A 56,237-nucleotide genomic window follows, 5' to 3' on the forward strand; every position below is an offset into this window, starting at 1 on the left:
CCTCGAGATCGTGCGTATAGCCGGGATCGGGCATCTCGACCGTCTTCGCGCCGAAGAGCTGCGCCATGAGCGAGTAGACGGCAAAGGCATGCTTCGCGGTGACGACTTCGTCGCCGGGCTTCAAGAAAGCGTGGCCGAGAAACTCGATAATCTCGTTCGAGCCGTTGCCGAGCACCACGTTTGCGCGCTCGAGGCCGAGCTTTTCGGCGATAGCGTTGCGGAGCGCCCAGCCGCCTCCGTCGGGATAGAAATGCGCGCGCTCGAGGGCGGCGCCCATGGCGGCAATGGCCTTGGGCGAGGGCCCAAGCGGGTTTTCGTTCGACGCGAGCTTGATGATGTCGGCGGGAGCCAGGCCCATTTCGCGGGCGAGTTCCTCCACGGGCTTGCCCGGTTCGTAGGCGACAAGATCGAGAACGTGCTGATGAGCGATCGGTGGCATTCCCCAATTATCCGCAGAAATCGGGGGATTTTCACAGATTGTTTCCGCGCGGCGTTTCCGGCGTAGTTTGCGGGCATGAAGATCGCCGTCATTGCCGACACCCATGGCCGATTTCCCGAATCGGTTGCCGAGGCCATCGGTTCCGCCGATGAGATCTGGCATCTCGGCGATTTCTGCAACCTGGCGACGCTGGCCGCGGTGCAGCGCATCGGGCGACCGTTTTACGCGGTGCTCGGCAACAATGATTTCGGCCTCGATCTGCCGGAGTCGCTGCGGCTCGAGCGCGGCGGCTTCTCGTTCCTGCTGATTCACATTCCACCGTCGCCGTCGCGGATCGGAGGCGTCGATTTTCTCATTCACGGCCACACGCATGTCCCGAGGGACGAAAGAATCGGGACGACCCGCGTGCTGAATCCCGGGACGATCGGCAAGCCAAACAAGGGCGCGCCGCCGGCCTACGCGTGGCTCGAGATCGATGAGGCGTCCGGGCGCGTGGACTGGCGCATCGTGCGGATATGAAGCGGCGTTACCGGGCCGGCGGCCCGGCCCAGCGATCGACGGTTTGCTGCCAGTCCGGCCGCTCGACCTGCCCGATCAGCGCGATATTGATCGCGCGCAGTTGCGCGGCGGGGAAGTTCGGCCGGGTCGCGAAAGCGTAGGCGAGGTGCGTGGTCGGCAGCGGCTGGACGAGCATTTTGCCGGCGTAGTCGTGATTGACGAGGTAACGCAGCGTGAGTTCGCTGTCGGCGAAGGCCGTGATTTGTTTCGCGTCGAGCGCCTGCAGGCCGGCTTCGACGGTGGGGTATCGGTAATTCGGCACGCCGATGCTCGTGAGAACGTTGCGAGCGAGGGAGCCATCGAGCACGCCGGTGCGATAGTGGACGAGATCGGATGCCTGGGTAATGCGGCCATCGAGGCGGGCCACCGCGAGGCTCGAGGCCACCGCGCCGGTGAAGACGCTCACCATCACGACGCCGATGAACATCCAGAAAAACACGACGGCGCGTCCCAGCGCGGACCGCGGGGTCTTGTCGCCATAGCCGACGGTCGTGATCGTCACCGCGGCGAACCACAGCGCGGCTCCGAATCCCCGCGCGGCGTCGCCGCCGAAATGCGAGTCGTCGACGCGGCGCTCCACGAGCCAGAGCGTCACGCTGAAGATGAGCAGCGACGCGAGCAGCACGAGCAGCAGCGTGCCCACACCGTGCGCCATCACGTCCTCGGCAAATTCGATCCAGCGCGGCTCGCGGTCCTTCTTCAGGAACGCGACCGCGGCCGGGCTCGAGAGGTAGGGCTGGCTGAACTCCAGGCGTCGGGCTCGATCCGCCGAGACGCTCATCTCGCCCACGATCACGTCCAGTCGGCCCGCCGCGGCGTCGTCCACGATCCGATCGAGCGGCGTCTCGACATATTCAAAAGGCAGGCCCAGCTCGGCGCTGATCCGCTCCCACACTTCCACGGCCAGTCCCTCCCATTGGCCGTCGGCGGTCTTCGCGGCGAACGGCGGCCGGTCGAAAATGCCGACCCGCAATTTCGCGGGGGTCTGCGCCGACAAAATCGGCGCGGCCAAAAGCAACCATCCGACCACCGCATAAAGGAACCGCATGGCGTGAGGATTTGCACTTTTCCCCGGGGCTTGTCACTTCTCAGTGCTGCCGCAAGCTCGTCGCGCGGCGATTCGATACCCGTGGAACTTACCGAAAAATTGCTCATCTCGATGGCCGGATGGCCTGTGTTCAAGCAGGCGCAGGCGATTCATGCCGCCGGCCGGGTCGTCGAGGCGACCTACGAGCCGCCGTTGCTGAAGGGCCGATTGGTCGAGGGCGACAGGCAATTCCTCTGCGGGCTGCAGCTCCGCAATTCCATCGATGTGGAGAACCTCTGCCCGTGTCGCGACTCGCGACAGCGCGGCATCATCTGCGCGCATTCCGTCGCCGTCGGCCTGCAGGTGCTCAAGCCCCGGACAGCCCGCGAGGAAATCCAGAGTTCAAAATCCAAAGCTCCCAATTCCCCGGCGGCCACCGCCGAGACGCCCGTGGTCTCGCTCTCGCTGGAGGGCTCCCTGCGCCACCTCGAGGCAGATATTAAGTTTTCCTACGCCACGCCTGGCGTGGCGAATCCCGCGGCCGAGGCGGCGATCCTCACCGAGCTGGTCGAGGCGGGATTCCGCGATTTCAAGGGCCGCGCCGCGCTGCAGGGCGAAGAAAACGTCGTCAAGTTCTTCGCGGCGACGCTGCCCCGGTGGCGCGCGAAGTGGAAGGTGGACGAGGGCGAGCGGTTCACGCACGTCACCCGTGACCTCGTGCGAATCGAGCCGCAGTTCGCGATTCGCGAGGCCGGCGACGGCTGGCTCGACGTGCAGATTCATCACACTGCGGGCAAGGATGCCCTGCTCTCGCACGCGGATCTCGCGCGGTTGCTGCAGAGCGGCCAGCCGCACCTGAAGCTCAGGAGCGGGAAGATCGCCGTGGCCGATCCCGCCCTAGCGGCCGATCTCGAGGAGGTGCTCCGCGATTGCAATCCCCGGCAGGAACGCGGCGCCTACCGGATCAATCCGCAGTTTCGCGCCTATCTCGAGTCGAGCATCACGCAATGGCGAGGCGCCGAAGCCGATGGCCGGCCTGCCCTTGCCGCGAAGGATCTCGGCCCGCTCCGCGAAAAGCTGCGTCCGTATCAGATCGAGGGTGCGCTCTGGTTGCTCGAGCGGGCGCGAGCGGGGCGTGGCGGATTGATCGCCGACGAGATGGGCCTCGGCAAGACCGTGCAGGCGCTGGCGATGCTCGAGGCGCTCGGCGCGGGGCCTGCTCTGGTCGTATGTCCGTCCTCGCTCGTGTGGAACTGGAAGCGGGAAGCCGCGCACTTTCTCCCCGGCATCCCCGTGCTGACGATCGACGGGCCCGACCGCGAGAAGCGCTTTGCCGCGATTCCCGATCATCGCCTCGTCATCACGAGCTATGCGCTGCTGCGGCGCGATATCGAACGTTACCGCGGCCTCGTGTTCTCCGCCGCGCTGCTCGACGAGGCCCAGCACATCAAGAATCCCGACAGCCAGAATGCGAAGGCCGCGGGCGCCATCCGCGCCGGGTGCCGATTCATCCTCACTGGGACGCCGGTCGAGAATTCCGTGCGCGATCTGTGGTCGCTCTTCGAGTTCCTGCTGCCGGGCTATCTCGGCGAGCGCGGCGATTTCCGCGACCGTTACGAGACGCCGCTGTTGAATGGCGCCGGCGGCGAGATCTGGTCGAGACTCTCGCGCCGCATCGCGCCGTATCTCCTGCGGCGGCGCAAGCAGGACGTCCTCACCGACCTGCCCGACAAGATCGAGCAGGTGCTCGAGGTCGAGCTGACCGATGCCCAGCGCGCGACCTACGCGAAGCTCCAGGAGGCCGCGCGTTCGCAGGTGGATCAGCTTCGCGACCGTGGTCAGGCCGGGGCGGCTCGCATGCGGGTGCTCACGGCGTTGCTGCGGCTGCGGCAGGCATGCTGCGACCTGCGATTGCTGGGGGCGAGCGGCGAGGATGTGGTCGTCTCGGCGAAGATCGGCGCGTTGCGCGAGTTGCTGGGCGAGGCGATCGACGGCGGGCATCGCGTGCTCGTCTTCAGCCAGTTCACGAGCATGCTCGATCTCATCGAGCGGGCGCTCGAGGCCGATGGCATCAGCTTTTGCCGGCTGGATGGCTCCACGAAGGACCGCCAGGCCGTCGTGGAAAAATTCCAAGGCGATGCGACGATTCCGGTCTTCCTCATCAGTCTCAAGGCCGGCGGCGTGGGCCTCAATCTCACCGCCGCCGACACGGTGATTCATTTCGATCCGTGGTGGAATCCCGCTGTCGAGGCGCAGGCGACCGATCGCGCCCACCGCATCGGCCAGAAGAGCGTTGTCACGGCGATCAAGCTGATCGCCCGTGGCACGATCGAGGAGCGCGTGCTGGCGCTCCAGAATCGCAAGCGGGAACTGCTCAGCGGCACCGTGGACGCCGAGGCGGCGCTCGCCCAGCTCGATGCGGACGATCTTGCGGAATTGGTGGGCTAGTGTTTGTTAGCGCTCCCAATCGAATGAAAATTCTCCCTGTCCTCCTCGCGGCAATTGCCGTAACCACAAGCGCCATGGCTCAAACCGCACTCGAAAAAGGCGAAGCGTTCCTCGCCGAAAACGCCGGAAAGGAGGGCGTCAAAACCACGTCCTCCGGTCTCCAATACCAGGTCCTCACCGAAGGCTCGGGCAAGACCCCGAAGCCGACTGACACGGTGGTCGTGCATTATCGCGGCACGACGATCGACGGAAAGGAATTCGACAGCTCCTACAGCCGCGGCACGCCGGCGGAGTTCCCGCTCAATCGCGTGATCCCGGGCTGGACCGAAGGTGTCGGCCTGATGAAAGAGGGCGCGAAATACCGGTTCTTCATCCCGTCGAAGCTCGCCTACGGCTCTCGCGGCGCCGGCTCGGCGATCGGGCCCGACGAGACGCTGATCTTCGACGTCGAGTTGATCAAAGTGCGCTGATTCTGCGCCCTTCCGGCCGGCGGCTTTTTATTCGCAAAGCGCCGACCGGAATGCCACATTGCTGCCGTGACGACCCCCGCTGCCAGCGGCACGGCTTCCCCCCGGAAGGACCGCTCCGTCCGATTGCTCATCATCGAGTCCGAAGGCGCAAAACACCGCCTTCGCGACCTCGTCGACCGACTCGTCGATGGGGGGTTGCGCGTCGTCCACGAGTTTCCGACCATCGTGGCCGCTTCCGCCGCGCTCGACCGCGAAGCCGCCGATCTCGTGATTGCGGATGTCGGCGACGAAGGCCTGCGGGGCATCGATCAACTCGCCGGCCAGCCCGCGCTCGGCGGTTACGTGCCGTTCATCGTTGTCGATCACGATTCACGCCCCGAGGTCGCCAAACGTGCGCTGCAGATCGGCGCCCAGGATTACCTCGTCAAGGCCAAGCTCACCCCCGAGCGGCTGGGCCGGTCGATTCGCTGGTCGCTCGAGCGAGCCCGCCTCGACCGCGAGGCGAAGAAGGAAAGCGACCTGCTGCGCGCTCTGCTCGACTACGTGCCGGATCGCATTTCCTTCAAGGATCGCCACGGCCGCTACCTCTGCGTGAGCAAGTCGGTCGCCGATGTCTTCAAGGTTGCGAGTCCGGCGGAGATGGTCGGCAAGACGGACTTCGGATTCTATTCGCCCGAGGAGGCGGAGGCCGCCTTCGCCGATGAGCAGCGCGTGATCGAGACCGGGCAGCCGATCGTGGGCAAGGTGACCGAGCGGACATTGCCGGACGGGCACACGGAATGGTCGAGCACGACGAAGCTGCCGCTGCGCGATCGCAATGGACGGGTGATCGGCACGTGCGGAATCACGCGCGACGTGACCGACCTGAAGAAGCTCGAGCAGGAGCTCGATGCCGAGCGCACGATGCTTCGCGGGGTGATCGACAACCTTCCGGACCCGATTTACGTGAAGGACACGGAGGGCCGCTACGTCCTCGATAACGAGGCGCACGCGCGGTTCCTCGGCGTCGAGAGCGAGCGCGACGTGATCGGCAAGACCGTGTTCGATTTCTTCGAGCGAGCCTTCGCCGAGCAGGCGCATTCCGTCGACATGATGGTGCTGCGCGACGCAGAACCGTGGGTGAATCACGAAGAACAGACGTCCTCCACCGGCGAGGCGACGTGGCTCGTCACGTCGAAGGTGCCGTTGCGCGATGAAGACGGAAAGATCGTCGGACTGGTCTGCATCAATCGCGACATCACCGACCGCAAGCGGGCGGAGATCGAGCTCGTGTCCGCCAACGAGAGCCTGCACGTCGCCGTGGCCGATCTCAAAAAGGCGCACCAGGAGCTGCATTCCGTGCAGCTCCAGCTCATCGAGGCGGAGAAGCTGAAATCGATTGGCCGTCTTGCCGCCGGCGTCGCGCACGAGGTGAAAAACCCGCTCGCCATTATCTCGATGGGCATCGAATTCCTCGCGGGAAAGTATCTCGAGGACGAGACCACCGGCGCCGTGCTCAAGGAGCTTTCCGACGCCGTCCAGCGCGCGGATAACGTCATCAAGGGACTGCTCGATTTTTCCGCGCCCCGCCAGCTGGCGCTCGAAACGAACGACATCAATGCGATCATTCGCTCTGCCCTCAACCTCGTGCGCGGTGAGATTCATAGCGACACGCACCACGTTGATCTCACGCTAGGCGAGCTGCCCCGGGTCCAGGTGGATCGCGGAAAAGTGAGCCAGGTGTTCGTGAATCTCTTCACAAACGCCCTTCAGGCCATGCCCGACGGCGGGACGTTGAGCGTGCGCACGCGCACCGAGCAGGTTACCGGCGTCGGCGCCAACGTCGGCAGTGACAGCAGCGAGGTTTTCCATGCCGGCGATCGCGTCGTCATCGTCGAGGTGGCCGATACCGGCCCTGGCATCCCGCCGGAGGTTCTTCCGCGCATCTTCGAGCCGTTCTTCACGACCAAGCCGACGGGAAAAGGAACCGGCCTCGGCATGAGCGTCGTGCGATCCATCATGAATCTCCAGCGAGGCACCGTCACCGTGGCCAACCGGCCCACCGGCGGCGCCCTGGTGACGCTCACCTTCAAAGTGCAAGATCCCTCATGAAACCCAAACGCATCCTCATCGTGGACGACGAGTCCGGATTCACGCATCTCCTGCGGCTCACCCTCGAAGGCTCCGGCAAATTCCTCGTCGAAGAAGTCAATGACGGCCGCAAGGCGCTCGAAACGGCGCGCTACTTCAAGCCCGACATCGTCTTCCTCGACGTGGTCATGCCCGAGATCGATGGGGGCGACGTCGCGAAACTGCTTCGCGCCGACCCTGAGTTCGCCACGGTGCCGATCGTGTTTCTCACCGCGATCGTTTCGCCGAAGGAAGCCCAGCATCAGACGGACATCGGCGGCTTCCCCTTCCTTGCGAAACCGGTGAGCGTCGACTCGATCGTGAAGGCCGTCGACGCGCATTGCCCATAGTTCCGTCCGGCGAAACCACGCCGGCGGGGTCGCAATCGCCGGGGGAGCGGATTCTTTGCTGACGGCGCGCGGAGCTTGCGCTAGTGCTGGTCTCGCCATGTCTGCCAATCAACCTCTCACGGGCCATGATCGGCCTGGCGACCCCTGCACCATTGTCATTTTCGGCGCCTCGGGCGACCTCACGAAGCGGAAGCTGCTTCCCGCGCTTTACAATCTCAAGGCGCTCAAGCTGCTTCCCGAAAACTTCGCCGTCATCGGCGTCGCGGTGAGCGAAAGTAACGATGAACTCTACCGCGCCAAGATCACCGAGGACATCAAGAAATACGCCACCAGCCCGGTCGACGACGCGTGCTGGGAGGACTTCACGAAGCGCTCGTATTACATCTCCGGCGACTTCAACAATTTCGACACGTTCAAGCACCTCGCGGCCAAGATCGCCGATGTCCAGAAGACGCATAACCTCCCCGGCAACGTCCTTTTCTATCTCGCGATCTCGCCCACGTTCTTCGCGAAGGTCGTCGACCAGCTCGGCAACGCGGGCCTCACGACGGAGACGGAGGACGCATGGCGCCGGGTGATCATCGAGAAGCCATTCGGTCGCGACCTCGCCAGCGCGCGCGAGCTGAACAACGAGATTTCGAAATCCCTGCGCGAGCGCCAGATCTACCGCATCGACCATTACCTCGGTAAGGAGACCGTGCAGAACATCATGGTCTTCCGCTTCGGGAACTCCGTGTTCGAGCCGATCTGGAATCGCCGCTACATCGAGTATGTGCAGATCACCGTCGCCGAGGAACTCGGTGTCGAGCTGCGCGGCGGATACTACGACCAGTCCGGCGTGCTGCGCGACATGGTGCAGAATCACATTCTCTCCGTTCTCTCGCTCATCGCGATGGAACCGCCCACGTCGATCATGGGCGACAGCGTTCGCAACGAGAAGGTGAAGGTGCTCGAGGCCATCCGGCCGATGGAGCCCGAGGAAGTCATCGAGAACACCGTGCGCGGTCAGTATGGTCCCGGCCTCATCGACGGCAAGAACGTGGCCGGTTACCGCACCGAGCCGGACGTGAATCCCAAGTCGAACACCGAGACGTTCGTGGCCATGATGCTCAAGGTCGAGAACTGGCGCTGGGCCGAGGTGCCGTTTTACATCCGCTCCGGCAAACGGCTCGCCACCCGCACGACCGAGGTCGTCATCGGCTTCCGCCGCGCGCCGCTGCTGCTTTTCGGCAAGGAAGTGGAAAGCGAGATTCCCCCGAACCGCCTCGTTCTGCACGTGCAGCCGGAGGAAGGCATCACGCTCGACATTCACGCGAAACGCCCCGGGCCAAAGATTCAGATTTCCAACATCCCGCTGAATTTCAACTACAACGAATTCGGCGAGACCAGCGCGGCCACCGGCTACGAGACGCTGCTCTACGATTGCATGGTCGGGGAAACCGCGCTCTTCCATCGCTACGATTCCGTCGATGCCTCCTGGCGCATCGTGAATCCCATTCTCGACGTCTGGCAGGCGCTGCCCGCGCGCGATTTTCCGAACTACGCGTCCGGAACGTGGGGCCCGAAGGCTTCCGACGACCTCATCGCCCGCGACGGGCACCGCTGGCACCACTATCCGCTCACGACGAAATAATCGATGGCTGCGAAACCGAAAATGCTTCTCGCCGGCGATGTCGGCGGCACGAAGACCAACCTTGCCATCTTCGCCTTCGACGAAAAGACCGGTCATCTCGGGCTTCTGCGCAGCAAGCGCTATGTGAGCGCGGACTACGACAGTCTCAACGCGATCGCGCAGCGGTTCCTCGGCAAGGGCGAGGAAAAGGTCTCCGCCGCCTGCTTTGGCGTGCCTGGCCCGGTGCGTAACAACCGCGCGCAGCCGACGAACCTCAAATGGGAGGTCGATGCCGGCACCCTGCGCGCCGATCTCGGCATCACCACGGTTCATCTGCTCAACGATCTCGCGGCGAACGCCTACGGCATCTCCGAGCTCGCGGAGAGCGACTTTCACACCGTCCAGACCGGGCTGAAGAATCCCGTCGGGAACCGTTGCGTCATTTCGCCCGGCACCGGCCTCGGGGAGGCGGGACTGTTCTGGGACGGGAAGAAATATCGGGTCTGGGCCTGCGAGGGCGGCCATGCGGATTTCGCGCCGCGCTCCGAGACGGAGGTCGAGCTGCTCGCCTATTTGCAGACGCGCTTCGGCCACGTGAGCAACGAGCGCATCATCTCCGGCCACGGCCTCACGAACGTTTACGCGTTCCTGCGCGACACCGGAAAATATCCGCAGCTCGCGTCCGTGGCGGAGGAGATGAAGACCACCGACGTCGCCAAGGTCATCACGAAGAACGCCGAGGCGGGCACCTGCCCGATGTGCATGCAGACGGTGGAAATTTTCGTCCACTGCCTTGCGATGGAGGCTGCCAATTTCGCGCTCCGCGCCATGGCGACCGGCGGCGTTTACATTGGTGGCGGCGTGCCGGTGAAGCTCCTTTGGAAGATTGCCCTGCCCGCGTTCAACGAGGCGTTCAATGCCAAGGGGCGCCTCGAGCCGCTCATGGAGAGCATGCCGGTGAAGGTCATCCTCAACGACGAGGCCGCCCTCCTTGGCGCCGCTCGTTACGCGCTCGATTCCCTCGACGAGGCGTAGGCCTCAGCCGATCTGCTGCCACCAGGCATTGACCTGCTGCATCGCTGCGCCGCCGCCGAAGCCGAGGAGCGCAAAGTAGCCGATCGCGACGACGAAAAAGACCCCGCCCGCGATCGAGAAGCGGCCGTCCGCCTCGAGCATGGCGCACGCGAGCAGTGCAATGGCCACAGCGGGGAAGAAATTCGTGAAGGGAATGGGCAGCGGGAGGAGCAGCAGCAGCCCGCACACGCAGATGACGACGCCATGCAGCCGGCGAAGCGCAGGCGTTTGCACGAGCATGCTGAATTTCGGCCGGAGGAACTTTTCGATCCACAGGACGGGCCGCTCCACCGCGCGAAACATGTTCGGCAACCACTTCGCCGGCAGCTGCACGCGGAGCATGCGATCCGGCAGCCAGGGGGACAGCCCGCAGGCGATGCGCAGGCCGATGAAGGCGATCACGATGCCGAAGGGCGTCGAGAGTCCCGGCAGCGGCACGGGCGTGCAGAAGGGCAGGGCGACGAGCAGGAGGAGGAACGAATAGGCGCGCTGCTGCATGAGCGCGATGATCTCGCCGAGCGTGACTTCGCGATGGGCGAAGGCCTCCAGCACACGGTCGATATCGGTGGAAAGCCGCCCGCGCAGAGGCGGAGCGGAGGGGTCGGGATTCGGCACGGGGCAAAAATAATCGCACGACTTCGCTTGCCAACAATCGCTATCTCTCTCCATCTTCCGCGCCATGGAAATGCTCTACGAACTTCTCACCCCGGGCATGATGGCCACGCTTGCTCTGCTGGTGGGGTTGGAGCTCGTCCTGGGCATCGACAACATCCTGGTGATCTCGCTGGTCGTCGCCCGCTTGCCCGAGAAGGAGCGTCGGCGCGCCCGGATCATCGGTCTCGCGATTGCGCTCCTCATGCGCCTGATCTTCGTGGCCTTCGCCTTCGCGCTCGTCCATCTCACGGACCCCGTGGTGAGGCTGGGTAAAGTCGTGGACGGCCACGCGGCCTTCGAACTCTCCATTCGCGACATCGTGCTGCTGCTCGGCGGTCTCTTCCTGCTCTACAAGGCCGTGAAGGAGATCCATCACGTCGTCGAATTGAAGGATGAAGGCCCGCACATCTCGGCGAAGAATGCCGTGAGCAGCGCCATCTTCCAGATCGTCCTGCTCGACATTGTCTTCTCGGTGGACTCCGTGATCACGGCCGTCGGCCTCACGAACAACCAGCTCGTCATTTCGGTGGCGGTGATCGTTTCCTTCGTCGGCCTGCTGTTCTATGCCGGCCCGATCGGGGAATTCATCCTGCGCAATCCCGCGCTCAAGATTCTCGCGCTGTCCTTCCTCGTGACGATCGGCGCGACGCTGTGCGTCGAGGGTCTCGGCCACCATGTGGACAAGGGCTACATCTACCTGCCGATGGGCTTTGCGCTTGCGGTGCAGCTCCTCCAGATGCGGTTCCACCGCAACGAGAGCCGCCTGAAGAAGGTGGACATTCCGGCGAAGGACTAGCTGCGCAGCAGGGTTGCCGCGGTGGCCGCCACCGCGGCCGGGTCGAAGCCATATTCGGGATTCGTCTCGTCGGCATCGTCGACGGCTGCCGCGAGCAGCGCGACGGATTTCCCGGTGGGGAAGTGCCAGTTGTGCGGGTTCGTCCGGAAGAACAGCGTGAGGTTCTTCCCGCCGAATGCCGCGGAGAGATGCGAGGCTGCGCCGTCCACGCCAATGACCATCCGCGCCCGCGAGGTCAGCCAGAGAAACTCCTCGAGCCTGGTCTGCCCGCCGAGGTAGAGCGCGCGGTCGCCCAGAGGCTTCGCGATTTTCTCCGAATGCTCGCGCTGCCAGTCCTGTCCGCCGCTGGTCACGACGATCCGCGGCACGCCCGCGGCGAGCAACGCCTCCGCGACCTCCACCCAGGCGCTCGATTTCCAGCGCTTGCTTTTCCAGCCGGCGGTCGAGTTGAGCAGCACGTAGTCCGTCTCGCGAAAATCGGCCGGGCGCCAGGCGTCGGCCGGGCTTTTGAGCACCGGCGGACGCCAGGATTCGCCGGAGTCGGCGACGGTGTAGTCCCAGTTGTAGCGGGCGAGGTAGGCATCCGCGATGCCGGGCGCGCGGATCTCGAAGAACGCGCGGCGGTTCCATTTCGTGACCTCGAGCGGCGACCGGAGCAGGAGGTCCTTGCGGGGCGACCATGCCAGCATCGCGTGCACGGCGGACTTATCGAGATCGTCGTAGCAGAAGATGGCGTCGAAGGTTCGCAGCCAGGCGCGACCGGTCATCTTCACGCCTTCCATCAGCGAAATCAGCGGTGCGTGGCCGCTGCGGGTGAGCAGCTCGACCGGGCGGCCGGCGGCGAGCGAGAGCTTGCGCAGGGCGGGCTCGAGCAGCGTCATGTCGCCGAGTTGCTTGTGGCAAATGACGAGGACGCGGGCGTTCGGGCGAAGGATGTGAGACGACGCGGACAAGACGGAGAACAATTCCAACTGGGCGCGCGCGACGGAAGCTAAACTTCTCCCGGCGTCAGCCGTTGGCCACGTCGGTGATGAGCGGGCGATATTGCTGCTCGGCGGGGTCGTAGGCGAAGAGCTCGGCCGTGGCGATCTTGAAGAACCATGCGTGGAGCTGGAGGCTGCGCTCCGCGAGGCGACGCTGCACGCACGGGTAGGTCTGGAGGTTTTCCAGGCCGTGGAGCGCGTTTTCCTCGGCGGCGGCGTTCACCTGCGCGTCGGGGTTCGTGAGGTGCTGGTAGCGGTTCAGGACGATCTCGCGCACCGGCGCGGCGACGGAGAGCCAGCTCTCGAGGTGCGGCATGGTGGAGAGGTCCGGCGAGGTCACGAGCGCCTTCATGGCGCCGCATTGCGAGTGGCCGCAGACGACGACGTCCTGCACGCCGAGCACGTCGACGGCAAATTCGATGGCGGCGGCGGTGGAATTCGTCGAGCCCGTGGTGGAAGCGGGCGGCACGATGTTGCCGACGTTCTTCACGACGAAGAGGTCGCCCGGCTTGCTGTGCGTGATGAGCTCGGCGAGCACGCGCGAATCGGAACACGTGATGAAAAGCGTATGCGGATTCTGCCCGTCCCGCGCGAGGCGTTGGAAGAGTGCTTCGTAATGGCCGAATTCCTCGGACCGGAACTTGTGGATGCCTGCGATGAGTTCCTGCACGTCGCTCAGGAAAGAAAATTCCGGCGATTTGAACAAGCCCGGGATTCGCCGGTTCCGTCGTTGGTGCCCGATCGGGAAGGGATGGCGGGCGGCGGGGCGATGTGGCATGACTGGGCGGATGAATCCTCCGGCGTCCGCTTCGGCCTCCCCCGTCCGCGGGAAAATGCCGATCTCGTTCGGTCTGGCCCTGGTCGGGCTGCTGGTCGCGGTCCTCGCGGGCGTGGGGCTGGTTTGTCCGCTGCCCGGGATTTCCGGCTGGGACCTCCTCACCTACGCGGTGTTCGCCATGCTGATTGCCGCCGGCGGCCTCGTGGCGACCGTGCTGGCTGCGGGATTCTGCGCGATCCGGCATCCGGCGTGGCGGCGGCGCGCCCTCGGGATTCTCGGCTCGGCGATCGCCGGAGGCGGCCTGCTCGCGTTCGTCTGGGTGAATGCCTGAGGCCGGGCGCAGTCCGCAATTGACGCCCCGCCTCGCGAGTCGTTTATTCAACTCCAACGACAGGGGAGCTAATCGAGGCTGAGAGGTCCGCGCAACGCGGACGACCCTTTGAACCTGGAACGGATAATGCCGGCGCAGGGAGAGAAGGTGCGGCGTGCCTCGAGCGGTTTTCCGAAAACCCTGAATCACGCCATGATCGCACCCAAGGAAGCCCTCGAACCCCACAGCAGCGACCAGCTGCCGAACTCCACCCGCGTCTACGTCGGCGGCACGCTTCATCCGAGCGTGAAAGTTCCCTTCCGCGAGATCGCGCTGTCGCCGACCCGCTCGATGAATGATGAGCTCACGCAGAACGAGCCGGTGCGCGTCTACGATTGCAGCGGCCCGTGGGGCGACCCCGCCTTCGAGGGCGACGTCGAGCAGGGCCTGCCTTCCGTGCGCGGCGAATGGATTCGCGTCCGCGGCGACGTGGCGGAATACGAGGGCCGCGCCGTCCAGCCCGGCGACAACGGCTACCTCAGCGTCAGCCATGCCCAGCAGGCCAGCGAGCGCCGCGGCGGGCTCTCGCCGCTCCAGGCTCCCGAGAATGCGAAGCGCCGCCCGCTCCGCGCGAGCTCCGGCCGCCCGGTCACGCAACTCTGGTATGCGCGCCAGGGCATCGTCACGCCCGAGATGGAATTCATCGCCATCCGCGAAAACATGGGCCGCGCCCGCATCGCCGAGATGTCGCAGGACATCCTCCGCAGCGACCTCGACAAGCAGCACTCCGGCTCCTCGCAGCAGCCCGACAGCGCCTACACGCCGGGCATTTTCCGCCGCTTCCCGCAGCGCATTCCCGACCAGATCACCCCCGAGTTCGTCCGCGACGAGGTCGCCGCCGGCCGCGCGATCATTCCCGCGAACATCAATCACCCCGAGCTCGAGCCGATGATCATCGGCCGCAACTTCCTCGTGAAGATCAACGCGAACATCGGCAACTCCGCCGTTGCGTCCAGCATCGACGAGGAGGTCGAGAAAATGCGCTGGGCCACGAAGTGGGGCGCCGACACCGTGATGGACCTCTCCACCGGCCGCAACATCCACGCCACGCGCGAGTGGATCCTCCGCAACTCGCCCGTCCCCATCGGCACCGTGCCCATCTACCAGGCCCTCGAGAAGGTGAACGGCAAGGCCGAGGACCTCACCTGGGAGCTCTTCCGCGACACGCTCATCGAGCAGGCCGAGCAGGGCGTCGATTACTTCACCATCCACGCCGGCGTCCTCCTGCGCTTCGTCCCGCTCACCGCGCGCCGCATGACCGGTATCGTCTCCCGCGGCGGCAGCATCATGGCAAAGTGGTGCCTCGCCCATCACCAGGAAAACTTCCTCTACACGCACTGGGACGACATTTGCGACATCATGGCCGCCTACGACGTGAGCTTCTCCATCGGCGACGGCCTGCGCCCCGGCTCCATCGCCGACGCGAACGACCGCGCCCAATTCGGCGAACTCGAGGTCCAGGGCGAGCTCACCCGCCGCGCCTGGGCCAAGGGTGTGCAGGTGATGAACGAAGGCCCCGGCCACGTGCCCATGCACATGATCGAGGAGAACATGGCCAAGCAGCTCGAGTGGTGCGGCGAGGCCCCGTTCTACACGCTCGGGCCGCTCACGACCGACATCGCCCCCGGCTACGACCACATCACCAGCGGCATCGGCGCCGCGATGATCGGCTGGTATGGCTGCGCGATGCTCTGCTACGTCACCCCGAAGGAGCACCTCGGCCTGCCGAACAAGCAGGACGTCAAGGAAGGCGTCATCACCTACAAGCTCGCCGCCCACGCCGCCGACCTCGCGAAAGGCCACCCCGGCGCGCAGTATCGCGACAACGCGCTGAGCAAGGCGCGCTTCGAATTCCGCTGGGAAGACCAGTTCAACCTCGGCCTCGACCCCGAGCGCGCCCGCGAATTCCACGACGAGACGCTCCCCGCCGAAGGCGCAAAAACGGCGCATTTCTGCAGCATGTGCGGCCCGCACTTTTGCTCGATGAAGATCACGGAAGACGTGCGCAAGTATGCCGCGGAGCAGGGCCTCTCCGAAGAAGAGGCGCTTGACGCCGGCATGGCCGAGAAGAGCAAGGAGTTCGTCGAGGCCGGAGCAGAAGTTTACGCGAAGGCCTAAAGCGAAAACCAGCCCATGCCCGCCAGACCGCCCACGATCTACCTCATCGCGGGCTGCAACGGCGCGGGCAAGACGACATTTGCGCGGGAGTTCCTGCCCAAGGAAGTGAACGTTCTGCGCTTCTTGAACGCGGACGAGATCGCACGTGGCCTGTCACCGTTCGATCCTTCCGCCGAGGCCGTGAAAGCCGGTCGCCTGTTGCTTTCGGAGATTCGGGAGTGCCTTGCCCGCCGGGAAACCTTCGGTCTGGAATCCACACTCAGCGGCCGAAGCTATCTGCGTCTGTTCGACACCGCGCGACAAGCGGGCTACCGACTCTATCTTCATTACCTGTGGCTGCCGACCGCCGCGATGGCCGTTGCCCGCGTCCGCGAGCGCGTGCGAAAGGGCGGTCATCATGTGCCTGCAGCGGATGTCCGCCGCCGCTTCCAACGCAGCCGCGGGAACCTTCCGGCCTACGCGGCGATCTCCGACAAATGGGCCGTGTGGGACAATCAAACAAGCCCGCCAGCTCTTCTTGCGGAATCCGGAACTTGTTCCCTCGCCGATCTCCGGCGTATGGTGCCCCTATGAAAAGCGCGCACTCCAAAGCGGCCATGGACGATTTTCTCGCCCCCGCCCGGCGTGCCTTTCGGAGCGTCGCCAGGCAATTGCGTGCCGAGAGCGCTCCCGCCGCGACCGTCCGAAAGGTCAAAGTCTCGCGCGTGCGCAGCGCGAGCGAAAAGCTCGCCCGTTCTTCTGCTCGATGAGCCGAGGCCAATGGGATTGGCCGAGTCAGACAACGCGGGGCGTTGCCCGAAGGGCGCTGCCGCGGGGACGCGGAAGCATCAAAATCACGGAAGACGTGCGCAAGTATGCCACCGAGCAGGGCCTCTCCGAAGAAGAGGCGTTCAAGGCTGGCATGGCTGAAAAAGCCGTCGAGTTCGCGGAAAGCGGCGCCGAACCCTACGCCAAGGCATAAATTTTGAAGAGAATGCGAGCCAGAGCTTAATGTTGCTTCAATTTCCAGCGCCGAAGTCTTGGGAGGAATTCGAATTTATATGCCTTCAACTTTGGCGAGATGTTTGGGGTGATCCAAATGCGCAGCGTGTGGGTCGAAATGGGCAGGATCAGGATGGTGTTGATATCTTTGGATCGCCAATTCGGGGAAAGGGCATATATGGCGTCCAATGTAAGCTGAAAGATGCGCTGGTTGCGGCTGCCATCTCTGAACAAGACTTGACGCAATGCGTAGACGCCGCTCGCGACTTTAAGCCTGCACTCAAGCACTTTACAGTCGCAACGACAGGACCGAGGGACGAGAAAATACAGGAGACCGCCAGAAAACAAAGTGCCGACCCAAACGCCCCGTTTCAGTTGTCTGTGTGGTCTTGGCATGACATTAGCGAAGAGCTTAGCTACCGTGATAAAGTCGCCTCGGGACTCTACAGAAATCCATCATTGCAAAGTCCCCCTGAAGAAAATTTAGGACAGATTAGTCGCCTTGACCCCAGCGATAAACTGTTCGCAATTATTTCGCGCCCGGCATTTCGTTCGCAGCTACCAGCGAAACTACTTCAAGAGGCAGGAAAGCTATTATTTGAGATTGTTGACAATACATTTTCCCACGGCGCAGCGAGCCGTGTAAGTATTTCAATCGAAAATGGGTGCATTAGCTTACGTGACGATGGCTTCGCCTTCGATCCTACAGCGAATGTTAAAACCGAAATAAAATCATTCAAAGACGGAGTAGGTCTTTGGGCTATAGGCCGATTTTTGAAGAAGTATGAAAATCGGGCAGAGTTAAAATGGCGTGAAGTGGTTGACTCAAGCGCGCTTCGACGGGGGCACCCAGGCAACGAGATAACCCTTCAATTTTCAGCGGACACTATTCAATCGGCAAAAAATGATGCTCCCGATTTGGAAGTGGGTTTCATGCTTGGGGGCATGGAAATCTCGCGAATCGCTTCAGAGATAAACATTTCCTCAAACGCAGAGACTTTCCATCTACAATTCACTGAGGGGGGCGCCCTAAGTCCTGAGGTGATGCTTGTAGAGGCAATTCGCAAACGGCTACCACCTTCAACAACTCTCATAGTCTCAGCGAGAGCTGATGACGATATCTTACACGTTATTCAGTCGATCGGTGATCCGCGGGTTGTAGTTGGCCCTATATTGCCGGGTTAATTTTCTCCAACTCTTGCAAAAGCTTTCGGTAAGTTCCCCCGCGAATTAGCCGTTGCGATAAAGCATCAATAATCGAGTTGTTTGCCGTCCCTTGGCGAATGTATTCGCGCATACGTTTGTCCACCTCGATTCCATCCAAATAAATTCCCCAACAAGATAGCTGCTTATCAGTGAGATTACTTCCTCGTGCCCTAGAATCCTGCCGAACGTGTTCGTCCAAGAAACGCCAGATTTTCCACGATGGCATAGACCATTGCGAAGCCGCGGCTAGCACCAGATCGCGTGGGATTTTCATTGAATCGGCAACTATTCCCATTTGACCCACAAAAACCCCCTCGTAGGCGGCATCTCCAATAGTGGGTTTTTTAGGTAATCGCGATTTATCAATGCCGTAAATTTGTAAGATATGTTGTAGCGGATCTTCGGCTTCCCAAAGCGATGGAGTAGCTGTCTCAAAGGTTTCGCGCATAAGTTCGGCTGCTACGCCCATCGGATCGTTTAGTCTTTTATCGCCTCTAGTGGAAAGCTTCCCTCCTAGGGTTGATGCCAAACGAGAAAAATATGCACGAGCTTCTTCCGGAGTTCTCAGCTTCCCACCGTCATAAAGCGGCTTTGAAAAATCAACCGTGGGGAAGTGCGTAATAGAGGCGATCCTCGCCGAACGTTGCATATTTTCTTCGGAAAAATTGCGGCGATAGAAGTGCCAAAAGTCATAGTTTCTTTTGAAAAATTCTGTTCCCGTCTCCACTCCGTTGCAGACATTAGGCCTGATAGCCGCAATGGCATTTGCCAAATCAAAATTGGCATTTTCTAAAAGGAAATCTATTTCGGCAGAGCGTAATTCTATGATGCTACCGACTGGTGACTCCGAATATTTCGTTTTCTGGAAACAAACGAGTGGGAGATTTCGAAGAAAATTCCACCGCTTCTCGAAAACATCATCGTTCTGATGGTGACTGAGTTCGGCGAGATGATGCCACGTTAGAAACGGGACGATCGAACCCGTTTTAAAAAGCTCGAAAATCGATTTGGCGTCTTCATCAGTTTCATAGTCACGTGCTAGATTTCCCAGTGTGGATGAATCGAGTGACACAAATGATGTTCGAAGGCTGGCTATCACGGTAGTTGAGAGCTTGTTGTAACCTTTGGGATTCGTCACACGTTTGGGCTGGCCGCGCAGAACGTTCTCCTACTTGTGAGAATAACAAAACTCTTCTCAAACGCCGTCTCTTTCAGATTTAGAGTTCTCTAGGTTTCGGATCGGTTCAGGCCTCAGATTGAAAGAACGTGCGTTGCTCGCGCTAGCCTGATTACGTGCAGGCGGCGCGTTAATCCTTTGGGTTCGGCTACTCTGCCGCGGCACCGATGAAAATTTGCACGACCTTGCCGGCCGCGAGGTGGAACATCACGCCGCCGTAAACGGAGCCGGCGACGAAGAGTTTCCCGGGCTCGCCTTCTTCCTTGTTCTGCACGTCGTGATACGCCTTCGCGACCTTCGCCTCGGGGCTCCCGATCTGGATTCCACGCGACGTAGCCAGCTGGCACGGGGACCCGGCGGTGATGCTGAGGATGGTCTTCGCGCCGCCTTTTTTCTCCGAGTTCATCGCGAGCGTGAGCCCCTGCTTCGGGAAATGCCATTCCTGCACCCACTCGCCGATGGCTTCCCACTCGACGTCCTTGCCTTTGCTGGCCGGCTTGCCGAGGGCTTTGGCGACGTCGGCGGCACTTTGGCCGAGCTTGAGGTTGCCGAGTGAGTCGCCCTCGAACGGTTTCTCCGCCCGCAGCGAGCCGACGGCCATGCAGAAGGTGGCGAGAAGAAGTGGAACGACGGATTTCATGGGGAACGATGACAGGGATGGGGGTCGGTTCATGCAATTTTAGGACTTTTGCGCGAGCTGGGCTTCGAGTTCGGCGATGCGGGCCCGGAGCGGGGCGACGGCGCGTTCGACTTCGGCGGCGGTGTAGCGCGGGGTGATGTATTTCGGGCAGTTCCAGTCGTAGCCCACGACATCGATGAGCATCAGCCGCTCCGTGATCGGGCGGGCGGCGGGTTCGGCGAGCTTTTCGACGAGGTCGGGGTGTTCGCCCGCGTCGAGCACGCGGGCGTGGCCGAGGATTTTCAACCGCGTGCGGTGCGGGTAGTCCATGAGGAAGAGACTGACGCGGTCGTTGACGGAGAGGTTGCCGGTGGAGAGGAGCTGGCGGTTGCCCTGGTAATCGGCGAAGCCGAGCTGCGAGGGCGAGAGCACGCGCAGGAAGCCGGGCGCGCCGCCGCGGTGCTGCACGTAGGGCCAGCCGGTCTCGCTGACGGTGGCGAGGTAGAACGAGTCGCGGCTTTGGATGAAATCGATCTCGTCGTCGGTGAGCGCGTCGGGCGGGCCTCCCTCCGGAAGCCGGACCGACCGGCCAAACTGACGGGCCTGCGCGGCCTGCACCGCGGGCGTGAACGTGAGCTCGAGGAACTTTTGGGCCATGGCGGTCGCGGTTCTGAACCGAAGGTTCGCCAGCCGGCGGGCAATGTCACCTCGAAAGCGCTCCGGGCATCGGGACGATAATTTCCCGGGCTGTGTCACGAAACGAACCGGCCATCCGTCCTCCCTGTTGATGAATGCAAATCTCACTTCGGAAAAGGAAATCGGAAAAGTCGTCGTGATCGGGGGCAGCGGCCTGATCGGCGGGAAGCTCGTGGGCCTGCTGCGGCAGCGAGGGCGCGAGGTGCTGGCAGCGTCGCCCTCCTCGGGTGTGAACGCGGTGACGGGCGAGGGCCTGGCCGGCGCACTCGCGGGCGCGAGCGTGGTGGTGGACGTGTCGAATGCGCCGTCGTGGGAGGACGCGGCCGTGCTCGCGTTCTTCGAGGCCTCGACCCGGAACCTGCTCGCGGCGGCGAAGGCGGCGGGCGTGCGGCATTACGTGGCGCTCTCGGTGGTGGGCACGGACCGGCTGCAGGCGAGCGGCTATTTCCGCGCGAAGCTGGCGCAGGAGCGGTTGATCGAGGCGGGGGAAATTCCCTTCACGATCGTGCGGGCGACGCAGTTCTTCGAATTCGCGGCGGGCATCGTGCAGGCGAGCACGCAGGACGGCGTGGTGCATCTCTCCGCGGCGTTGATGCAGCCGATCGCGGCGGACGACGTGGCGGCCGCGCTGGCGGAGATCGCGACGGAACCGCCCGCGAACGGCATCGTCGAAATCGCGGGTCCGAAGCCGATGCGGATGGATGCGTTCGTGGGCGAATTCCTGCGGGCGAGCGGCGATCCGCGCACGGTGAGCGTGGACGCGGAGGGGTATTTCGGCACGCCGGTGGATGACCGCAGCCTCACGCCCGGCGATGGGGCGAGGCTGGGCGCGACGCATTTCGGGGATTGGCTCTCGCGCGGGGCCGGGCGAAAGTAGCCGATGTCGTGATCGAGGCCTTCCACGAGCATCGCCAGCTCCTCTTCGGCATCGCCTATCGCATGCTCGGGCAGGTGTCGGAGGCGGAGGACGCGGTGCAGGAGGTGTGGCTGCGCTGGCAGCGGCAGGACGCCGCGCGCATCGAGTCGCCGAGGGCGTGGCTCGTCGCCGCGACGACGCGCCTGTGCATCGACCAGCTGCGGCTGGCGCGGCGGCAGCGAGAGGAATACTACGGCGTGTGGCTGCCGGAGCCGCTCATGGAGACCGCGGCCGCGCCGGATGCCGTGGAGCTGGCGGACTCGCTCTCGATGGCGTTCATGCGGATGCTGGAGGCGCTCGGGCCGGTGGAACGGGCGGCGTTCCTGCTGCGGGAGGTGTTCGACTACGATTATGCGGCCGTCGCAGAAATCGTGGGCCGGTCGGAGGCCAACTGCCGGCAGATCGTGCGCCGCGCGAAGGCGCATCTCGACGCGCCGCTGGGGGAACCCGTGGCGGCACCGGACAACCGGGCGCGCGAGATCGTGGAAAAATTCCTCGCCGCCACGACCACGGGCGAGATCGACGCGTTGCTCGAGATGCTCATGGACGAGGCCGCGGTCTACAACGACGGCGGCGGCAAGGTGCGTGCGGCGGGGCTGCCCATCCGCACGGCGGATCGCGTGAGCCGGTTCCTCGTCGGCATCCAGCGAAACCTCCCGGCGGACTTGCGTCATCGCTTTGCCCGCATCAATGGCCGGCCGGGCGCGCTCCTGCTTTCGCAGGGTCGCATCCTCGCCGCGCTGGCCTTCGAGCTGTCGGGCGAGCGCGTCCAGGCCATCTACGGAATCTGGAATCCCGACAAGCTGCGGCATCTCGCCGCGGATGAGGCCGGGGCATGACGTGCCCTTGCAACCGCGAAGCGTTCCGAAGGGATTGCTGGAGCGCGGCGCAGGAAATTTGCATAGGTGGAGATGTGAGAAATGCGTCGCGCGGGCGGAGACTTCATCGGAGGGCGGTGGCGTGGATGATCGCGCTGGCCCTGCTTGTGGTTGCCGGGGCTGCGCAGGCGCAGACGGGACTGACGCTGCGCGGGGATGCGGTGCAGGGGGCGGCGGGCAATGATGTGACGCTGACCTTCCGGGCGGATGGCTTTTGGCAAATCACCGAGGGCATGGGGACGATCCAGTGGGACCCGCAGGTCATGGACTACGTGCATGCGGGCGACTTCGGGATTCCGGAGATCGACGAGGGGACGTTCAGCCTCATCCCGAGCGGGAAGCTCATTTTCGACTGGAGCAGCAACAACATCCTTGGCAACACGCTCGCAGACGGCTCAGTGCTCTTCTCACTCACCTTCAACGTGCGGGGCGAAGCGGGCGACACGACGTCGGTCGCCTTCACGGACGGCTGGACGCCGCTGCATTTCGAGTCGGCGGAGAACATCGATCTGCCGTTTTCCTCGGTGCCGGGAAGCGTGACGGTCGTGCCCGAGCCGGGCGCCACGGCGGCCGTGCTGGCGCTGGGCGTCCTGATTTGCGCGGTAATCCGGCTCAGGGCTGGTCGGGAATCTCCGGCTCGACGAGATGGGCGAGGAGCGTGAGCGATTCCTGCCAGCCGAGGGTGCACATTTCGCCGGGGATCATGGCGGGAATGCCTTCCTGCATGATGGTGAGTTCCGTGCCGCAGGGGACCGGGCGCAGCTCGATCGTGACGGTCATCTCGCCGGGGAGATTTGCGTCGTCGAACTTGTCGGTGTGGCGGATGCGTTCGTTCGGGACGAGCTCGAGGTAGGTGCCGCCGAAGGAGTGGCTGCTACCGGTCGAAAAATTCGTGAACGACATTTTGTAGCTGCCGCCGACGGTGGCGTTCATCTCGTGGACTCTGCCGGTGAAGCCATGCGGCGGGAGCCACTTGACCATGGCGTCGGGGTCGAGGAAGGCGCGGTAGATGCGCTCGGGCGTGGACTTGAGCACACGATGGAAGCGGACGGCGTGGGTGGTGGGAGCGGTCATGATCGATAAAGGGTGTTCTCTCTTACGACGAGTGGGATGCCGTCCGGAGGACATTGACCGGGAAATCGCGATTCTCCGAAGTGGCGATCTTACTCCGCCGCGGCGCCGATGAAGATCTGCACAACCTTGCCGGCCTCGAGGTGGAACAGCGCCCCGCCGTAGACGGAGCCGGCGACGAGGAGTTTCCCGGCCTCGCCCTCCTCCTTGTTGAGCACGTTGCGGTAGGCCTTCGCGACCGCGACCTCGGGGCTGCCGATCATGATGCCGCGGGAGGTGGCCAGTTTGCATGGCGACTCGGCGGTGATGCTGAGGACGGTCTTCGCGCCACCCTTTTTGGCGGAGTTCATCGCGAGAGTGATTCCCTGCTTGGGGAAATGCCATTCCTGCACCCATTCGCCGATGGCTTCCCACTCGACGTCCTTGCCCTTGCTCTGCGGCTTGCCGAGGGCGGCGACGGCGGCGGCCGCGCCCTGGCCGAGCCGGAGGCTGCCAAGCGTCTCGTTCTCGAATGTTGTCTCCGCGCGCAGCGAGGAGACGCCCAGGCCAAGGGTGACGAGCAAGCCGAGAGTGACGCGAAGGACCCGGATCATGAGGTGATCCTGCCACCTTCGCGCGGCGCCGTCATGGAAATCGTGACGGCCGGCGGCCCGGAATCGGCCGGCTGAAAGGGGCGAATGGGAGAACGTTCGAGACCTTGCGTCTTGCCGCCGGGTCGAGAGAGGGCCATTTTCGCCGCAGAGTCCGTCCCTTATGCCCGACGACAGCACTTCCCTCTTCCGGTCGGCGTGGTCGATTTACGACACGATCATCGAGCGCAATTATCTGTCGCATCACGAGATTCAGGAATGCGTGCGGTCCGTCCTGAGCGCGCACCGGGCAAAGGGCGACTACGCCATGCTGGACCTCGGCTGCGGCAATGCCCGGTTCCTGGCGCCCGTGCTCGAGGATTTCCCGCCGGCGCGCTACGAGGGCGTCGACCTTTCGCGGACGGCGCTGGATGAGGCCGCCGTGCGGCTGTGTGGCATCCCCGGCGCTGTTCTGCACGAGCGCGACATGCTCGTCCGCGTGACGGAACTGGCTGGTGAGTCCTTCGACGTGATCTATTCCAGCTTCGCGGTGCATCACCTCGCGATCGCCGACAAGCGACGCCTCTTTGCGGCCTGCGCGGCGCTGCTGGCGCCGGAGGGCGAGTTTCTGCTGGTCGACGTGGTGCGTGAGGAGGGCCAGACCCGCGAGCAGTATCTCGACGCGTATCTTCACTGGATGCGCACCGCGTGGACGGCGGTTCCCCGCGACCAGATCGAGGAGGCCTGCCGCCATGTCGCCGGCCACGACTTCCCGGAGACGCTCTCCTCCCTCGAGAGCATGGCGGCGGACGCGGGACTGGGGAGCCTGCGCGTGCTCGGCCGATTCGGGCCCCATCACGTGCTGGCCTTTCGCCGATAGGTTTCGCAGGGGGGCGCGGCGACAAGATGCTCGTCGATCCGACCGGCGGCGTGCAGTGTGCGGGAAGTGATGTCTGCTTTTTCCAAACTCGGCGTTCCGGAGGATCTTGTGCAGGGGCTCGAGGCGCTCGGGATTTCCGCCCCCACGTCCATTCAGGCCAGCGCGATCCCGTTTCTCATCAAGGATGGCGGGGACCTCGTTGCTCAGGCGCAGACGGGCACCGGAAAGACGGCGGCGTTTGGCCTGCCGCTGCTGACGAAGATCGATCCGGCCAACCCGAAGATCCAGGCGCTGGTGCTCTCGCCGACGCGGGAGCTGGCCAAGCAGATCGGGAAGGCGCTGTTTCAATACACCAGGTTTTCGAAGGCGAAGATCTTCGTCGAGGTGGCCGGGGGCGGCGACAAGATCGGCGAGCAGGTGGCGAGGCTGAAGCGGCCGACGCACATCGTCGTGGCGACGCCGGGGCGGCTTTTCGATTTGCTGAAACTCGGCGCCATCCGGCTCGACGCCGTGCGGCATCTCGTGCTCGACGAGGCGGACGAGATGCTGAGCATGGGGTTCCGCAAGGAGGTCGTGGAGATCATCGGGCTGACGGAGAAGTCGCGTCGGAGCACGTGGCTGTTCTCGGCGACGTTTCCCGAGAAGATCCAGCGGCTCATCAAGGATTGCATGGCGGGCGAGCCGCGGGTGATCCAGGTCGAGAAGAAGCAGGTGGTGAACCGCAATATCGCGCACCGCTACGTGATCTGCCCGCGCGAGGACAAGGACGACTGGGTCGCGAATTACCTGCTCGGGCAGGACGAGGAGCGCGGGATGATTTTCTGCCGGACGCGGGCCGGCGCGATCAAGCTCGGGGAGGAATTGACGAAGCGCGGCGTGGCGGTGGGCGTGCTGCAGGGCGACCTCAGCCAGAAGGACCGCGACAAGGTCATGCGGGCCTTCAAGAAGGAGCGCACACACTTCCTCATTGCGACGGACGTGGCCGCGCGCGGCATCGACGTCGAGGGACTGTCGTTCGTGATCCACCGTCAACTGCCCGAGAAGCGGCAGTATTACACCCACCGCGCCGGCCGCACCGCTCGCGCGGGCAAATCGGGCGTTTCGATCTGTCTGATCGAGCCCGAGGAACGCAAGGATATCGCGGAACTCGAGCGCGAACTGGGCCTCACCTTCGAGGCGCTGGACTGGGAGTAGCTGCGGGGGCAAGAAGGCCGCCAGGAAGCGGCCGATGAGTCATCTTCCCGACGGTCGGGATATCCCGCGGAGGGATATCCCGGGCCGGGTGGGGAGTTACTCGACGTTCGATCCGACCACGGCAGCCATCTGCATCATGTCGATCGTCTCGCCTTCCTTGAGATTCGTGAGATCGGTGACCTTGCCCGACTTGCTCGTCGACTTCGTGTTCTTGAACACGGGCAGGAGCTTCGCATCGGCGACGATGAACTTGCCGGCGTTCTCGGGTTTGCCGTTTGCGGTCTTCGTCTGGAGCTTGTTCTCCTTGATGTAGTCCCAGATCTTTTTGGTGATCTCGGTGCGCGGAAGTTCGGTGGCGCCGAGGAAGGCGGCCAATTCACTTTTGAGTTTAACGGAGCGGTTCAGTCCTTTTGCGTCTTCCATAGAATTTTTGGGTTTGGGTGAATGGACTACTCGATTCACTTTTGGCGGATGCGTCCAGACTTGAATCGCAGGGAGTCCGCGCGGATGCCTCGGAGTCGCGGCGCGAGGTTTCGGGCCGGAGCGAGCTTCGGAGGTCGGATCCGGTGGCCGAATTCAGGCCGACGACGCGGTGTGGCGCGCCTGGCGCTTCGGCAGCGGAGCGGATGTCTGCCGCGGGGCGGAGCGGTTGCGCTCGCCCTCCGCGCGCAGCCAGGCTGGGAGTTCGGTGCGGCCCGCCGCGGCGTAATCCTCGCGGAGAAGGGCGTCGGCGCGTTCGAGGGATTCGCCGCGAACTTCGTGGAGGTAGCGGCGGAGAAGCTCGGCCAGCGTGTGGAGCGGAATGGCGTGCGTGCGACGGAGCGTGGCGTGGATCCAGTCGCTGAAGGCGAGGAATTCGTGGAAGGGCGACGCCGCGGTTTCCCAGAGCGCGACGACGGTGCGGGGAAAATTGCCGCTGTTGCCCACGAGATCCCAGAAGCGGGCGAAGCGCCGCATGCGTTGCATGGTTTCGAAATCGACCAGCCGCGTGCGGAGGATCTCGTAGGGCGGATGGTCGGCGTAGACCATGCCCCATTCGGCGTCGTGACGGATGATCGGCGTTCCGCGCAGGCGCTTCAGCATGCCGACCTGGATTTCCTGTGGCCCGATGCGGACGAGCCGGTCGAAGCCCGCGCCGAAGCTCTCGAGCGTCTCCCCGGGCAGGCCAAAGATGAGATCGGCGTGCACGTGGACGCCGGTTTTCTCGCGGAGAAAGGTGAGGTTATCGGCGAGGCGTTCGTAGTTCTGCCGCCGGCTGATGAGCGCGGCGACCTCCGGATTGAACGTCTGGATGCCGACCTCGAACTGCAGCGCGCCGGGTGGGAATTGCACGATGAGATCGCGCAGCGCCTCGGGCAGGCGGTCTGGCACCATCTCGAAGTGGACGAACAACCCGGGCTCGAGCCGATCGAGGAAAAACTGGAGGATCGCGCCGCTGATCTTGAGGTTCAGGTTGAACGTGCGGTCGACGAATTTGAACTGCCGCACCCCGCGTTTCAGCATGCCGGCGAGGGATTCCAGGAAGGGCTCCAGCGCAAACTGGCGAACCGGCGCGTCGAGGGAGGAGAGGCAGAACTCGCAGGTGAACGGGCAGCCGCGCGAGGCCTCGACGTAGAGGATGCGGTGCGCGATGTCGTCTTCGGTGTATTCGTCGTAGGGCAGCGCGACGTCCTCGAGCGGCGGCAGGGGTGCGTGGATGAGCCTGCTCGCGGGGGGCGTGCCGGCCAGCCATTGCCGACAGAGATCGGCGAAGGCGAGATCGGCCTCGCCGGTGATCACGTAGTCGGCCAGCGCGACGATCGGCTGCCCCTCGGATTCGTGGCTGACCTCCGGACCGCCGAGCACGATGCAGACCTCCGGGGCGATCCGCTTGAGCAACGAGACGACCTCCAGCGATTCGCGGACGTTCCAGATGTAAATGCCGATCCCGATGATGCGCGGCCGGCGAGCGAGCAGCCGCTCCACGATCTCGATCGGGCGCTGCTGGATGTCGAACTCGACGATCTCGCACTGGTCCCGCAGCTCCCGAAGGTTCGCGCGCAGATATCGCAGGCCGAAAGCGGCGTGGATATAGCGGGCGTTCAGAGTGGTCAGCAGGATCATCGCGGCGACGGCGAAAGATTAGTCGGTAATCGACTTCTCGAACAGTTCGCCCTGCCGGGGCGGCGCGGGGGCGACGGGATCGGGCGGAAGGCGTTTCTCGATGGCGCCGGTCGGCGTGAAGACGCCGAGCAGGGCAAAGCGGTCGTGGCGGATGGCGGCAGTCATGGCTGGCGAGGCGGCGGCGGTGACCATCTTCGCGAGGCGGTAGTTCTTGCCGGGCTCGGGCGCGGTGATCACGAAGAACGCGCGGGCGTCGGGTGAGGCATCCGCCCAGAGGAGTTCGCCGCTGTCGTTCGTGCCGATCGCGGCGACGGGAACGGTGCAGGCAAGCTGGTTACCGGAGCCGGGGCGCAGCCACCAATCGAGGCGCTCCTCCTTGGCGGAGCCAGCCCACTTCTCCGTGATGACGGAGCCGTCGGGCAGGGTCAGCGGAAGATGCTGCCCCGCCCGCCAGAGTTCCCCAGCCGTCGTGCGAAATGCGTTTGGCATTTCGACACTGTGAAGAATCCGTCCGGCCTTACGCGAGGTCGAAACGGTCGAGGTTCATCACCTTCGTCCAGGCGGCGACGAAGTCCGTGAGGAACTTCGGCTCGCTGTCGGCGCAGGCGTAGACTTCCGCGAGGGCGCGGAGAATGGAGTTCGAGCCGAAGACAAGGTCGGCGCGGGTGCCGGTCCATCTCGGCGCGCCCGTCTTGCGGTCGAAGCCCGCGAAGGCGTTGCCGCAGGGCGAGACCGGCTTCCACTCGGTGTCCATGCTGAGCAGATTCACGAAGAAGTCGTTCGTGAGTGTGCCAGGGCGTGTGGTGAGCACGCCGTAGGTGCTGCTGTCCGCATTGATGCCGAGCACGCGCAGGCCGCCGACGAGGACGGTGAGCTCCGGCGCGGTAAGCGTGAGGAGCTGGGCCTTATCGATGAGCAGGGCCTCGGCGGGCACGGTGTATTTGCCCTTGAGGTAGTTGCGAAAACCGTCGGCGATGGGCTCGAGGACGGCGAAGGACTCGACGTCGGTCTGTTCCTGCGAGGCGTCCATGCGGCCGGGGGTGAAGGGGACTTCGACGCTGTGGCCGGCGGCCTTGGCGGCGAGCTCGATGCCGACGCCGCCTGCGAGGACGATGAGGTCGGCGAGCGAAACCTTCTTGCCGCCGACGGCGGAGGCGTTGAACTCGCCCTGGATGGCTTCGAGCTTTGCAAGGACGACGGCGAGGCCGGCGGGATTGTTCACCGCCCAGTCCTTCTGCGGGGCGAGACGGATGCGGGCGCCGTTTGCACCACCGCGCATGTCGCTGCCGCGAAAAGTCGAGGCCGAGGCCCACGCCGTGGAGACAAGCTGCACGATGGTGAGGCCGCTGCCGGCGATTTTCGCTTTCAGCGCGGCGATGTCGGCGGCATCGACGAGGGGGTGGTCGACGGCGGGAATCGGGTCCTGCCAGAGGAGTTCCTCGCTCGGAACTTCCGGCCCGAGGTAGCGCGCGCGGGGACCCATGTCGCGGTGCGTCAGTTTATACCAGGCGCGGGCGAAGGCGTCGGCGAACTGGTCGGGATTCTCGGAGAAGCGGCGCGAGATTTTCTCGTAGATCGGGTCGAAGCGCAGCGAGAGGTCCGTCGTGAGCATCGTGGGCACGCGCTTCTTCGAGGGATCGTGCGCGTCGGGGATGGTCGCCTCGGCGCCCCTGGCGACCCACTGGTGTGCGCCGGCCGGGCTCTTGCTGAGCTCCCATTCGTATTTGAAGAGGTTCTCGAAGAAGGAATTGCTCCACTGTGCGGGCGTCTGCGTCCAGGTGACCTCGAGGCCGCTGGTGATGGTGTCCGCGCCCTTGCCGGTGCCGAATTTGTTTGCCCACCCGAAGCCCTGGGCCTCGAGCGGGGCGGCCTCGGCGTCGGCGCCGACGTTGTCCGCGGGGCCGGCGCCGTGCGTCTTGCCGAAGGTGTGACCGCCGGCGATGAGGGCGACGGTTTCCTCGTCGTTCATGGCCATGCGCGCGAAGGTGTCGCGGATGTCGTAGGCTGCTTTCAACGGATCGGGGTTGCCGTCGGGACCCTCGGGATTCACGTAGATGAGGCCCATCTGCACGGCCGCGAGCGGATTTTCCAGCTTGCGCGTGTGATCGACCTCGCTGTCGTCCTCCCCAACGAGCACGCCCTCGCCTTCGACGCCGGGCGAGCCCTGAGCATAGCGCACGTCGCCGCCGAGCCACGTCGTCTCGCGGCCCCAGTAAACGTCCTGATCCGGCTCCCACGTGTCGGGCCGGCCGCCGGCAAAGCCAAACGTCTTGAAGCCCATCGTCTCGAGCGCGACGTTGCCGGTGAGGATCATGAGGTCGGCCCAGGAAATCTTGCGGCCATACTTCTGTTTGATCGGCCACAGGAGGCGGCGCGCCTTGTCGAGGCTGACGTTGTCGGGCCAGCTGTTGAGCGGGGCGAAGCGCTGTTGCCCGCGCCCGCCGCCGCCGCGCCCGTCGCCGGTGCGGTAGGTGCCCGCGCTGTGCCACGCCATGCGGATGAAGAGCGGCCCGTAGTGGCCGAAGTCGGCGGGCCACCAGTCCTGCGAATCGGTCATGAGCTTCGCGAGGTCGGCCTTGAGCGCGGCGTAGTCGAGCGTCCGGAACTCCGCGGCGTAGTCGAAGTCGCCGCCCATCGGATCGGACTTCGTGGAGTGCTGGTGCAGCAGCTCGACCTTGAGGCGGTTTGGCCACCAGTCCTGGTTTGTCGTGCCGCTACCGGTGGCGGAAGCAGCGGAGGTGGGCCCGGCGTTGTGAAAAGGGCATTTGGATTCTTCGGACATGGCGGTTTCCTCGGCTTTTTGGGTTTGGACGAAAGTTCGGGCGGAAGACGGGGCATCCTGCGCGCGGGGTCGAGAAGACCAGATTCCCGGAAATAGGTGAAATAGTTGTTTCCTTTACTCGCCATAGGCGAGGCCTATGGGAAAGCCGCAGACAATTCCTCGCCGTCTCATGATCGGGTCCGATGGCGGCGACTCAGCTCCGCGCGGATTTCTGCGCGAAGGCCCGCATGAGCACGGAGGCGAGCCCCTCCGTGCGCACCGGCTTGCTGAGGTAGTCGTCCATGCCGGCGGAGAGGCAATCCTCGCGGTCGCCCTCCACCGCATGGGCGGTGACGGCTGCCATCCACGGACGCTTGTCCGGCGGGTAGCGGAGGCAGATCTCCCGGGCAGCCTCGAGGCCATTCATCTCGGGCATCTGGACGTCCAGAAGGATGACGTCGAAGGGGCTGCGCTCCAGCGCCGCGAGCACCTCGAGGCCGTTGGCGACGAGTGACGGGCGGTAGCCGAGGCGCTGGAGCAGCAGGGCCAGCACGCGCTGGTTCACGGAGTTGTCCTCGGCGACGAGGACGCTGAGCGGGTAGGAGGCCGCCAGGCTGGGCTGGTCGGGAACCAGGGGCGGCGGCGTTTCCCCCGCGCGGGTGTGGATGAGAATGTTGCGCACGGCATTGAAGAGCGGCGTGGTTTTCACGGGTTTTGTGAGCACGCCGGCGATGCCGAGCTTTTTGATGTCCGCGGGAGGATCGCCCATCGAGGAGAGGATGAGAATGGGCAGATCATGTTCGCTGAAGCGCTCGCGAATCCGCTGGGCGAGGTCGTAGCCGTCGATCTCTGGCATTACGACGTCCAGGATCGCGAGGTCGAACTTTTCGCCGGCCTCGAGCAGCGCAAGGGCGGAACGGGCGCCGTCGGCGGAGACGGGCTGCATCGACCAGGATTGCGTCTGCATCTGGAGGATCGAGCGATTCGTCGCGTTGTCGTCGACGATGAGAACGCGCATGCCGGCGAGGCTGCGGGAATCCGACATGCCGATCGCCGCCGGAATGGGAGCTTCGACGGGCTGGATAGGCACCTCGAACTGGAAGGTGGAGCCCTGGCCGATCTCGGAATCGACCCAAATCTTGCCGTCCATCTTTTCGACAATGCGGCGGGAGATCGCGAGGCCGAGGCCGGTGCCGCCGTAACGCCGGGTGGTCGAGGCGTCCACCTGGCTGAAGGCGTGGAAAAGCCGGTCGCGTCGCTCTGCGGGAATGCCGACGCCGGAGTCACGCACTGCCGCATGCAGCCGCAATCCGTGCTCCCCGGGGCGGACGGAGAGCTTCGTAAACACCTCGCCCTCGGCAGTGAACTTGATCGCGTTCGTGAGGAGATTCACAAACACCTGCCGGAGCCGCGTGGGATCGCCGAGGATGCAGGGCGGCACCTCCGGATCGATCCAGTAAACGAGGTCGAGATGTTTCCGAGCCGCCGCGCCGGCGACAAGGTCGAGCGACGACTCGATGCAGTCGCGCAGCAGGACGGGGATCTGCTCCAGCTCGAGCCGGCCGGACTCGATCTTGGAGAAATCGAGGATGTCGTTGATGAGGGCGAGCAGGACGTCGCCGCTGGAGTGGATGGTCTCGACGAACTCGTGCTCGCGCGCGCCGAGCTTCGCGTCGAGGAGGAGCTCCGACATGCCGATCACGGCGTTGAGCGGCGTGCGGATCTCGTGGCTCATGTTTGCGAGAAATTCCGCCTTCGCGCGCGCGTGGGCCTCGGCGCGCTCCGTCGCGATCTCGAGCTGGCGGTTGCGTTTCTCGAGCAATTCCGCGACCTGGTGGCGCTCGTCGATGTCCTGAAACACGCCGCGCAGGGCGACCACGCGCCCGGCCTTGTCCCGCACGGGTTCGCCGCGCGAATGCACCCAGATGGCGCGCTGGCCGGCCGTGATCAGCCGGGCTTCGAAGTCGAACGGCTCGCCGGTTTCCCGGGCCTGCTCGATCCGGGAAACGACGAGCGCGCGATGGGCCGGGTCGAAAAATTCGATCGCTGCCTCGAGGGAGATCGAGGTGCCGACGGGCACTTCGTGAATCTCGCAGGTGATGTCGGACCATTGCGGACCGCTGCCATCGAGCGGGAGATGCCAGTGACCGAGGCGGGCGATCCGACCGGCGGTTTCGAGCAGCGCCTGCGCCGTTTCCTTCTCGTGCAGGGTTTTCTGGAGTTCGCGGGCGTGGCGGGCTTTATCCTGAAGAGCGCTGATCGTGAATGTAAGCAGCGCCGAGACCAGAATGCCGAGGAGAAGGGCGGCCAGCGGGAGCTGATTCTCCGCGACGGTGAGCGTGGTGGAGGTCGGGACGACGACGAAGCGCCAAAGATGCCCGTGAAAATCGACCAGCGATTGCGCCGGGGAGTCGGAATCCGGGACCGGCGGGCCGTAGATGCGCTCGTTACCCTCGAAGACCGAGATCACGTAGCTGGCGAGCGAGGGCTCGCTGAGAACGATCTCGAGCAGGTTGCGAAGGCGGATCGCGCAGACCAGAAAGCCGTCGAACTGGTCGCGGGGAAAAAGCGGATAGCAGGCGAGGAAGCCGCGGCCGCCCTGCTTCAGATCCAAGGTCGGCGAAAGCGCCATCGTGCGAGTCGCCCGCGCATGGCCGAGCCCGGTGGCGGCGTCCCACCGGGTGTCGCTGCGCAGATCCCAGCCGGGGCCGGGGACTTGATTCTCCGGCACGATCCACCGGAGATGCAGCGTGGCGTCCACATACTCCATCGCGGCAAAGATCTTCTCGTCGCGCACGTAGGACCCCGCATCGGCCCGCCATTCCTCGTAGGGCGTGCCACCGCGCAGGTCCCAGCGTTGCTTCATCCGATCGACCGCGCGCAACGGGCCGTCCAGGCGCACCTTTGCATCGTTTTGGAGAGCCCGGGCGACGAGGGCCGCCTTCTCGTGCATGGTGGCGTAGCGGTCTGCCACGAGGGCCTGCCAGAGGATAATGGTCGCCGTGAGCGTGCCGAGCGCGACCGGGACGGGCAGCCAGCGATCCTCGAGCACGGATGCGTCACTGCGCCAGAGCGTCGCCAGCAGGCCGATGCAGAGAAAGCCGATGCCGCCCGCCGTGTGCACAGCCATGCCAATGAATGGCCCCCACGCGTAGGTGCCGGCGAGGCCGGTGGCGTAGCCGCAGAGCGCCATCAGGGCCAGCGCCAGTCCCAGCGACCCGAATGTCCAGATCGCGATGCGGCGCAGTCCCTCCGGAGGGCCCGCAGCCAGCAGCGTGATCGCGGCGCCGCACAGCAGGAAACACACGGAGGTCGGTGGCGACGGCCGGTGGGCGCTTTGCCCGGGCATGGTCGGCAGCACCGTCAGCAATTGGTCGAAGCCGAGTTTCCACCCGGTCACGTATTCGACGACGAGGGTCCCGCCGATCATCATCACCAGACCGCCGGTGATTCCGATGACGACCCGGCTGGGGCGCAAGGCGTGGGCCGCGAGGCCCGCACCGGCGAGGACGAAGCACATCGCCGTAAGGAATTGCATGGCGGCGAATCCCGGGCTCACCTGCACGACCTGGGGATTTTTCGCCAGCCACCCGAGGATCACGCCCCCGCCGAGCACGACGGAGACGAGTCCGCATATGGCTGTGATGATCTCCGAACGACGGAGCCGACGGGTTGTCCCGGAATCGGGTCGCGCTCCTCCGCCGGAGACGGAAGAAATGACCATGTGCATGCGGGATGTTTTTCGTTCGGGCGGGGCTTCCTTTGTGCAGGAAAAAGAGGAGCGTGCCAAGAACCCACCGCCGCCGGGGCGAACTTCCGGCCGTTCCCACACCGTGTGGCGCGTTCCCGCTTTTCATTGGCGGCGGCGGAGCGTTGATTGGCTGGCGTGGAAGCGTTCGATGCGGGAGGAGTCACCGGAATCGTCTGGCGGCGGGTGCGGCCGGGTGAAGAGGAGCACGCGGAGGGAATCATGCGCGAATTCATGGCCCTCGCCCGGCAGACGGAGGGCTTCCTCGGCTCGGAGATTTTTCCGCCGATCCCCGGCCTGCAGGATGCCTACGTGGTGCTTTATCGCTTCCGCAGCGGCGCAAATCTGCGGACGTGGCTGAATCTCGAACGGCGCGAGCAACTCTTCGAGGAGATGGGCGGGCTGCTCTTGGAGCCGGCAAAAGAATTTTTTTTCGTGCACGGGCGGCAGCGGGCCGGCACGGCGTCGTCGGTTTTCGCGTATCGCATCCGGCCGGAGAAGGCCGCGCAGTTCCAGCGCTGGCGTTCGCGGATCATGGAGGAAGTGCGGACGTGGGAAGGCTTCATTGGCACGGAATCCTTCGACGCGCCGGGCGGGGCGGAGCCGGAATTCATCGTGGTGGTGCGGTTCGACAGCCGGCCGCATCTCGATGCATGGCTGCGCTCGCCGGAGCATCGCGCCTACATGAGGGAGGTCGGACGCTACGTGGAGCGCTTCAGCCTGCGGCGCGTGGGCAGCGGGTTCGAGGGCTGGTTCGACCATTCGCCGAATACCGCTCCGCCCGTCCGCTGGCGGCAGGCGCTGCTCATTCTGTCGGCGCTGTTTCCGGTCATCATGATCATGCGGCACCTGCTCGCGCCGCTCTTTGCGCGGATGCCGATGCCTTCGGCTTTTCTGATCCTTCTCGCGCTCGATCTCCTCGTGCTCACCTACGTGGTGATGCCGCATTACTCGCCGCGGATGGATTTCTGGCTGCGGCCGCGGGCGGATACGACGGCGCGCGAGCAGCTCGTCGGATGGATCGTGATCCTCGGCCTCCTCGCCGGGACGCTCGTCACTGCGCTCGCGGCCGAATCCTGAGCGGCCGCGAGTTCCGAAGAAAAGAGCCCCGCGGTCGGCGGATATGCCGGCGCGGGGCCCCAGGGAATGCGGCGGAACTATTCCGTGACGACGTCGATCTTGATCCGGACGGGATTCGCGATGGTGTCGAGCACCGGCGAGTTTCCAAGCAGTTCCTTGACCTGGGCCGCCGTGGCATCCCCCTTCACGCGGAACTTCACGCGGATTTCCTGGAAGCCCTTGCGGACGTTCGGGTCGATGCCAAGGAAGCCCTTGAGGTCGATATCGCCCTCGAGCTCCGAGTCAATGCTCTCGATCGAGAGGCCCAGATTCGCCGCGTAATAGGCGAGCGAGGTGGTCATGCAGCCCGAGAGGGCGGAGAGCAGGACCTCGACCGGGTTCAGGCCCGTATCCTTGCCCAGCAGCACCGGCGGTTCGTCCATCTGGACGTGCAGGAGATCCTTGTGGGTGTGCTCGACGTTCGTCCCGTGGAAGTCGCGGACGGTGGCAAGGTTGCGGGCGCCGTCTTCCCATTTGTTGGTGGCGCGGAACTCGAACTCGGCGAGGGTCGGGTCGCCCTTGACGGCGGCGATGGTCTCGCGAAGCGCGGTGACGTTGACTCCGTTGCGGATGATTTCCGCGGCAGGTGAGGTTGTGAGGGTTTGCATGGGATTTCTTTCGGTTGATGAGTCCGAAAGTCTGCCGCAGAGAGCGTTCTCGTGCTTTGCTGCGCGGGCCAATCGTTTGGCTGAAAAGTTCAGCCTGTGGCCGGGGCGTCCTGTCGATAGCCGATCGGCGGCTTTCCGAAGCGCTCCTTGAACACGCGGCTGAAGTGCGAGACGTCCTCGAAGCCGCTCTCGAACGCGATTTCCGTGACGCTGAGCGTCGTGCCGCCCAACCGCGCTGCGGCGTGGTCGAGCCGGCGCTGCACCAGCCATTTGCCGGGCGATGTGCCGAACAGCGTCTGGAACTCGCGCTTGAACGACGAGAGGCTGCGGTGGCAGAGCTTCGCGTATTCCTCGAGCGAGAGATTGAAGCGAAAGTTGGCCTCCATGATTTCCGCGACCGAGGGAGCGTCGCTCTCGGCCAACCGGCGGAAATACGCGGCCAGCCCGGGGTTGGCGTCGCTCGTCAGCACGCTGATGACGAGTTCCTTGAGCTTGAGGCGCACGAGCGGCTCGGGCGGCTTCACGGTGCCGGCAAGATAGGTGCGCATCGATTGGAACAGCGCGGCCAGCGCGACGTCGTTCTCCACGCGCAGGGCAGCCTCGATGGGCGCGGGATTTCCAGGTTGCGGGCCGGGTGTTCCGGTGACTTCCCGCACGGCGGCGCGCAACAGGCCATCGGGAATGAAGAGCATGAGAAGGCAGACCTCGGATTCGAAATGCTGCTCCCAAATGCTCGCGCCCTTCTTGAAAAACAGTGTGTCGCCGGGCCCGGCCCGCCAGACGTGATGCGCGGTGTGCCAGGTCTTTCGGCCGGTGACGACGTGCACGAGGTAGTCGGTCTCCGTCCATGCCGGGATCAGCTTCTCCGGGGCGCCGCAGGTGTATTCGGCAAACAAAATGTCCCCGATCTCGAGCCGGCCGTAGCTCGGATTTGTGCGAACGGATTGGAAGAGATTCAACATCGCGCGAGGACGTCGTGGGGAATCAGGTAAACCCAGCGGGTCGGTCAGAGGAATCTCCGATTTTGCGGATCGCGGAGGAATCGAAATTGCTTCCATCCGATGCCTCTCAACTTTCCTTCGTGAAACCCCTGTCCATCTTCCTTGCGCTTTCGGCGCTCTCCCTTCATGCCGCTGAACCCGAGCTGCACGTGTATTTCGGCAACCTGCACTCGCACACGGGATACAGTGACGGCGTCGGCACTCCCGAGGAGGCGTTTCTCTTTGCGAGAGACGTGGCGAAACTCGATTTCCTCGCGGTGACCGAGCATAACCACCTCCTCGGCGGCGACAAGGCCACGCCGGCGCAACGCATCGCGCTCTATGTGGGCCCGGCCGCGAGCGCGCTCGTGCCGACCGCGCGGCGGCTCACCGAGGATGGCCGCTTCGTGGCAATCTCCGGGCAGGAATTTTCCACGATGTCGAAGGGCAACCACGTGAACGTCTTCGACGTGCCGGCGGTGATCGACGTGCCATCCGGAGATTTCGCCGGGCTGCTGAAGTGGATGGCGGTGCACCCGGATTCGACGGGGCACCTGGCGGTGCTCCAGCTCAACCATCCCGCGCTCGGCCGGCCGGGCAAGGACGCCCTCGGCCCCAGGGAATTCGGGCGCGACGATTTCGGGGGAGATGCGGGCTGGGAGGATGCGATGGGCCGCGCGGCTTCACTCGTCGAGATTCTCAATGGCGAACCGCCGGAGAAAATGCCCAGCACGCGAGCCCCGCAGATCATGGAGCACTTCTACCTGCTCTTCCTCCAACTGGGCTTTCACGTCGCTCCCACGGGCGATCAGGACAACCATCACGGAAAGTGGGGCAGTGCGACGGAGGCGCGCACCGGCATCATTGCTCCCGCCCTGACGAAGAACGCGTTGCTCGAGGCGCTGCGCGCTCGCCACGTCTACGCAACCGAGGATCGCAACCTGCGAGTGATTGCCCGGGTGAGTGGGAAGTTGTGCGGCGACGTCTTGACCGCGACCGAACCGGAAACAAAGATCGAGCTGCAGATCGAGGACGCCGACGAGCCGGACGCCAGTTATCAGGTCGAAGTGTTCCAGGGCGAAATCGGCGGGCCGCTCGCGGCGGTCGTTCGCACGGCGTCGTTTCACGGGAATTGCACCGAAGAAATCAGCGACGTGCGGCTCGACCACGACGGCCAGTTTCTCTTTCTGCGGATCACGCAAAGCGGGGCCGAGCCCGATCGCGTGTGGACGGCGCCCGTCTGGCTGCAGCTGCCGAAGACGTGAGGCTCGCGAAGGCCGGGAGGTCCGTTAGTTTTCCAGACGCGAGTCGGCTCCGGAATCCACGGATTCGAGCTCGAGGAGCGCGGCCTTGATGGCGAGGCCGCCGGCGAACCCCGTGAGCCCGCCGTTTGTGCCGATGACGCGGTGGCAGGGGACGATGATCGAGATCGGATTTCTTCCGTTCGCGGCGCCGACGGCGCGCACGGCCCTGGGGCGGCCGATCTGCCGCGCGATCTCGGCGTAGCTGCGCGTTTCGCCGAAGGGAATCGCCGCCAGGGCGGCCCAGACGTCCTTCTGGAAGTCGGTGCCAGCCGGATCGAGCGGGATGGAAAATGTCTGGCGCTCCCCGGCGAAGTATTCGCTCAGTTGTTTTGCGGTCTCCACGAGGATGGGCTGGTTCGCGGTCTCCACAAGCGGTTCGAGGCGCACGCGCAGCGGATCATCGTTCTCCCACAGGATTGCGGCGAGTCCGCGGCCCGTGGCCACCAGCTTGAGGCAGCCGACGGGAGTTTGCGTGATTTGGAAGAAATGCGGCATCGGACTCGCGGCATCATCGCGCAATTTGCGGCGACTGCCGGCCATTTTCGGACGCGGAAATGAAAAAAAATTCCCGTGTCCGAAAATGGCCGGTCAGGAATGCACGATTGGTCCATGGTGACGGAGGATGATGGACGACGATGCCGCCTACATTGCGCTCAAGGCGCACGATCCGCGTTTCGACGGGGTGTTTTTTGTCGGAGTGACGTCCACGGGCATCTATTGCCGCCCGATCTGTCCGGCGAAGACACCGCAGCGCCGGAATTGTCGCTTCTTCGCGAGCGCGGAAACCGCGGAGAAGGCCGGCTTCCGCCCGTGCCTGCGCTGTCGGCCGGAACTGGCTCCGGGCCTCGCCCCCGTCGACAATGCGCGCCGCATCGCCCATCTGCTGACGCGGCGGATCGAGGAGGGACTCGCCGAGGACGACGGAATCGGGCTGGAAGATGTCGCGGCGCAGCTGGGTGTGAGTTCCCGGCAGTTGCGACGGATCGTGCAGCGCGAGCTGGGCGTGTCGCCGGTGGAGCTGATGCAGACGCGACGGCTATTGCTCGCGAAGCAGCTTCTCACCGAGACCGGGCTTCCCGTCACGGAGATCGCCTTTGCGAGCGGGTTCGCCAGTCTGCGGCGGTTCAATGCCGCCTTCCTCGCGCGGTATCGCATGCCGCCGGTCCGTCTGCGTCGCGAGAGCCGCGATCCCGGCGCATCGGTGATTCCGGGCGGCGCCACGGCGCTGCACCTCGCCTATCGTCCGCCCTACGACTGGGACGCGATGCGGGAATTTCTGGCCGCGCGCGTGATTCGCGACGTGGAAGCCGTCACCGAGGCAGGCTATGCGCGCACCGTGCGAATCGGGTCGCACACGGGATGGATCCGCGTCACTCACGCCGCGAAAAGGTCCGCGCTGCGGGTGGAGTTCACGCCGTCGCTGGCCCCGGTTCTTCCGGCATTGCTTGGTCGCCTGCGCAACCTCTTCGACCTCGCCGCGAGGCCGGACCTCATCGCGGCGCTTCTCGGGAAGGATGCCCTCCTGCGCGAGAGCGTGCGGCGGAATCCGGGCCTGCGCGTGCCGGGCGCCTTCGACGGATTCGAGATGGCGGTGCGGGCGATCCTCGGCCAGCAGATCTCGGTGAAGGCCGCGACGACGATTGCCGGTCGCTTCGCCGGGGCGTTCGGAGAGCCGATCGCGACGCCCTTTCCGGAGCTCTCGCGGCTCACCCCGCGGGCGGCGCGGCTGGCCGGGGCAAGCGTCGATGATGTCGCGAAATGCGGCGTGGTGAGCGCCCGCGCGCGGTGCATTCTGGAGCTCGCGCGGGCGTTCGAGTCCGGCGCGGTGAATCTCGATGCCGGCGTCGATCCGGAGGCGGCGGCGACTGCGCTGGAAGCGGTGCCGGGCATTGGCCCGTGGACGGCGCATTATCTCACGATGAGGGCCTCGCGCTGGCCCGACGCGTTTCCGAAGGAGGACGTCGCGGTGCGGAAAGCCCTCGGCGGCGTGACGGCGAGGCGGGCGGAGGAATTGTCGCGGCCATGGCGGCCGTGGCGGAGCTATGCGGTGATGCATTTGTGGCGGATGGCGGCAAACGCGTGAACGCGGGCGGCGCTTTGCCAGTGACTTCGGCGAGATGGGCGGCTAGTTCGTGGGCGTGGACTTCACGCTTTTCGTCACCACCTTTGCGACGCTCTTCGCGATCTGCAATCCGCTCGGAAACGCGGCCATCTTCCTGTCGATCACGACGGGCGAGAAGTCCGAGGAACGGCAGAAGCAGGCCTTCATGGGATCCGTCTACATGCTGGCGATCCTGCTCGCGTTTTTCTTCTTCGGAACGGCGATCATGAATTTCTTTGGGCTCAGTCTGCCCGGTATCCGCATCGCGGGCGGGCTCGTGATCATGAAGATCGGCTTCAATCTGCTGACGCCGCAACCGGACCACAATCACAGCGAGGAGGAGCACAAAGAGGCCGTCAAAAAGCCGGACATCTCGTTTTCTCCGCTGGCGATGCCGCTGCTGTCGGGCCCGGGATCGATCGCCGCGGTGATCGGCCTCACGGCGTTGCATCGAACCTTCACGCCGTGGGACTACGGGCAAATGCTCGGCGCGATCGTTGCCGTCGTCGTCCTGTGCTGGGTGATCCTCGCAAACTCCGAGCGGCTCCTCGCGGTGCTCGGCGTGAATGGAGCGAATGCGCTGACGAAGATCATGGGCTTCATCCTGCTTTGCATCGGCGTGCAGTTGAATATCGCCGGCATCACGGAACTCGTGCAGGGCTTCCAGCACCCGGCGGCGTAGAGATTTTTGAAAATCGCCGAATCCAGCCGTCCGGCCAATCCGCGTCGCGCGATTCCCGACGTATGAAAAAACTATTCCTTCTCGCGCTGGGTATCGTTGCAACGGCTGCCGTCGTCACGGGTTGCGCTTCGCATGAAACGTCGGCCTCGATGTCGACGGGCGTTTCGACCCAGACCTACAGCAAGTAGGCAGTCCTCCTCTACGCGAAGGCGTCCGAAAATCAGGCGACCGGCTCGGGGCCGGCCGGCATGGGTTTCTTGCGGCGCGCTTCGGTAAGGAAGAATGCGGCGGCGACCCCGATGGCGGAGATGAGCGGCAGGAGCAGAATCGCCTTCCGATACGACGCCTCGGGATAGCCGGCCGCGGGATGTCCGACTCCGGGGGTGACGAGGTCGAGAATGTAGCCAAATGCCCACTCGCCCATGCCTCCGAGGAGCATGATCATCATGTTCGTCGCGGCAATGGCTGTGCCGGCTACGGCAGGCGGATTGTGCTCGATCGCCGTGACGAAGCAGACGACCTGCGAGGTGGAGGCGAGGCCGAGCAGAAGCATCAGCGCGTAGGCGGCGGTCACGGAAATGTGCGGGGTGAGCACGACGGCCAGCGTCACCAGCAGCGTGGCCACGCCCGCGCCGAGCAGGAGATTGCGCCGCTGGCCCGAGCGGTCGGAATACCAGCCGGCGATGGGGCCGCCGATCAGCCAGCCCACGTAGAGCATCGAGACCGCGCCGGCACCGGCGACCTTGTCCCCGCCGGTGATGGACATGAGGTATTCCACCCCCCAGAGCGCGCCGAGGATGGAGAGCGGCATGTAGAGCGCGGTGCCCGCGATGCCGGCGAGCCAGCTTTGCGGATTCCCTGCGACGGCCTTCAAAGAGGCGAACAGACCCGGGCCGCGGGGGAGTTCGGCTTTCTCGGCGCGAGCCTGGCGGTGGCGGGATTCGCGCGGAACCACGAAGAAAATGATCGCGGTGACGCCGAGGCCGACAAAGCCGGCGACCAACAGGGCGCGGTGCCAGCCGAGCGTTTCGACGACGCGCGCGATGCCGGAATTGCCCATGATCGCGCCGGCCATGCCGAGCGAGGTCGTGAGGCCCGAGAGACGCGCGAGCATCGAGCGCGGGAACCATTCCGCCGCAAGATACATCGTGCCGACGAAGGCAAAGGCTGACCCGAGGCCCTGGCAGAACCGCGCGGCGCCCAGCCAGAATGGCGAGTGACCGAGGATCTCCAGAAAGCAGCCGCCGGTGCAGACGAGAGCGGCGGGCACGAGGACGTTCCGCGCGCCGAAGCGGTCGAGCAGGCTGCCCGCGAGGAGCTGGCACGGGGCGTAGATCGTGTAGTAGACGCCGATCATGGCGCCGAGACCCGCGGCCGAAAGGCTGAAGGCCCTCTGCAGCTCGGGCTCCATCGTCGAGGGAGCGACGCGCACAAAAAATTCGTAGAGGTAGAAGAGCGCGGCCGCGATCCAGATGAACCAGCCGCGGAGGGTGACTTCGGTGACGACTTTTTCGCCCGGCCGAGCCGGACCGTCTGCGATGATCATGGATGGTTTTCGAGAGGTGCGGTTAGAACAGGGCCGAGACTTGGAAGCCGACCACGAGCGCGTTGGGGATGCTGCGAGTGCCGCCCGGCTGGATCACCCACTGGACGTCGGGTTGGAATTGCAGGTTCTGGGTGAGTTGCACGATGTAGCTGGCCTCGAAAACGGTCTCGAGGGTGGAGAAGCCGGCGCCGGCCGCGGCCTGCTGCCGGGCATAGTCGCGGCTGAATCCCCCGAGGTAGGCATTCAGCAGCGCGGTGTCCCGGTCGCGGCCGGGGATCAATCCCTGCCATGCGATCCCGCCGTAGGCCATGAGCGGCAGGAGGGCGAACTCCTCCTGCGGTGAGAAGGTGAGGCCGCTCCAGACGGTGAGATTGTGATCGGGATTTGCCGTGCTGCGCCAGACCATCTGCTGTCCCTGGGTGTAGAAGCCGAACGCATTGTGCGCGACGCCACCGGTGAAGGTCGGGAACGTGTAGTTCGCGTAGTAGCCGCCGAAGGAATAGTGCCCCGGAAGGCTGGGATCTGCCGCAGCCACGGTCTTCTTGTCGGGGGGCGTCGGACTCGTCGTGTCGGGGGCGGCGAAGGTCGGCAGCCATCCGGCTTCGAGCATGAGGAGCTCGCCGTCACCACGCTCGATCGCGAAATTCACGCCATGATTGGCCGGCACGCCGGTTTGCGGGCTGGCCTGGAAAATGCCGGCCTGAAGATAGGTCGCCGCGGTGGGCATTCCCTTCACGAAGGCGCCCCACGACGCGGAGCCGGTGGCGTGGAAGGGCGCGTTCGTGAAGAGCGAGGTCGGGTTGCCATTGACCGCGCCGCCGACGGGCAGTCCCATGATCGGGAGCGTGGCGAAGAATTCCCCCGCGGACATGCGGCCGATGCGGAGGTCGATCCGCCCGTCCGAAAACTGCTGCCGCAGATAGAGGCTGTAGAGCGCGAAGGTGTCCGACACGACGGCCTGCGACAGCGTGAAGACATTCCCGACTTTCTCCGAGAGATTGAAGCCGGCGAAATCCGTCGCGGAGGCGAAGACCGAGCCGCCCTGCCAGCCGAGATGGTCGAAGTGATACTCGCCGCCGAAGACGAGAAGCTGCGCCCAGGAGCTGCCCCGCTCCCGGCCGCCGACGGGATTTGTGAGCCAGGTGCCCCAGTAGTTCGCGAAGGGATCGAAGCTGTGGTGCTCGAGCGCGGTGAAGCCGGCGTCGATCTGCCTTTCGACCGTGGTGCCGATCTCGCGAATCGGCATTCGCGTGCGGTTCACCGGCTGGTCGGTGACATGGGGCGGAAGTTTCGCCGCATCGGCGGTGCCGATGGCCGCGCACCCGAGAGCGAGGAGCGAGATGCGGGAAATGCGGAAGTCCATGCGGAACAAAAAAGGCGGCACGAGGAAGCGCAGCCTGTTTTGTGCCAGAAGGGCGGCTCGTCCGGAAGTCGCGCGTCAGGGCGTTGCGAAATGAATGCCGTGCTCCTCGGCGATCGCGATGATGCGCCCCATGTCCGGCCCCGCCGCGCTGGCGAATTCGGCCGCGCATTTCGCGAAGAAGTCCTCGAAGCCCGCCGGCGAGGTCGTGACGATCATCTCGAGCGGCTCGGCGGTGTTGTTCCTGAAGGTGTGGATGCTCATCCGGGGACAGAAGACGCGGCTGCCCGGACCGATGTCTCGCCATGCACCGTCGGCGAAGAAACTGGCGGTGCCCGAGAGCACGTAGAACCACTCGTCCTCGTTGGTGTGCCAGTGCGGGGGCGGCCCTCCGCCTGGCGGCGTGACGGAGCGGGCCTGGGCGAACCTGCCGCCGGTCTCGTTGCCGGAGAGGTAAACATGCACTTCGTCGCCGAAGGCGCGCAAAATGCGTTCTGCGGCTGGCGGATGGATGGCAACAGGGGTCGACATGGTCCTTTTCCTCCCTCGAACCTTCGCCGCGGGCAAGTGAGAAAACGACGGGTTTTGGTGTCCGCGCAGGGATCTTCCGAAGGGCGGGTGAGGCATTTCTTGCGGGGATCGGGACATTTCGGCCCGCGAGCTGCTACACTCTCCACCGGAACAAGATAGAGACGTATGCCAAAAATCCGACTTTCCGGGACCGTGCTCGGTGCCGATGACCCCAGCCGCGCCACCCGCGCCCGCCTTCTTTACCTCCTCTTCGCCAAGGGATGGGACATCTATAATTCCAATGGCGACCAGCGCATCAGCCTCTCGAATATCGAGAGAAAAATCATCGAGTCGGATGCCTTCGTGTTCACGCCCGGCGCGACGCTCGAGGATATGTTCAAGGCGATTTCGATCTTCGTGGGCTTCCAGACTCTCGACCAGAATCTCACCGGCAAGCCGACCGTCATTCTCAACGAGGACGCGTCGTGGAACCCCTTCTTCGAGGTGCTCACCCACCTTCACATGATGGGAACCGTCCGGCAGAACTACGAAGACTTCCTCCTCACGGTGGAATCGGCCGAAGCCGTGCTCGACACGCTCGAGCGCGCCAAGACGCGCGGCCTGCCCGCCTCCGGCCACCATGCCGTCGAGGAAAGCGCCGACACGATTCTCGATACGCCGGTGCCCGATGACTACGTCGGCAACGCCTGCGTGTTCTGCTCCGCGTCGCTGGAAGATCCCATCTACCTTTCGGAGGGCGAGGCGATCGGCCGCATCCTGGCCGAGAACAGGATCGGCTGCATTTCCGGCGCCGGGCGATCCGGCATCATGGGCGCGGTCGTGCGGGGTTCCGTCGAAGCCGGCGGCTGGGCCGGCGGTTCGAACGTGCCGCACATCATCCAGCTCGAAGGTTTGCCCGACGGGCTCTCCAGCTTCTGGCTGCGGCCGGACATCTACACCCGCATGGAGGTGATGATCGAGAATTCCGACGCTTTCATCATTTTCCCCGGGGGCGCCGGCACCGTGCAGGAACTTCTCGCGCTGATGATCTTCAAGCACCGCCAGAGCCCGATGATGGAGGGCAAGCCGGTGGTGATCTACAACCGCCGCAATGCCTCCGGCCTCGGCTTCTGGGATCCGCTCATCACGCTGCTTCGCGGCATGAGCATTCCCGGCGACTTCGTCGTCGTCGAGGAGCTGGAGGAGATTCTTCCTGCGATCCAGCCCGGGATGAAGAAACGTCGCGCGATGGAATCCGCACCCCTCGCCGGGGTGTAAGCCGTCGCAGCGAGCGCCGGCCCGGGAGCGGAACTCGACGCGGCGGATTCAATCAGCGGATTCCGAGCCGGGGCGGAGACGATCCGGCCGGCCGGCCTGCCAGCAGACGAGGCTCGCGACCGCTCCCGCGGCCATCGCGACGGCGAATTTGAAGGCGCTGCCGTAGAGCAGCGGCGCGATGAGGCCCGAGCCGAGCGTAAAGAGCATCATGAAAATGAACGTCTGGAACGACGCGGCGAGTCCGCGCATTTTCGGAAACATTTCGAGCGCCATCACGGTCATTGCGGGTGTTGCGGCGGCCGCGCCGAAGGAATACCCGATCATCGGCACGATGGCCCACGGGATCCGCGCTTCGGTCGTCGCGCAGAGGATGAGATTCGCGGCTGCGGAGATGAACATGATCGCGAATGAGCTGAGGATGATCCCTTCCGCCCGCACGGTGTGGCTGAGGCGACCGGCGACGATCGAGCCGAGGGTCATGCCGCCGATCAGCGGAATGAAAAGCCACGCGAACTCGGTGACGGACAGGTGCAGGATGTCCATGACGAAGGCCGGCGCCCCGGCCACGTAGATGAGGACGCCGAAGAACGCCAGGGCGTTGCTCGTCGAGCGGAGCATGAACCGCAAATCTCCGCCGACCTGCGCGTAACCCTGCAAGATGGCGCGGAGCTGAAACGGGGCGCGTTTTTCCCGCGGCAGGCTTTCCCGAAGGAAGACCGCGCAGGCCGCGAGCAGGAGGAACGAGAACGCCGCGATGAAGAGGAAGATGGAGCGCCATCCGAACGCCGCCTGCAGCCAGCCGCCGGCGATGGGTGCGATGGCGGGGGCGAGGCCGAAGACGGCCGAGATGTAGGCCATCGCGCGATTGGCCTCGTTACCCGTGCAGAGATCGCCGACGACGGCGCGACCGATCACGGCGCCGGCGCCGGCGGAAAGTCCCTGCAGCAGGCGAAAGAGCAGGAGCGATTCGAGCGAGTTCGCGCAGGCCGCGCCGACGGAGCTGAGGAGATACAGGACGAGGGACGCGAGGACGACGGGCCGCCGGCCAAAGGAATCCGACAGCGTGCCGTAGAAGAGCGTCATCACCGCAAAGGCAAATACATAGACGGTGAGCGACTGCTGTGCGGCGACCGCCGAGACGGAGAACTGCCCCGCGATCGCCGGAAGCGCCGGCAGGTAGGCGTCGATGGACAATGCGCCGAGCATCGACAGAGCGGCGAGGATCGCGATGAGCAGACGGGTCATTGGCAGGCGGAATGTAGCGTGGCTCCGGCGCAACGCTCGCAAAATTCCCGCCCGCGGGTCGTTGATTTTGCGAGAGAACGTGACGAAGTTTGCGGCCTATGAAACGCACCGCATCTGCCGTTTGGTTGGGGAATCTTCAGGAAGGCCAGGGCGCTCTCACGACGCAGAGCGGGGTCTTCAGCGATCAGCCGTATTCGTTCCGTTCGCGCTTCGGCGACGGCACGGAGACGAACCCCGAGGAACTCATCGCCGCGGCGCACGCGGGTTGTTTCACGATGGCGCTCACGCTTTTCCTCGGAAACGCCGGCTTCACCGCCGAGCGGCTCGAGACGAAGGCCACTCTCACGCTCGATGCCGAGAAGCTCGTGATCACCACGATCCATCTCGACCTCTCCGGAAAGATTCCCGGCATCGACGCCGCGAAGTTCGAGGAGATCGCTGGCCAGGCGAAGGCGAACTGCCCGGTCTCGAAGGTGCTGAACGCCGAGATCACCCTCGGCGTGACGCTCGAGACGTAATCATCCCGGGCTGGCGGCGAGGCGAGCGTTCAGCTGGCGAGGGCCTGCTGCGCGGCGGCCCGGTCGGGATAGATCGGCGCGAGGACATGGAGGCCGGAGATTTCGAAGATCTCCCGGATCGTGCCTGACATGCCGCAAAATGCGATTCGGAGGCCGGTGGCTTTGCGGGTGACGCCGAGGATGGCCCGCAGGCCCGCCGAGCTCATGTATTCGACGCCGGAGAAATCGAGGGTGAGGGATTTCGTGGCGGCGGGGATGCCGGCGAGCATTTCCTTCTCGAAGGTTGCGGAAGAATTGGCGTCCAGTCGGCCAGCGAGGCTCGCGACGAGGTCGCTGTCTCCGGAAAATCGAATGATCATTGGCGGGAAGGAGCGATGCCCCGGGTGCCCACGATCGTGGTTCGCACCGTGGCGTCGAGGGTTTCCAGGAGGGGCGACGCGGCAAGAGTGGACGAGTTGCGTTCCCCGTTGAGATTCATGAGGATGAGGCGGCCACGGCCGCGGCCGTAAAGGTTCACGAAATCGTAAATACAGCCGGCGACGACCAGGTTGCCGGCGGCGATCTCGGGGGCATAGCGGGCGGCGGCCATCTCGGCCTGGAAGTCGACATTGGCTTCCGCCGAGGCGAGCCAGTCGGCCTCGGTGTCCCCGGAGGTGCCGACCCCCTTCAGCGGAAGGTGCAGGCCGTTAAGTTCGCGAACGATTTCCCAGGATTCGTTACGATAATCGGTCCTCGCGGCCGCGATGGCGCCGCAGCGGGTATGGCCGACGATGAGAAGCAGCGGTGTCTTGAGATGGCGCACTCCGTAGTCGACCGAGCCCGCACCGGACTGGAGCTGGTTGCCGATGTTCTGCACGACGAATGTCCGGTCGATCGGGTCGAAGTTGAACACGAGCTGGTGCATCCGCGAGTCGCAGCAGGTGAGCATCGTCACCGAAGGGTGCTGCGACTTTTCGTAGGTCTCGAAATGCTCGGGATTGCGGGCTGAAACGAAGAGGTCGTTTCCCAGAAAAACCTCGTGCAGCGCAGAGAGGGGAGTAGGAGCGGCGGTCATGCGGATTGCGGAAGGCGCGCACTATGTCGATGGGATGGGGCGATGTAAAGTGCCGCACAGGTGGTGAAGCGTCCACATGGTCCTCTCGTGATAACCGATCAGGGCGACCGCCACGGCGCGCTCGTCGTAATCGAGGGGGGTGTCTTCGCCGAGATATTTCTTCCGGAGATCCTGGATGGCGGTGCCGGGGGCCGCGGTCAGCCGTCCGAGCATTTCGAGGTCATCCTTTTCCCCATTGGATGCGCTGATCGCGAGCTGGAGCGCCAGGTCGAGGGACTCGACGAGATTGTGGACAAGCGGGGATACCGACGAGCTGGGTTGGAGGCGGGCCAGCTCCCGGGAAACGCCGTTCACGGCCTCCTCGATGGCGAGGATGAGGTCCAGCCGGCGCTGGGCCTGGAGCAGGGCCACCGAGATCTGGTGGCTGCGCACCCGCCGATCGGCGAGGGCTGCCAGGAAGACCTGGACTTCGTGGATGACGGAGAGGGAGGCGGTATGGAGCGTGCCGACCGGAGGCGGGAGCGGGGCGGAGGCCTCGGCGCGGAAGCCGGCCAGGTAGAGCGGCATTCTCGCGAGAAGATCACGCAATTCCTGCTCCGCGAGCGACAGACCGGTGGGAACGTCCTGGACAGCCCCGTCATAGATGTAACGGGGTCGGGACAGGTCCTCCTCGACCGTGGGAGGTGCCAGCCGCTTGAGAATCCCGGGCATCCAGGGGGCGAGAGCATAGGCAAACCCGACGCACAATCCCTGCTGGACGAGAAAAACCATCGCCAGGACAAGGTCCTCACTGGCGCCGGCGGGGCTGATCTCGTGCCCGGAGAATTTCGCAGTGTAGTAGAAGCCCAGCATGACGATGCCCGCGAGGAGGTTGATGATGCTTTCGAACAGGGCGATCTGGCGCATCTCGCCCCGGAAGTGGGCGGTGAGATAATAGGCGCTGATGCCCGTGCCGAGCGCCGTTCCGATGAGCATGAGGAGCGCCTGGTTCTGGGAAAAGATGCCCGACGTGCACAGAGTCATGCCGATCAGGGCGACGGCGGAGGTCGACTGAATGGGAACCCGCAGGGCCGCGCCGAGCGCAAAGGCGACGAGGCCGGAGGTGGGCATCTGCGCGATGAAGGCCGCGAAGGTCGGATCCCGACTTAGGTCGCTGAGGCCGACCTTGAGCAGGCGCAGCCCGAAGAGGAGAAGCCCCAGGGAATACAGGGGCGGCATGATCCATTTGATTCTTCCGCCCAGGCCGAAATTCACGCAGATCCCCGCCAGCCCGATCAGCGTCATGGCGAGGATGTGAACGGGCAGCGTGTTCAGAAACACCAGCGTGACGAGGCCGAGATTCGACCAGGCGACAATGGGAAGCGCCTGTCGCAGCGTGGCGAGGCCGCGAGAGATCAGGCCGGCGAGGATCACCGCGGTGCCGATCGAGGTCTGCGTCACCGTCCCCATGAGGAATCCGCTCCACGCGGAAAGGACCGGCGAGGCGGTGGCGCGCCGGAGAAACGTGCGAAAGTTTCGACCGGGAAGCTGCTGAAGATTCGATCGAATGCCGCCGACTCCGGTAAAATAGAGGCCCAGGCCGGCGAGCAAGGTGGTGATGATCTCCAACATCGAGGCGATGCCTATATTTGGAGAATCGTCCTAAAGCAACTTCGGGTAATCTCGCTGAGCGCACTGCGGCCGGCAGAATCCGCCGATTTCTTCGAAACGGGAGAGCCGATGACGAAGCGGGGCTCCCTTCCGTTGGCGCGAAATGGCGAAGGCCGCCTTCCTTGCGGAACGGCGGCCTTCGAAAAGCGTGGCAATCGGGCGGTTTAGCCGCCGTAGGAGCCTTCCACGCGCTCGGCGACGTCCTTGTAGCCGTAGTCGACTTCGTAGATCTGCTTCATCGCGCCGATGGATTTCTCCTTGTCGCCCATCTTCTCGTAAACGAGGCCGAGGTTGTAGACGATGTCCTTCTTGACGTTGTCCATCGCGATGAGCTCGCCGGCGGCGTCCTCGAGAGTCTTCGAGGCGAGGTCGAGCATGTTGCGCTCGACGAAGCACCTGCCGAGAAGGTTCATCGCGCGCAGGCGAACGTTCGGATTCTGGCGGGCCTTCTGCAGCTCGGGAATCGCATCCTTGTATTCGCCGGCATTGACGAGAATCTCGCCGAGTTCGAAGCGCATCGCGAGGTCCGTGGGATTCTGGTCCACGCGCATTCTGGCATCCTGCAGGAGGAGGCCGGCGCGGTCGCGTTTGATCGTCTCGAGCTGGTCACGATACTGCGCGGTCTCGGCCGCCTCGGGATCGGCGCTGGCGAGGTAGGCTTCGTATTGTTCGATGCTCGCGTCGTATTGCTTGATGCGAAGGTCGGAGGCCTTGCGGACGAGCGAGCCGTCGGTGTTGTTCGTGAGGCTGGCGGCGTAGCTGAACCACTGGACAGCGTTGTCCAGGTCTTCCTTCTGCTCGTAAAGTTCCGCAATCTTGCGGGCGGTATCGACGCTCTGCGGATTCTCCTCGTATTTCTGGCCGAGCTCGGCGAGCTGCTGCTCGATCATTTCGGCACTGCGGACGACGCGGCTCTGCTGCTCGAGCGAGACGGCCTGGTCCTTGTCGCGGATGAGGTCGCGGTAGGTGGCGTCCTTCTGCTCCCAGCCGCCCTTTTTCATGGAGGCGTGGGCGGAGGCATCCTTGCCGGCCTTGATGGCGATGAGGTCGGAGGGGTTGATCTCGGTGATCTTGCCGTAGACGTCGACGGCCTTTTCCGCCTGATCTGTGGAGACGTAATGCTTCGCGAGTTCGTGAAGCATCTTCACGTCGCGGGGCGCGCCCTGCACGATGGTCTCGAGGGCGAACGTGGCGGTCTCGGTCAGATTCGCGGCCATCGCGGCGTCGCGGAGAAGCAGATTGAAGGGCTGGCTCTGCGGTTCGGTCTCGAGGAGCTTCTCGATCTCGACAATGGCGCCCTGGGGGTCCTTTTTCACCTGGCCCGCGATCTTCATCGTCGAAAATCCGCCGCCGCCGGAGAGCATGCTCTTCCTGGCGCCGGCGTTCTTGGCGATCTCGGCCTTGCGCAGGATCTGGCGGCCCTGAAGAAACTCGGGCTCCGCCTTCAACACCGTTTGCAACAGCTGGATCACATAGCCGTAGTTTTTGATTTGCATCGCGCCGAGGGCCTTCAGCCAGGTGGAGCGGTGCGGTTCGGGGAGGTCTTTTTCGGTCTTAACAGCCATAGGAGGACGGAACTTTCAATGTGGGGGAGACAGGGGGACTTGGAAAGTCGTTTTCGTTAAGGTCGGCTAATTAAGGAAAGTGTCGCCGGATCACGCCGAAAGGGCGGCGTGAATCGCAAATCCGGCGCTGAGGGTGCCCAGCGGCGCAATGATCTGGATGCCGTCCTTTTTCTCGAAGGGCTTCGGCGGCTGGCTGTCGGGCAGTCCCCAGCATGGCTCGATGCAGACGAAGGGGCCGTCGCTCCAGAGCGTGCAATACGGCGCCTCGGCCATGTCGACGGTGACCGAGTGCCCGGAGGCGTTGTCGCGCAGCGTGAACCGGCGATCCGGCACCTGCGAGAGCTCGAGCAGATACGAGCCTGGCAATGCGGCCTTGTCGAAGGGCATGGGACCGCCCGCGTGCGGCACCTCGACGACCTCGCCATCGAGGAAATTTCCCGGCGCCATGTGGCGACGATAGGTCCCCGCCGGCAGGAGCACGTCGGCGGATTCGAGGCACGACACCGCAAAGCCCGGATGCACGCCGAAGCTCACATGCGCGTCCTGCGTGGTCTCCTCGTTCGTGAAGGTGAACTCCACGCGCACACCGTCGGGCAGCAGGCGATAGGCGAGCGCGAGCGACACCCGCAGCGGATACGCGCCCTCGGGAATGCGCTCGACCGGCACCAGATACGTGAGCGCGCGGACGTTGGGGTCGAACGTCGGCGGATCGAAGTCAAACCCGCGCAGGAAGCCGTGGTTTCCGCCGCGAATTTCCACGCCGCGGTAGAGCGAACGCTCGCCCACGAGCCGATGCAGAAAATAGCCCATCAGCGTCGCGTGGTTCGCCCAGCCCGAGGGCGGCGGTGCGGTTTCGTTATCGCGATACAGCACACCCTGCCAGTTTCCGTCGGCCGTCTTGCGGGCGAGGCTCACGAGTTCCCCGCCATGGCGGCGAATGCGGATGCGCGTGCCCGCGGATTCATCCTCCAGCACGTCGTAGGTGCCATGTTCGTCCGTCTCGACTCGGTAGATGCAGCTCATGGGATGCGACGAGGTAGCAGAATCGATCGCCCGCGGGCCAGCCGTTTCGAGCCGGGGCGTTGCCCGGGAATTGCCGGCTTTCGCGACAATTCGTTCACCGCTACGGTGCGCATCATGGAATTCTACGCGTGGACCCGGGGCCTGCACCGCCTCTACGACAAGGCCGTCGCCGCCTACCGCTCCGGCGACCGGCGCGCGGACGGCTATTTTTCCGCCGCGGAGACGGAATTCCTGGCTTCAGTCGGGCTGCGGCCGATGCATCTCTACGATTTCGCCGAGGATTTCTGCGGTGGCGGCGAGCCCGACTGGGACACCGCGCTCCTCATCATGGCCGCCCGGCGCGATTACTTCCTCCATGTCCAGAACGGCGTGCCGAATCCCGCCGAAATCACCGCCGACGACCTGCCGGGGCGCAAGGCCGAGCTCGGCGGCATCCCGTGGCTCCCGCGCATCATCACAAAGGCCCGCGGCTTTCTCGAGGGCGTCCATTGCCCCGACATCATGTATTGCTGCGGCGGCGACCGGCATTTCCTGAAGGCCCACGACATTCATCCCGCCGACTTCCTCCGCGTCGTCTGGGCCGCGCAGGGCGACGACGAAAAAATCCTCCACTACGTGAGGACGGTGCGTTCGCCATGATCGCCTATCGCCAGATCGTCGCAGCCGATCTCGCGTTCCTGCCGGGAATCTTACCGCTCGGTGATCGGAAAATCCCCGTCGAGGCTCCTCTTGAGCGCCTGAAAACGGACGTCTCTGGCTGGATCGCGCACGAAGGCGATGCCCGGGTCGGCTATGCGCTGGCAAGCCGAAGTGAGGGTGAACTTCTCGCCCTCGAGGTGACCTCCGGCGGTCGAGAAGGCGTGGGCTCCGAGTTGCTGCGGCAGGCGGAGGCGTGGCTCTACTCGCACGGTTGGAAGGAAATCCGGTTCGCGTTTCCGGCGGCGCAAATGCGAGGTTTTTTCCTTGGTCAAGGTTGGGAAGACGCCAGCGAACCGGCGGGCGGCGTTCGGCTACGGAAGGCCAATCCCGACGAGGCCTTCTGCCTCGAGGAACACGTAATCACCGATGCGGCGACCGGCATCTCGCGCCTCGTGCGCTTGCAGCGTGGCCCGGGTGATCAGCCGCACCGGCTCGGCCTTTTTCTCGATGGCGAGCACTACTGGCGAGATCTGAAGGTCGTGCCGCTCCTCAATGCCCTGGTGGAAGCGGGCGAAATTCCCCGCATGACCTTCGCCTTCGTCGGCCATGTGAGTGCCGCGGCGCGGCACGAGGACTACACGGGCAACGAACGTTACTCCCGCTTCCTCGAGGACGCGGTGGTTGGGTGGTTGCGTGAGGAGATGCCCGCCCTGCAACCGAACGGTCACCTGATTGCCGGGCTCAGTCTCAGCGGGCTCATGGCCACGTATCAGACGGTGGCCTTTCCGTTGCGCTTCGGACTCTGCCTCTCGCAATCAGGCTCGCATTGGTGGAGGCCGGAGGAGTTCGCGGATCTGGTGCGGCAAAAGACGCCGCTCCACGCGAAGTTCTGGCTGAGCGTCGGCGATCACGAGACCCAGACCGGCGTCGCACATCCGCCGACCGGACTGTTTCAGGAGATCAGCCAGATCGACGGCGTGGAACGAGCCGGGCGCGTGCTGGAGGAAGCTGGCGCCACGGTGCGACACCACTGCTTTCCCGGCGAACATTCCGCGAAATGCTGGCGCGAGGAGTTGCCCGACGCGTTACGCTGGTTGCTCGGCGAATCACCGCCGGTTCAGGACTGACGCCATGAAATCCCGCGATCCCGCCCTCCAGGCCCGCATGGACCGCCTCCGACTGTGCGAGGCCGACCTGCGCATCCTCTGCACCCGCGCCAGCGGCCCCGGCGGCCAGCACGTCAACAAGGTCAGCACCGCCGTGGAGATCACCCATGTGCCCAGCGGCACTGTGGTCACGTGCAGCGATTCCCGTTCCCAGCACACGAATCGCGCTCTCGCCCTGCTCCGCCTCGTCGAGAAAATGGAGGCCGCCCGCGCCGCCGCCGCGCAGGAACGCAAGGCTGCTGCCGCGAAGGTCCGGCGCCAGAAGGCCAAGCGCTCCCGCGCCACGAAGGCGAAAATGGTGGAAGGCAAGCGCCGCCGCGGCGAGACGAAGAAACTGCGCGGGAGGGTTGTCACTTAGGGCGCACGGAGAACCCTCACGCGAGGGTTTCCCGATGCCGGGATTCCTGCTTTGCTTGAGCGACTGATCCCATGGACGTCCTCTCTCTCGAGCTTCCCGGCATTCCGAAGTTGCGCAGCGGCAAGGTGCGCGAGGTTTTCGACCTCGGCGACTCGCTGCTGCTCGTCGCGACCGATCGTATCTCGGCCTTCGATTGCATCCTGCCCAACGCCATTCCGCGGAAGGGCGAGGTGCTCACGCGCACGGCAAATTTCTGGTTCGAGAAACTCGACTTCATTCCGAATCACCTCGTCGAACATCCCTTCGGCTGGCTGCCGGAGAAATTGAAGCCATTCGCCGAGCCGCTCGCGGGGCGGTCCATGATCGTGCAGAAGGCGATTCCGCTGCCCGTCGAGTGCGTCGTTCGTGGCTATCTTGCCGGCTCCGGCTGGAAGGATTACGAAGCGAGCGGCGGCATCTGCGGGCACGAGCTTCCGCCCGGCCTGCGCCAGGCCGAGCGCCTGCCGGAGCCGATTTTCACGCCTTCGACGAAGGCCCAGACCGGGCACGACGAGAATATCTCGTGGAAGGATTGTCGCCGCATTCTCGGTGACGAGGTTGCCCAGCGCGTGAAGGAATGGAGCCTCGAACTCTACGAACACGGCCGCGCCTTCGCCGCCCAGCGAGGAATCATCATCGCCGACACGAAGTTCGAGTTCGGCATGATCGGCGACGACCTCGTGCTCATCGACGAGTGCCTCACGCCCGACTCCTCGCGCTTCTGGCCGGCGGATCAATACGAGATCGGGATGAGCCCGCCGAGCTTCGACAAGCAGTTCGTCCGCGACTACCTCGACTCGCTCACCTGGAATAAGAAACCGCCGGCGCCCGAGCTGCCGGCCGACGTCGTGGCGAAGACCTCAGAGAAATACATCGAGGCCTACACGCAGCTCACCGGGCTGAAATT

Annotated in this window: 55 protein-coding genes and 1 riboswitch (1 of these 56 running past the window's edge); of the genes, 28 read left to right on the plus strand and 27 right to left on the minus strand. The window is 64.5% G+C overall.

Translation table 11 applies throughout. The features are described 5' to 3' along the window. The coding region (locus tag VIM61_07635; GenBank protein HEY8900267.1) for an aminotransferase class I/II-fold pyridoxal phosphate-dependent enzyme at nt 1-439 on the minus strand (439 nt) is incomplete at its 3' end. Nucleotides 440-514: 75 nt separating this feature from the next. On the opposite strand from VIM61_07635, the gene VIM61_07640 reads away from it, so the two are divergent. After that, complete coding sequence (locus VIM61_07640; GenBank protein HEY8900268.1) at nt 515-958, plus strand: metallophosphoesterase family protein; 444 nt, start codon at nt 515-517, stop codon at nt 956-958. 7 nt (nt 959-965) lie between these two features. Here VIM61_07640 and VIM61_07645 read toward each other — a convergent pair whose 3' ends face one another. Continuing rightward, nucleotides 966-2,045, minus strand: a complete 1,080-nt coding sequence (locus VIM61_07645) for a transporter substrate-binding domain-containing protein (protein HEY8900269.1) — start codon at nt 2,043-2,045, stop codon at nt 966-968. A 111-nt stretch (nt 2,046-2,156) separates the two neighbouring features. Between VIM61_07645 and VIM61_07650 the strand changes: the two genes are divergently transcribed. The 6 genes from VIM61_07650 to glk all read left to right on the plus strand — a co-directional run bounded on the left by VIM61_07650 (nt 2,157) and on the right by glk (nt 10,048). Continuing rightward, nucleotides 2,157-4,472, plus strand: coding sequence for a DEAD/DEAH box helicase (locus VIM61_07650; GenBank protein HEY8900270.1), 2,316 nt, complete (start codon nt 2,157-2,159; stop codon nt 4,470-4,472). 74 nt (nt 4,473-4,546) lie between these two features. After that, complete coding sequence (locus tag VIM61_07655; protein ID HEY8900271.1) at nt 4,547-4,942, plus strand: FKBP-type peptidyl-prolyl cis-trans isomerase; 396 nt, start codon at nt 4,547-4,549, stop codon at nt 4,940-4,942. Nucleotides 4,943-5,008: 66 nt separating this feature from the next. After that, complete coding sequence (locus VIM61_07660; GenBank protein ID HEY8900272.1) at nt 5,009-7,033, plus strand: PAS domain-containing protein; 2,025 nt, start codon at nt 5,009-5,011, stop codon at nt 7,031-7,033. Beyond that, a complete protein-coding gene (locus VIM61_07665) occupies nt 7,030-7,401 on the plus strand; it encodes a response regulator (GenBank protein ID HEY8900273.1) in 372 nt (123 codons plus the stop codon). Before VIM61_07660 ends, VIM61_07665 begins: the two co-directional genes overlap by 4 nt. Nucleotides 7,402-7,498: 97 nt before the next feature. Beyond that, the gene (gene zwf / locus VIM61_07670) at nt 7,499-9,034 is read left to right on the plus strand and encodes a glucose-6-phosphate dehydrogenase (GenBank protein HEY8900274.1); all 1,536 of its coding nucleotides are present in this window, start codon (nt 7,499-7,501) and stop codon (nt 9,032-9,034) included. A 3-nt stretch (nt 9,035-9,037) separates the two neighbouring features. Then, nucleotides 9,038-10,048, plus strand: coding sequence for a glucokinase (gene glk, locus VIM61_07675; protein HEY8900275.1), 1,011 nt, complete (start codon nt 9,038-9,040; stop codon nt 10,046-10,048). 3 nt (nt 10,049-10,051) lie between these two features. On the opposite strand, the gene VIM61_07680 is transcribed toward glk, so the two are convergent. Then, on the minus strand, nt 10,052-10,702 hold the full coding sequence (locus VIM61_07680) for an exopolysaccharide biosynthesis protein (protein ID HEY8900276.1): 651 nt from the start codon (nt 10,700-10,702) through the stop codon (nt 10,052-10,054). A gap of 64 nt (nt 10,703-10,766) precedes the next feature. Between VIM61_07680 and VIM61_07685 the strand changes: the two genes are divergently transcribed. Continuing rightward, complete coding sequence (locus VIM61_07685) at nt 10,767-11,537, plus strand: TerC family protein (GenBank protein ID HEY8900277.1); 771 nt, start codon at nt 10,767-10,769, stop codon at nt 11,535-11,537. On the opposite strand, the gene VIM61_07690 is transcribed toward VIM61_07685, so the two are convergent. Continuing rightward, nucleotides 11,534-12,490, minus strand: a complete 957-nt coding sequence (locus VIM61_07690) for a glycosyltransferase family 9 protein (protein ID HEY8900278.1) — start codon at nt 12,488-12,490, stop codon at nt 11,534-11,536. The two genes, VIM61_07685 and VIM61_07690, sit on opposite strands and share 4 nt — an antisense overlap. 55 nt (nt 12,491-12,545) lie before the next feature. Beyond that, entirely contained in the window at nt 12,546-13,190 is a 645-nt protein-coding gene (locus VIM61_07695) for a carbonic anhydrase (protein HEY8900279.1), read from the minus strand. A 163-nt stretch (nt 13,191-13,353) separates the two neighbouring features. Between VIM61_07695 and VIM61_07700 the strand changes: the two genes are divergently transcribed. From VIM61_07700 to VIM61_07715, 4 genes are all read left to right on the plus strand, one after another. Further along, nucleotides 13,354-13,629 (plus strand): hypothetical protein, encoded by a 276-nt coding sequence (locus VIM61_07700; protein ID HEY8900280.1) that lies wholly within the window; start codon nt 13,354-13,356, stop codon nt 13,627-13,629. A 60-nt stretch (nt 13,630-13,689) separates the two neighbouring features. After that, nucleotides 13,690-13,771, plus strand: a riboswitch (TPP riboswitch). A 50-nt stretch (nt 13,772-13,821) separates the two neighbouring features. Beyond that, nucleotides 13,822-15,786, plus strand: a complete 1,965-nt coding sequence (gene thiC, locus VIM61_07705) for a phosphomethylpyrimidine synthase ThiC (protein HEY8900281.1) — start codon at nt 13,822-13,824, stop codon at nt 15,784-15,786. 15 nt (nt 15,787-15,801) lie between these two features. Next, nucleotides 15,802-16,359 (plus strand): AAA family ATPase, encoded by a 558-nt coding sequence (locus VIM61_07710; protein HEY8900282.1) that lies wholly within the window; start codon nt 15,802-15,804, stop codon nt 16,357-16,359. A gap of 417 nt (nt 16,360-16,776) precedes the next feature. Continuing rightward, on the plus strand, nt 16,777-17,952 hold the full coding sequence (locus VIM61_07715) for a hypothetical protein (protein ID HEY8900283.1): 1,176 nt from the start codon (nt 16,777-16,779) through the stop codon (nt 17,950-17,952). Here the strand turns inward: VIM61_07715 and VIM61_07720 are convergent. The 3 genes from VIM61_07720 to VIM61_07730 all read right to left on the minus strand — a co-directional run bounded on the left by VIM61_07720 (nt 17,936) and on the right by VIM61_07730 (nt 20,426). Continuing rightward, nucleotides 17,936-19,045, minus strand: coding sequence for a hypothetical protein (locus VIM61_07720; protein HEY8900284.1), 1,110 nt, complete (start codon nt 19,043-19,045; stop codon nt 17,936-17,938). The two genes, VIM61_07715 and VIM61_07720, sit on opposite strands and share 17 nt — an antisense overlap. Before the next feature lie 253 nt (nt 19,046-19,298). Further along, nucleotides 19,299-19,790, minus strand: coding sequence for a hypothetical protein (locus VIM61_07725; GenBank protein HEY8900285.1), 492 nt, complete (start codon nt 19,788-19,790; stop codon nt 19,299-19,301). Between the two features lie 39 nt (nt 19,791-19,829). After that, on the minus strand, nt 19,830-20,426 hold the full coding sequence (locus VIM61_07730) for a pyridoxamine 5'-phosphate oxidase family protein (protein HEY8900286.1): 597 nt from the start codon (nt 20,424-20,426) through the stop codon (nt 19,830-19,832). A 130-nt stretch (nt 20,427-20,556) separates the two neighbouring features. Between VIM61_07730 and VIM61_07735 the strand changes: the two genes are divergently transcribed. The 3 genes from VIM61_07735 to VIM61_07745 all read left to right on the plus strand — a co-directional run bounded on the left by VIM61_07735 (nt 20,557) and on the right by VIM61_07745 (nt 22,921). Beyond that, the gene (locus VIM61_07735) at nt 20,557-21,342 is read left to right on the plus strand and encodes an NAD(P)H-binding protein (protein HEY8900287.1); all 786 of its coding nucleotides are present in this window, start codon (nt 20,557-20,559) and stop codon (nt 21,340-21,342) included. Next, nucleotides 21,312-22,220, plus strand: coding sequence for an RNA polymerase sigma-70 factor (locus VIM61_07740; protein ID HEY8900288.1), 909 nt, complete (start codon nt 21,312-21,314; stop codon nt 22,218-22,220). Before VIM61_07735 ends, VIM61_07740 begins: the two co-directional genes overlap by 31 nt. 116 nt (nt 22,221-22,336) lie before the next feature. Then, a complete protein-coding gene (locus tag VIM61_07745; GenBank protein HEY8900289.1) occupies nt 22,337-22,921 on the plus strand; it encodes a hypothetical protein in 585 nt (194 codons plus the stop codon). Here VIM61_07745 and VIM61_07750 read toward each other — a convergent pair. Then, nucleotides 22,872-23,333 carry an SRPBCC family protein gene (locus VIM61_07750; protein HEY8900290.1) on the minus strand — a complete coding sequence of 154 codons (462 nt, stop codon included), beginning with the start codon at nt 23,331-23,333 and terminating at the stop codon, nt 22,872-22,874. The two genes, VIM61_07745 and VIM61_07750, sit on opposite strands and share 50 nt — an antisense overlap. Nucleotides 23,334-23,422: 89 nt before the next feature. Beyond that, nucleotides 23,423-23,923, minus strand: coding sequence for a hypothetical protein (locus VIM61_07755; protein ID HEY8900291.1), 501 nt, complete (start codon nt 23,921-23,923; stop codon nt 23,423-23,425). Nucleotides 23,924-24,083: 160 nt separating this feature from the next. Here VIM61_07755 and VIM61_07760 point away from each other — a divergent pair, with 160 nt between their 5' ends. Continuing rightward, complete coding sequence (locus VIM61_07760) at nt 24,084-24,779, plus strand: class I SAM-dependent methyltransferase (protein HEY8900292.1); 696 nt, start codon at nt 24,084-24,086, stop codon at nt 24,777-24,779. A gap of 69 nt (nt 24,780-24,848) precedes the next feature. Beyond that, entirely contained in the window at nt 24,849-25,973 is a 1,125-nt protein-coding gene (locus tag VIM61_07765; protein HEY8900293.1) for a DEAD/DEAH box helicase, read from the plus strand. 96 nt (nt 25,974-26,069) lie between these two features. On the opposite strand, the gene VIM61_07770 is transcribed toward VIM61_07765, so the two are convergent. The 5 genes from VIM61_07770 to VIM61_07790 form a co-directional block, all read right to left on the minus strand. After that, nucleotides 26,070-26,396 (minus strand): SWIB/MDM2 domain-containing protein, encoded by a 327-nt coding sequence (locus tag VIM61_07770; protein HEY8900294.1) that lies wholly within the window; start codon nt 26,394-26,396, stop codon nt 26,070-26,072. A 153-nt stretch (nt 26,397-26,549) separates the two neighbouring features. Beyond that, entirely contained in the window at nt 26,550-28,076 is a 1,527-nt protein-coding gene (locus VIM61_07775; protein ID HEY8900295.1) for a DUF4080 domain-containing protein, read from the minus strand. An 18-nt stretch (nt 28,077-28,094) separates the two neighbouring features. Continuing rightward, entirely contained in the window at nt 28,095-28,565 is a 471-nt protein-coding gene (locus VIM61_07780; GenBank protein ID HEY8900296.1) for a hypothetical protein, read from the minus strand. A 28-nt stretch (nt 28,566-28,593) separates the two neighbouring features. After that, the gene (gene katG / locus VIM61_07785; GenBank protein ID HEY8900297.1) at nt 28,594-30,858 is read right to left on the minus strand and encodes a catalase/peroxidase HPI; all 2,265 of its coding nucleotides are present in this window, start codon (nt 30,856-30,858) and stop codon (nt 28,594-28,596) included. A gap of 193 nt (nt 30,859-31,051) precedes the next feature. Then, nucleotides 31,052-34,561, minus strand: a complete 3,510-nt coding sequence (locus VIM61_07790; GenBank protein HEY8900298.1) for a response regulator — start codon at nt 34,559-34,561, stop codon at nt 31,052-31,054. A gap of 162 nt (nt 34,562-34,723) precedes the next feature. Between VIM61_07790 and VIM61_07795 the strand changes: the two genes are divergently transcribed. Continuing rightward, nucleotides 34,724-35,665 (plus strand): antibiotic biosynthesis monooxygenase, encoded by a 942-nt coding sequence (locus VIM61_07795; protein HEY8900299.1) that lies wholly within the window; start codon nt 34,724-34,726, stop codon nt 35,663-35,665. Between the two features lie 77 nt (nt 35,666-35,742). On the opposite strand, the gene VIM61_07800 is transcribed toward VIM61_07795, so the two are convergent. Together VIM61_07800 and VIM61_07805 are read right to left on the minus strand one after the other, a co-directional pair. Then, nucleotides 35,743-36,312, minus strand: a complete 570-nt coding sequence (locus VIM61_07800; GenBank protein ID HEY8900300.1) for an OsmC family protein — start codon at nt 36,310-36,312, stop codon at nt 35,743-35,745. Between the two features lie 89 nt (nt 36,313-36,401). Then, entirely contained in the window at nt 36,402-37,274 is an 873-nt protein-coding gene (locus VIM61_07805) for an AraC family transcriptional regulator (protein HEY8900301.1), read from the minus strand. Nucleotides 37,275-37,393: 119 nt separating this feature from the next. On the opposite strand from VIM61_07805, the gene VIM61_07810 reads away from it, so the two are divergent. Then, nucleotides 37,394-38,557, plus strand: coding sequence for a CehA/McbA family metallohydrolase (locus tag VIM61_07810; GenBank protein HEY8900302.1), 1,164 nt, complete (start codon nt 37,394-37,396; stop codon nt 38,555-38,557). Nucleotides 38,558-38,581: 24 nt separating this feature from the next. Here the strand turns inward: VIM61_07810 and VIM61_07815 are convergent, their stop codons facing one another. Next, a complete protein-coding gene (locus tag VIM61_07815) occupies nt 38,582-39,136 on the minus strand; it encodes a methylated-DNA--[protein]-cysteine S-methyltransferase (GenBank protein ID HEY8900303.1) in 555 nt (184 codons plus the stop codon). An 82-nt stretch (nt 39,137-39,218) separates the two neighbouring features. On the opposite strand from VIM61_07815, the gene VIM61_07820 reads away from it, so the two are divergent. From VIM61_07820 to VIM61_07830, 3 genes are all read left to right on the plus strand, one after another. After that, nucleotides 39,219-40,679: an AlkA N-terminal domain-containing protein gene (locus tag VIM61_07820; protein ID HEY8900304.1), complete on the plus strand. Its 1,461-nt coding sequence runs from the start codon at nt 39,219-39,221 to the stop codon at nt 40,677-40,679. Between the two features lie 55 nt (nt 40,680-40,734). After that, nucleotides 40,735-41,379 carry a MarC family NAAT transporter gene (locus VIM61_07825; GenBank protein HEY8900305.1) on the plus strand — a complete coding sequence of 215 codons (645 nt, stop codon included), beginning with the start codon at nt 40,735-40,737 and terminating at the stop codon, nt 41,377-41,379. 62 nt (nt 41,380-41,441) lie between these two features. After that, the gene (locus VIM61_07830) at nt 41,442-41,567 is read left to right on the plus strand and encodes a hypothetical protein (protein ID HEY8900306.1); all 126 of its coding nucleotides are present in this window, start codon (nt 41,442-41,444) and stop codon (nt 41,565-41,567) included. Nucleotides 41,568-41,599: 32 nt separating this feature from the next. On the opposite strand, the gene VIM61_07835 is transcribed toward VIM61_07830, so the two are convergent. The 3 genes from VIM61_07835 to VIM61_07845 form a co-directional block, all read right to left on the minus strand. Next, nucleotides 41,600-42,925: an MFS transporter gene (locus VIM61_07835; GenBank protein ID HEY8900307.1), complete on the minus strand. Its 1,326-nt coding sequence runs from the start codon at nt 42,923-42,925 to the stop codon at nt 41,600-41,602. Nucleotides 42,926-42,947: 22 nt separating this feature from the next. Beyond that, nucleotides 42,948-44,288, minus strand: a complete 1,341-nt coding sequence (locus VIM61_07840) for a carbohydrate porin (protein ID HEY8900308.1) — start codon at nt 44,286-44,288, stop codon at nt 42,948-42,950. Nucleotides 44,289-44,363: 75 nt separating this feature from the next. Continuing rightward, a complete protein-coding gene (locus VIM61_07845; protein ID HEY8900309.1) occupies nt 44,364-44,816 on the minus strand; it encodes a cupin domain-containing protein in 453 nt (150 codons plus the stop codon). A 192-nt stretch (nt 44,817-45,008) separates the two neighbouring features. Here VIM61_07845 and VIM61_07850 point away from each other — a divergent pair, with 192 nt between their 5' ends. After that, complete coding sequence (locus VIM61_07850) at nt 45,009-46,073, plus strand: LOG family protein (protein ID HEY8900310.1); 1,065 nt, start codon at nt 45,009-45,011, stop codon at nt 46,071-46,073. A gap of 48 nt (nt 46,074-46,121) precedes the next feature. Here the strand turns inward: VIM61_07850 and VIM61_07855 are convergent, their stop codons facing one another. Continuing rightward, nucleotides 46,122-47,318, minus strand: coding sequence for a multidrug effflux MFS transporter (locus VIM61_07855; protein HEY8900311.1), 1,197 nt, complete (start codon nt 47,316-47,318; stop codon nt 46,122-46,124). A 98-nt stretch (nt 47,319-47,416) separates the two neighbouring features. Here VIM61_07855 and VIM61_07860 point away from each other — a divergent pair, with 98 nt between their 5' ends. Further along, on the plus strand, nt 47,417-47,836 hold the full coding sequence (locus VIM61_07860) for an OsmC family protein (protein HEY8900312.1): 420 nt from the start codon (nt 47,417-47,419) through the stop codon (nt 47,834-47,836). Between the two features lie 29 nt (nt 47,837-47,865). Here VIM61_07860 and VIM61_07865 read toward each other — a convergent pair whose 3' ends face one another. From VIM61_07865 to VIM61_07885, 5 genes are all read right to left on the minus strand, one after another. Next, on the minus strand, nt 47,866-48,195 hold the full coding sequence (locus VIM61_07865; GenBank protein HEY8900313.1) for an STAS domain-containing protein: 330 nt from the start codon (nt 48,193-48,195) through the stop codon (nt 47,866-47,868). Further along, complete coding sequence (locus VIM61_07870; GenBank protein ID HEY8900314.1) at nt 48,192-48,890, minus strand: carbonic anhydrase; 699 nt, start codon at nt 48,888-48,890, stop codon at nt 48,192-48,194. The genes VIM61_07865 and VIM61_07870 overlap by 4 nt, the downstream gene beginning before the upstream one ends. 21 nt (nt 48,891-48,911) lie before the next feature. After that, complete coding sequence (locus VIM61_07875; GenBank protein ID HEY8900315.1) at nt 48,912-50,501, minus strand: Na/Pi symporter; 1,590 nt, start codon at nt 50,499-50,501, stop codon at nt 48,912-48,914. 203 nt (nt 50,502-50,704) lie between these two features. Next, complete coding sequence (locus VIM61_07880; protein ID HEY8900316.1) at nt 50,705-52,105, minus strand: tetratricopeptide repeat protein; 1,401 nt, start codon at nt 52,103-52,105, stop codon at nt 50,705-50,707. A gap of 90 nt (nt 52,106-52,195) precedes the next feature. Further along, on the minus strand, nt 52,196-53,128 hold the full coding sequence (locus tag VIM61_07885) for a hypothetical protein (protein HEY8900317.1): 933 nt from the start codon (nt 53,126-53,128) through the stop codon (nt 52,196-52,198). A gap of 3 nt (nt 53,129-53,131) precedes the next feature. Between VIM61_07885 and VIM61_07890 the strand changes: the two genes are divergently transcribed. From VIM61_07890 to VIM61_07905, 4 genes are all read left to right on the plus strand, one after another. Further along, nucleotides 53,132-53,767, plus strand: a complete 636-nt coding sequence (locus VIM61_07890; GenBank protein ID HEY8900318.1) for a DUF5069 domain-containing protein — start codon at nt 53,132-53,134, stop codon at nt 53,765-53,767. Continuing rightward, a complete protein-coding gene (locus VIM61_07895; GenBank protein ID HEY8900319.1) occupies nt 53,764-54,894 on the plus strand; it encodes an alpha/beta hydrolase-fold protein in 1,131 nt (376 codons plus the stop codon). The genes VIM61_07890 and VIM61_07895 overlap by 4 nt, the downstream gene beginning before the upstream one ends. Before the next feature lie 4 nt (nt 54,895-54,898). Beyond that, nucleotides 54,899-55,291: a peptide chain release factor-like protein gene (locus tag VIM61_07900; protein ID HEY8900320.1), complete on the plus strand. Its 393-nt coding sequence runs from the start codon at nt 54,899-54,901 to the stop codon at nt 55,289-55,291. Between the two features lie 71 nt (nt 55,292-55,362). Beyond that, on the plus strand, nt 55,363-56,237 hold the 5' portion of the coding sequence (locus VIM61_07905; GenBank protein HEY8900321.1) for a phosphoribosylaminoimidazolesuccinocarboxamide synthase. 7 nt of this gene lie beyond the right edge of the window; the window shows 875 of its 882 coding nt (coding positions 1-875); the start codon lies at nt 55,363-55,365; the stop codon falls past the right edge of the window.

The sequence above is a fragment of the Chthoniobacterales bacterium genome (assembly GCA_036569045.1).
Taxonomy (GTDB): domain Bacteria; phylum Verrucomicrobiota; class Verrucomicrobiia; order Chthoniobacterales; family JAATET01; genus JAATET01.

Bases quoted from the DNA above. Each gene is read 5' to 3' on its own strand.
- VIM61_07640 (HEY8900268.1), top strand. From the start codon at position 515: ATGAAGATCGCCGTCATTGCCGACACCCATGGCCGATTTCCCGAATCG.
- VIM61_07645 (HEY8900269.1), bottom strand. From the start codon at position 2,045: ATGCGGTTCCTTTATGCGGTGGTCGGATGGTTGCTTTTGGCCGCGCCG.
- VIM61_07650 (HEY8900270.1), top strand. From the start codon at position 2,157: ATGGCCGGATGGCCTGTGTTCAAGCAGGCGCAGGCGATTCATGCCGCC.
- VIM61_07655 (HEY8900271.1), top strand. From the start codon at position 4,547: ATGGCTCAAACCGCACTCGAAAAAGGCGAAGCGTTCCTCGCCGAAAAC.
- VIM61_07665 (HEY8900273.1), top strand. From the start codon at position 7,030: ATGAAACCCAAACGCATCCTCATCGTGGACGACGAGTCCGGATTCACG.
- zwf (HEY8900274.1), top strand. From the start codon at position 7,499: ATGTCTGCCAATCAACCTCTCACGGGCCATGATCGGCCTGGCGACCCC.
- glk (HEY8900275.1), top strand. From the start codon at position 9,038: ATGGCTGCGAAACCGAAAATGCTTCTCGCCGGCGATGTCGGCGGCACG.
- VIM61_07685 (HEY8900277.1), top strand. From the start codon at position 10,767: ATGGAAATGCTCTACGAACTTCTCACCCCGGGCATGATGGCCACGCTT.
- VIM61_07700 (HEY8900280.1), top strand. From the start codon at position 13,354: ATGCCGATCTCGTTCGGTCTGGCCCTGGTCGGGCTGCTGGTCGCGGTC.
- thiC (HEY8900281.1), top strand. From the start codon at position 13,822: ATGATCGCACCCAAGGAAGCCCTCGAACCCCACAGCAGCGACCAGCTG.
- VIM61_07710 (HEY8900282.1), top strand. From the start codon at position 15,802: ATGCCCGCCAGACCGCCCACGATCTACCTCATCGCGGGCTGCAACGGC.
- VIM61_07715 (HEY8900283.1), top strand. From the start codon at position 16,777: ATGTTGCTTCAATTTCCAGCGCCGAAGTCTTGGGAGGAATTCGAATTT.
- VIM61_07725 (HEY8900285.1), bottom strand. From the start codon at position 19,790: ATGAAATCCGTCGTTCCACTTCTTCTCGCCACCTTCTGCATGGCCGTC.
- VIM61_07730 (HEY8900286.1), bottom strand. From the start codon at position 20,426: ATGGCCCAAAAGTTCCTCGAGCTCACGTTCACGCCCGCGGTGCAGGCC.
- VIM61_07735 (HEY8900287.1), top strand. From the start codon at position 20,557: ATGAATGCAAATCTCACTTCGGAAAAGGAAATCGGAAAAGTCGTCGTG.
- VIM61_07750 (HEY8900290.1), bottom strand. From the start codon at position 23,333: ATGACCGCTCCCACCACCCACGCCGTCCGCTTCCATCGTGTGCTCAAG.
- VIM61_07755 (HEY8900291.1), bottom strand. From the start codon at position 23,923: ATGATCCGGGTCCTTCGCGTCACTCTCGGCTTGCTCGTCACCCTTGGC.
- VIM61_07760 (HEY8900292.1), top strand. From the start codon at position 24,084: ATGCCCGACGACAGCACTTCCCTCTTCCGGTCGGCGTGGTCGATTTAC.
- VIM61_07765 (HEY8900293.1), top strand. From the start codon at position 24,849: ATGTCTGCTTTTTCCAAACTCGGCGTTCCGGAGGATCTTGTGCAGGGG.
- VIM61_07770 (HEY8900294.1), bottom strand. From the start codon at position 26,396: ATGGAAGACGCAAAAGGACTGAACCGCTCCGTTAAACTCAAAAGTGAA.
- VIM61_07775 (HEY8900295.1), bottom strand. From the start codon at position 28,076: ATGATCCTGCTGACCACTCTGAACGCCCGCTATATCCACGCCGCTTTC.
- VIM61_07780 (HEY8900296.1), bottom strand. From the start codon at position 28,565: ATGCCAAACGCATTTCGCACGACGGCTGGGGAACTCTGGCGGGCGGGG.
- katG (HEY8900297.1), bottom strand. From the start codon at position 30,858: ATGTCCGAAGAATCCAAATGCCCTTTTCACAACGCCGGGCCCACCTCC.
- VIM61_07790 (HEY8900298.1), bottom strand. From the start codon at position 34,561: ATGGTCATTTCTTCCGTCTCCGGCGGAGGAGCGCGACCCGATTCCGGG.
- VIM61_07800 (HEY8900300.1), bottom strand. From the start codon at position 36,312: ATGCAAACCCTCACAACCTCACCTGCCGCGGAAATCATCCGCAACGGA.
- VIM61_07805 (HEY8900301.1), bottom strand. From the start codon at position 37,274: ATGTTGAATCTCTTCCAATCCGTTCGCACAAATCCGAGCTACGGCCGG.
- VIM61_07815 (HEY8900303.1), bottom strand. From the start codon at position 39,136: ATGGCCGGCAGTCGCCGCAAATTGCGCGATGATGCCGCGAGTCCGATG.
- VIM61_07820 (HEY8900304.1), top strand. From the start codon at position 39,219: ATGATGGACGACGATGCCGCCTACATTGCGCTCAAGGCGCACGATCCG.
- VIM61_07830 (HEY8900306.1), top strand. From the start codon at position 41,442: ATGAAAAAACTATTCCTTCTCGCGCTGGGTATCGTTGCAACGGCTGCC.
- VIM61_07835 (HEY8900307.1), bottom strand. From the start codon at position 42,925: ATGATCATCGCAGACGGTCCGGCTCGGCCGGGCGAAAAAGTCGTCACC.
- VIM61_07840 (HEY8900308.1), bottom strand. From the start codon at position 44,288: ATGGACTTCCGCATTTCCCGCATCTCGCTCCTCGCTCTCGGGTGCGCG.
- VIM61_07845 (HEY8900309.1), bottom strand. From the start codon at position 44,816: ATGTCGACCCCTGTTGCCATCCATCCGCCAGCCGCAGAACGCATTTTG.
- VIM61_07855 (HEY8900311.1), bottom strand. From the start codon at position 47,318: ATGACCCGTCTGCTCATCGCGATCCTCGCCGCTCTGTCGATGCTCGGC.
- VIM61_07860 (HEY8900312.1), top strand. From the start codon at position 47,417: ATGAAACGCACCGCATCTGCCGTTTGGTTGGGGAATCTTCAGGAAGGC.
- VIM61_07865 (HEY8900313.1), bottom strand. From the start codon at position 48,195: ATGATCATTCGATTTTCCGGAGACAGCGACCTCGTCGCGAGCCTCGCT.
- VIM61_07870 (HEY8900314.1), bottom strand. From the start codon at position 48,890: ATGACCGCCGCTCCTACTCCCCTCTCTGCGCTGCACGAGGTTTTTCTG.
- VIM61_07875 (HEY8900315.1), bottom strand. From the start codon at position 50,501: ATGTTGGAGATCATCACCACCTTGCTCGCCGGCCTGGGCCTCTATTTT.
- VIM61_07880 (HEY8900316.1), bottom strand. From the start codon at position 52,105: ATGGCTGTTAAGACCGAAAAAGACCTCCCCGAACCGCACCGCTCCACC.
- VIM61_07885 (HEY8900317.1), bottom strand. From the start codon at position 53,128: ATGAGCTGCATCTACCGAGTCGAGACGGACGAACATGGCACCTACGAC.
- VIM61_07890 (HEY8900318.1), top strand. From the start codon at position 53,132: ATGCGACGAGGTAGCAGAATCGATCGCCCGCGGGCCAGCCGTTTCGAG.
- VIM61_07895 (HEY8900319.1), top strand. From the start codon at position 53,764: ATGATCGCCTATCGCCAGATCGTCGCAGCCGATCTCGCGTTCCTGCCG.
- VIM61_07900 (HEY8900320.1), top strand. From the start codon at position 54,899: ATGAAATCCCGCGATCCCGCCCTCCAGGCCCGCATGGACCGCCTCCGA.